The sequence below is a fragment of the Streptomyces barringtoniae genome (assembly GCF_020819595.1).
Taxonomy (GTDB): Bacteria; Actinomycetota; Actinomycetes; order Streptomycetales; family Streptomycetaceae; genus Streptomyces; species Streptomyces barringtoniae.
In genome coordinates, this window is the sequence record NZ_JAJHNP010000022.1 from 114,833 (window position 1) to 169,225 (window position 54,393).

41 protein-coding genes, 6 tRNA genes and 1 riboswitch (1 of these 48 running past the window's edge) are annotated in these 54,393 nt (G+C 71.7%); of the genes, 26 read left to right on the plus strand and 21 right to left on the minus strand.

The features are described from left to right. From purL to purM, 5 genes are all read left to right on the plus strand, one after another. A protein-coding gene (gene purL / locus LMU33_RS32520; protein ID WP_228624364.1) for a phosphoribosylformylglycinamidine synthase subunit PurL crosses the window boundary here: on the plus strand, nucleotides 1-2,005 show its 3' portion. 272 nt of this gene lie to the left of the window's left edge; the window shows 2,005 of its 2,277 coding nt (coding positions 273-2,277); the start codon falls outside the window, past its left edge; its stop codon occupies nucleotides 2,003-2,005. 176 nt (nucleotides 2,006-2,181) lie between these two features. Further along, nucleotides 2,182-2,979 (plus strand): maleylpyruvate isomerase family mycothiol-dependent enzyme, encoded by a 798-nt coding sequence (locus LMU33_RS32525; protein WP_228624365.1) that lies wholly within the window; start codon nucleotides 2,182-2,184, stop codon nucleotides 2,977-2,979. A 35-nt stretch (nucleotides 2,980-3,014) separates the two neighbouring features. Next, complete coding sequence (locus tag LMU33_RS32530; protein ID WP_228624366.1) at nucleotides 3,015-3,473, plus strand: META domain-containing protein; 459 nt, start codon at nucleotides 3,015-3,017, stop codon at nucleotides 3,471-3,473. 201 nt (nucleotides 3,474-3,674) lie between these two features. Then, nucleotides 3,675-5,204, plus strand: a complete 1,530-nt coding sequence (purF, locus tag LMU33_RS32535; RefSeq protein WP_228624367.1) for an amidophosphoribosyltransferase — start codon at nucleotides 3,675-3,677, stop codon at nucleotides 5,202-5,204. A gap of 31 nt (nucleotides 5,205-5,235) precedes the next feature. Next, entirely contained in the window at nucleotides 5,236-6,303 is a 1,068-nt protein-coding gene (gene purM, locus LMU33_RS32540) for a phosphoribosylformylglycinamidine cyclo-ligase (RefSeq protein WP_228624368.1), read from the plus strand. A gap of 94 nt (nucleotides 6,304-6,397) precedes the next feature. Here the strand turns inward: purM and LMU33_RS32545 are convergent, their stop codons facing one another. After that, a complete protein-coding gene (locus tag LMU33_RS32545) occupies nucleotides 6,398-6,655 on the minus strand; it encodes a DUF3073 domain-containing protein (protein WP_228624369.1) in 258 nt (85 codons plus the stop codon). Nucleotides 6,656-6,945: 290 nt separating this feature from the next. Next, nucleotides 6,946-8,052, minus strand: coding sequence for a Leu/Phe/Val dehydrogenase (locus LMU33_RS32550; RefSeq protein ID WP_228624370.1), 1,107 nt, complete (start codon nucleotides 8,050-8,052; stop codon nucleotides 6,946-6,948). A 204-nt stretch (nucleotides 8,053-8,256) separates the two neighbouring features. Here LMU33_RS32550 and LMU33_RS32555 point away from each other — a divergent pair, with 204 nt between their 5' ends. Then, nucleotides 8,257-9,099 (plus strand): DUF8083 family protein, encoded by an 843-nt coding sequence (locus tag LMU33_RS32555; RefSeq protein ID WP_228624371.1) that lies wholly within the window; start codon nucleotides 8,257-8,259, stop codon nucleotides 9,097-9,099. 538 nt (nucleotides 9,100-9,637) lie between these two features. Beyond that, nucleotides 9,638-9,844, plus strand: a complete 207-nt coding sequence (gene bldC / locus LMU33_RS32560; protein WP_003949541.1) for a developmental transcriptional regulator BldC — start codon at nucleotides 9,638-9,640, stop codon at nucleotides 9,842-9,844. A 462-nt stretch (nucleotides 9,845-10,306) separates the two neighbouring features. Here bldC and LMU33_RS32565 read toward each other — a convergent pair whose 3' ends face one another. From LMU33_RS32565 to LMU33_RS32600, 8 genes are all read right to left on the minus strand, one after another. Beyond that, complete coding sequence (locus LMU33_RS32565; RefSeq protein ID WP_228624372.1) at nucleotides 10,307-10,498, minus strand: DUF6274 family protein; 192 nt, start codon at nucleotides 10,496-10,498, stop codon at nucleotides 10,307-10,309. A gap of 409 nt (nucleotides 10,499-10,907) precedes the next feature. Beyond that, a tRNA-Asp gene (locus tag LMU33_RS32570) sits at nucleotides 10,908-10,982 on the minus strand. Nucleotides 10,983-11,078: 96 nt separating this feature from the next. Then, entirely contained in the window at nucleotides 11,079-15,023 is a 3,945-nt protein-coding gene (gene hrpA, locus LMU33_RS32575) for an ATP-dependent RNA helicase HrpA (RefSeq protein WP_228624373.1), read from the minus strand. A gap of 140 nt (nucleotides 15,024-15,163) precedes the next feature. Continuing rightward, a complete protein-coding gene (locus tag LMU33_RS32580; RefSeq protein WP_228624374.1) occupies nucleotides 15,164-15,364 on the minus strand; it encodes a DivIVA domain-containing protein in 201 nt (66 codons plus the stop codon). Between the two features lie 52 nt (nucleotides 15,365-15,416). Next, a tRNA-Phe gene (locus LMU33_RS32585) sits at nucleotides 15,417-15,490 on the minus strand. Between the two features lie 24 nt (nucleotides 15,491-15,514). Then, a tRNA-Asp gene (locus tag LMU33_RS32590) sits at nucleotides 15,515-15,589 on the minus strand. A 36-nt stretch (nucleotides 15,590-15,625) separates the two neighbouring features. After that, nucleotides 15,626-15,698 (minus strand) — tRNA-Glu (locus tag LMU33_RS32595). A gap of 80 nt (nucleotides 15,699-15,778) precedes the next feature. Beyond that, the gene (locus LMU33_RS32600; RefSeq protein ID WP_372478091.1) at nucleotides 15,779-17,320 is read right to left on the minus strand and encodes a metallophosphoesterase family protein; all 1,542 of its coding nucleotides are present in this window, start codon (nucleotides 17,318-17,320) and stop codon (nucleotides 15,779-15,781) included. Between the two features lie 137 nt (nucleotides 17,321-17,457). On the opposite strand from LMU33_RS32600, the gene LMU33_RS32605 reads away from it, so the two are divergent. The 6 genes from LMU33_RS32605 (at nucleotide 17,458) to LMU33_RS32635 (ending at nucleotide 24,612) form a co-directional block, all read left to right on the plus strand. Beyond that, complete coding sequence (locus LMU33_RS32605; RefSeq protein WP_228624376.1) at nucleotides 17,458-17,808, plus strand: metallopeptidase family protein; 351 nt, start codon at nucleotides 17,458-17,460, stop codon at nucleotides 17,806-17,808. A 109-nt stretch (nucleotides 17,809-17,917) separates the two neighbouring features. Then, nucleotides 17,918-18,451: a hypothetical protein gene (locus LMU33_RS32610; RefSeq protein ID WP_228624377.1), complete on the plus strand. Its 534-nt coding sequence runs from the start codon at nucleotides 17,918-17,920 to the stop codon at nucleotides 18,449-18,451. Between the two features lie 232 nt (nucleotides 18,452-18,683). Then, nucleotides 18,684-20,888 (plus strand): DEAD/DEAH box helicase, encoded by a 2,205-nt coding sequence (locus tag LMU33_RS32615; protein ID WP_228624378.1) that lies wholly within the window; start codon nucleotides 18,684-18,686, stop codon nucleotides 20,886-20,888. A 130-nt stretch (nucleotides 20,889-21,018) separates the two neighbouring features. Next, on the plus strand, nucleotides 21,019-22,554 hold the full coding sequence (locus LMU33_RS32620) for an amino acid permease (RefSeq protein ID WP_228624379.1): 1,536 nt from the start codon (nucleotides 21,019-21,021) through the stop codon (nucleotides 22,552-22,554). A 99-nt stretch (nucleotides 22,555-22,653) separates the two neighbouring features. After that, nucleotides 22,654-22,726, plus strand: a tRNA-Lys gene (locus tag LMU33_RS32625). A 605-nt stretch (nucleotides 22,727-23,331) separates the two neighbouring features. Further along, on the plus strand, nucleotides 23,332-24,612 hold the full coding sequence (locus LMU33_RS32635) for a glycosyltransferase 87 family protein (protein ID WP_228624380.1): 1,281 nt from the start codon (nucleotides 23,332-23,334) through the stop codon (nucleotides 24,610-24,612). 174 nt (nucleotides 24,613-24,786) lie between these two features. Here LMU33_RS32635 and arsM read toward each other — a convergent pair whose 3' ends face one another. Then, nucleotides 24,787-25,539 carry an arsenite methyltransferase gene (gene arsM / locus LMU33_RS32640; RefSeq protein ID WP_228624381.1) on the minus strand — a complete coding sequence of 251 codons (753 nt, stop codon included), beginning with the start codon at nucleotides 25,537-25,539 and terminating at the stop codon, nucleotides 24,787-24,789. Nucleotides 25,540-25,614: 75 nt separating this feature from the next. Between arsM and LMU33_RS32645 the strand changes: the two genes are divergently transcribed. The 5 genes from LMU33_RS32645 to LMU33_RS32665 all read left to right on the plus strand — a co-directional run bounded on the left by LMU33_RS32645 (nucleotide 25,615) and on the right by LMU33_RS32665 (nucleotide 28,541). Then, a complete protein-coding gene (locus LMU33_RS32645) occupies nucleotides 25,615-26,088 on the plus strand; it encodes an ArsR/SmtB family transcription factor (protein ID WP_228624382.1) in 474 nt (157 codons plus the stop codon). Further along, nucleotides 26,085-26,828, plus strand: coding sequence for an aquaporin (locus LMU33_RS32650; RefSeq protein ID WP_228624383.1), 744 nt, complete (start codon nucleotides 26,085-26,087; stop codon nucleotides 26,826-26,828). Before LMU33_RS32645 ends, LMU33_RS32650 begins: the two co-directional genes overlap by 4 nt. An 82-nt stretch (nucleotides 26,829-26,910) precedes the next feature. Next, nucleotides 26,911-27,333, plus strand: a complete 423-nt coding sequence (locus LMU33_RS32655; protein ID WP_228624384.1) for an arsenate reductase ArsC — start codon at nucleotides 26,911-26,913, stop codon at nucleotides 27,331-27,333. Between the two features lie 72 nt (nucleotides 27,334-27,405). Further along, nucleotides 27,406-28,071 carry a TetR/AcrR family transcriptional regulator gene (locus LMU33_RS32660; protein ID WP_228624385.1) on the plus strand — a complete coding sequence of 222 codons (666 nt, stop codon included), beginning with the start codon at nucleotides 27,406-27,408 and terminating at the stop codon, nucleotides 28,069-28,071. Between the two features lie 26 nt (nucleotides 28,072-28,097). Beyond that, nucleotides 28,098-28,541, plus strand: coding sequence for a hypothetical protein (locus LMU33_RS32665; RefSeq protein WP_228624386.1), 444 nt, complete (start codon nucleotides 28,098-28,100; stop codon nucleotides 28,539-28,541). 130 nt (nucleotides 28,542-28,671) lie between these two features. Here LMU33_RS32665 and LMU33_RS32670 read toward each other — a convergent pair whose 3' ends face one another. Beyond that, nucleotides 28,672-29,304: a GTP cyclohydrolase II gene (locus tag LMU33_RS32670; RefSeq protein ID WP_228624387.1), complete on the minus strand. Its 633-nt coding sequence runs from the start codon at nucleotides 29,302-29,304 to the stop codon at nucleotides 28,672-28,674. A 93-nt stretch (nucleotides 29,305-29,397) separates the two neighbouring features. Further along, nucleotides 29,398-29,907, minus strand: a complete 510-nt coding sequence (locus LMU33_RS32675) for a MarR family winged helix-turn-helix transcriptional regulator (protein WP_228624388.1) — start codon at nucleotides 29,905-29,907, stop codon at nucleotides 29,398-29,400. A 62-nt stretch (nucleotides 29,908-29,969) separates the two neighbouring features. On the opposite strand from LMU33_RS32675, the gene LMU33_RS32680 reads away from it, so the two are divergent. After that, nucleotides 29,970-31,103, plus strand: a complete 1,134-nt coding sequence (locus LMU33_RS32680) for a dihydrofolate reductase family protein (RefSeq protein WP_228624389.1) — start codon at nucleotides 29,970-29,972, stop codon at nucleotides 31,101-31,103. 79 nt (nucleotides 31,104-31,182) lie between these two features. On the opposite strand, the gene LMU33_RS32685 is transcribed toward LMU33_RS32680, so the two are convergent. Next, nucleotides 31,183-31,256: transfer RNA gene (locus tag LMU33_RS32685), tRNA-Met, on the minus strand. 286 nt (nucleotides 31,257-31,542) lie between these two features. Next, nucleotides 31,543-31,687, plus strand: a riboswitch (cyclic di-AMP (ydaO/yuaA leader). A gap of 9 nt (nucleotides 31,688-31,696) precedes the next feature. Between LMU33_RS32685 and LMU33_RS32690 the strand changes: the two genes are divergently transcribed. Continuing rightward, a complete protein-coding gene (locus LMU33_RS32690) occupies nucleotides 31,697-32,722 on the plus strand; it encodes a M23 family metallopeptidase (RefSeq protein ID WP_228624390.1) in 1,026 nt (341 codons plus the stop codon). A 70-nt stretch (nucleotides 32,723-32,792) separates the two neighbouring features. After that, nucleotides 32,793-33,737 (plus strand): aldo/keto reductase, encoded by a 945-nt coding sequence (locus LMU33_RS32695; RefSeq protein ID WP_228624391.1) that lies wholly within the window; start codon nucleotides 32,793-32,795, stop codon nucleotides 33,735-33,737. 106 nt (nucleotides 33,738-33,843) lie between these two features. Here the strand turns inward: LMU33_RS32695 and LMU33_RS32700 are convergent, their stop codons facing one another. From LMU33_RS32700 to LMU33_RS32715, 4 genes are all read right to left on the minus strand, one after another. Further along, nucleotides 33,844-35,169 carry a PrsW family intramembrane metalloprotease gene (locus LMU33_RS32700; RefSeq protein WP_228624392.1) on the minus strand — a complete coding sequence of 442 codons (1,326 nt, stop codon included), beginning with the start codon at nucleotides 35,167-35,169 and terminating at the stop codon, nucleotides 33,844-33,846. Between the two features lie 42 nt (nucleotides 35,170-35,211). Continuing rightward, complete coding sequence (gene trmB, locus LMU33_RS32705; RefSeq protein ID WP_228624393.1) at nucleotides 35,212-36,036, minus strand: tRNA (guanosine(46)-N7)-methyltransferase TrmB; 825 nt, start codon at nucleotides 36,034-36,036, stop codon at nucleotides 35,212-35,214. A 124-nt stretch (nucleotides 36,037-36,160) separates the two neighbouring features. Continuing rightward, complete coding sequence (lhgD, locus tag LMU33_RS32710) at nucleotides 36,161-37,378, minus strand: L-2-hydroxyglutarate dehydrogenase (RefSeq protein ID WP_228624394.1); 1,218 nt, start codon at nucleotides 37,376-37,378, stop codon at nucleotides 36,161-36,163. 61 nt (nucleotides 37,379-37,439) lie between these two features. After that, nucleotides 37,440-38,864: an NsdA family TPR-like regulatory protein gene (locus LMU33_RS32715; RefSeq protein WP_228624395.1), complete on the minus strand. Its 1,425-nt coding sequence runs from the start codon at nucleotides 38,862-38,864 to the stop codon at nucleotides 37,440-37,442. A gap of 668 nt (nucleotides 38,865-39,532) precedes the next feature. Here LMU33_RS32715 and LMU33_RS32720 point away from each other — a divergent pair. Together LMU33_RS32720 and LMU33_RS32725 are read left to right on the plus strand one after the other, a co-directional pair. Beyond that, nucleotides 39,533-41,608, plus strand: a complete 2,076-nt coding sequence (locus tag LMU33_RS32720) for an asparagine synthase-related protein (RefSeq protein ID WP_228624396.1) — start codon at nucleotides 39,533-39,535, stop codon at nucleotides 41,606-41,608. A 318-nt stretch (nucleotides 41,609-41,926) separates the two neighbouring features. Further along, nucleotides 41,927-45,304, plus strand: coding sequence for an AfsR/SARP family transcriptional regulator (locus tag LMU33_RS32725; protein WP_228624397.1), 3,378 nt, complete (start codon nucleotides 41,927-41,929; stop codon nucleotides 45,302-45,304). Nucleotides 45,305-45,368: 64 nt separating this feature from the next. On the opposite strand, the gene LMU33_RS32730 is transcribed toward LMU33_RS32725, so the two are convergent. Both LMU33_RS32730 and LMU33_RS32735 read right to left on the minus strand, forming a co-directional pair. Next, the gene (locus tag LMU33_RS32730) at nucleotides 45,369-47,291 is read right to left on the minus strand and encodes a sigma-70 family RNA polymerase sigma factor (RefSeq protein WP_228624398.1); all 1,923 of its coding nucleotides are present in this window, start codon (nucleotides 47,289-47,291) and stop codon (nucleotides 45,369-45,371) included. Between the two features lie 355 nt (nucleotides 47,292-47,646). Further along, entirely contained in the window at nucleotides 47,647-48,435 is a 789-nt protein-coding gene (locus LMU33_RS32735) for a TetR/AcrR family transcriptional regulator (RefSeq protein WP_228624399.1), read from the minus strand. Nucleotides 48,436-48,811: 376 nt separating this feature from the next. Here LMU33_RS32735 and LMU33_RS32740 point away from each other — a divergent pair, with 376 nt between their 5' ends. After that, entirely contained in the window at nucleotides 48,812-50,191 is a 1,380-nt protein-coding gene (locus tag LMU33_RS32740) for an NAD(P)/FAD-dependent oxidoreductase (RefSeq protein ID WP_228624400.1), read from the plus strand. 131 nt (nucleotides 50,192-50,322) lie between these two features. Continuing rightward, entirely contained in the window at nucleotides 50,323-51,969 is a 1,647-nt protein-coding gene (locus tag LMU33_RS32745) for an ATP-binding SpoIIE family protein phosphatase (RefSeq protein ID WP_228624401.1), read from the plus strand. Nucleotides 51,970-52,165: 196 nt separating this feature from the next. On the opposite strand, the gene LMU33_RS32750 is transcribed toward LMU33_RS32745, so the two are convergent. Further along, nucleotides 52,166-53,455 (minus strand): MFS transporter, encoded by a 1,290-nt coding sequence (locus LMU33_RS32750; RefSeq protein WP_228624402.1) that lies wholly within the window; start codon nucleotides 53,453-53,455, stop codon nucleotides 52,166-52,168. A 110-nt stretch (nucleotides 53,456-53,565) separates the two neighbouring features. On the opposite strand from LMU33_RS32750, the gene LMU33_RS32755 reads away from it, so the two are divergent. Further along, nucleotides 53,566-54,117 carry a MarR family winged helix-turn-helix transcriptional regulator gene (locus LMU33_RS32755; protein WP_228624403.1) on the plus strand — a complete coding sequence of 184 codons (552 nt, stop codon included), beginning with the start codon at nucleotides 53,566-53,568 and terminating at the stop codon, nucleotides 54,115-54,117. Nucleotides 54,118-54,393 lie beyond the last annotated feature (276 nt).

Sequence of the window (54,393 nt, forward strand, 5' to 3'; positions counted from 1 at the left end):
GGTGGACGTCGGCCAGGGTTACGCCGTGACCTTCAAGGTCGAGTCGCACAACCACCCGTCGTACGTCGAGCCCTACCAGGGCGCGGCCACGGGTGTCGGCGGCATCGTCCGCGACATCATCGCCATGGGCGCGCGGCCGGTGGCGGTCGTCGACCCGCTGCGGTTCGGCGCCGCCGACCACCCCGACACCAAGCGGGTGCTCCCGGGCGTGGTCGCGGGCATCGGCGGCTACGGCAACTGCCTGGGCCTGCCCAACATCGGCGGCGAGGTCGTCTTCGACGCCTGCTACCAGGGCAACCCGCTGGTCAACGCCGGTGCCATCGGCGTGATGCGGCACGAGGACATCCACCTCGCCAAGGCCTCCGGCGCGGGCAACAAGGTCATCCTGTACGGGGCTCGTACGGGTGGTGACGGCATCGGCGGCGCGTCGATCCTCGCGTCCGAGACCTTCGACGACGCCAAGCCGTCGAAGCGCCCGGCCGTCCAGGTCGGCGACCCCTTCCAGGAGAAGCTCCTCATCGAGTGCACCCTGGAGGCCTTCAAGGAGAAGCTGGTCGTCGGCATCCAGGACCTCGGTGCCGCCGGTCTCTCCTGCGCCACCTCCGAGCTCGCCTCCAACGGCTCCGGCGGTATGCGCGTCACCCTGGACGACGTCCCCCTGCGCGACTCGACGCTCTCTCCCGAGGAAATCCTCATGAGCGAGTCGCAGGAACGCATGTGCGCGGTCGTGGAGCCGGAGAAGGTCGACCGCTTCCTGGAGATCTGCGCCAAGTGGGACGTCATCGCCACCGTCATCGGTGAGGTGACCGACGGCGACCGGCTGGAGATCTACTGGCACGGCGGGAAGATCGTCGACGTCGACCCGCGCACGGTCGCCCACGAGGGCCCGACGTACGAGCGCCCGTACGCCCGCCCCCACTGGCAGGACGCCCTGCAGGCCGACGACGCGAACAAGCTGCCGCGGCCCGAGACCTCGCAGGAGCTGAAGGACCAGGTCCTGAAGCTGGTCGCGTCCCCCAACCAGGCCTCCAAGAAGTGGATCACCCAGCAGTACGACCACCTCGTGCAGGGCAACACCGTCCTCGCGCAGCCGGAGGACTCCGGCATGATCCGTGTGGACGAGGAGACCGGCCTCGGTGTCGCCATCGCGACGGACGGCAACGGCCGGTACGCCAAGCTCGACCCCTACACGGGCGCGCAGCTGGCCCTGGCCGAGGCCTACCGCAACGTGGCCACCACCGGAGCCAAGCCCCTCGCGGTCTCCGACTGCCTGAACTTCGGCTCGCCCGAGGACCCGGCCGTGATGTGGCAGTTCGCGGAGGCCGTGCGCGGTCTGGCGGACGCCTGCCAGCAGCTGGGCACCCCGGTGACCGGCGGCAACGTCTCGCTCTACAACCAGACCGGCGAGGTGGCGATCCATCCGACGCCGGTGGTCGCGGTCCTGGGCGTGATCGACGACGTGGCCCGCCGCACGCCGGTCGCCTTCCAGGAGGAGGGTCAGCTGATCTACCTCCTCGGCGACACCCGCGAGGAGTTCGGCGGCTCGGCCTGGTCCCAGGTGGTCCACGACCACCTCGGCGGTCTGCCCCCGAAGGTCGACCTGGAGCGCGAGCGGCTGCTGGGCGAGATCCTGATCTCCGCCTCCCGCGACGGCATGATCGACTCCGCGCACGACCTGTCCGACGGCGGCCTGGTCCAGGCCGTGGTCGAGTCCGCGCTGCTCGGCGGCAAGGGCGCGCGGCTGGTCGTACCGGACGGCCTGGACGCGTTCACCTTCCTGTTCTCCGAGTCGGCCGGCCGCGCGATCGTCGCGGTGCCGCGCTCGGAGGAGGTCCGCTTCAACGACATGTGCGGTGCGCGGGGCCTGCCGGCCACCCGGATCGGTGTCGTGGACGGTAATGCGTCTGATGCACATGCGGTGGTCGAGGTCCAGGGCGAGTTCGCGCTCACCCTGGAGGAGCTGCGGAAGGCTCACGAGGAGACCGTTCCGGCGCTGCTGGCGTAAGCACAGCTGAGGCAGGGCCCCGTCCGAAGCCGGACGGGGCCCTGCTCGTGCGGCCACCTGCTCGTGCGGCCACGGGATCGCCGAAGCGGCCGAGGCCGTCGGCCGGGCGAACGGGGCGTTCGGCCTGGTCGAAAACGGCCTGAAGGGCCACGCCGTCAAGGCATAGGCTCACCGCCATGCCACCGGCCAAGAAGCGCGCCCGCAGCTATGACCCCGCCAGGACCCGCGCCGCGGTCCTCGCCCAGTTCGGAAGCGTCCGGGAGGCCGTGCGCGGCCTCACCCAGGAGCAGCTCGCCCTGCCCACCCGGCTCGGCGAGTGGACCGTACGCGAACTGGTCGTGCACATCGGCATGGCGCTCACCGCGATCCACCGGGCGCTCGCCCTGCCCGAGCCGCCGAAGGCGGACGCCGTCCTGCTCGACTGGCCCTTCGCCACCGCGGCCAACGCCGCCGCCATCGACGAGTTCACCCGCAACCTCGTCGCCGAACACCCCGACCTGGACGCCTACCTCACGGACATCGACCGGTCCCTGCGCGCCCTGCTCGACGAGCACCCCGGCGGCCGGATCCTGCAGACGAGCGCCGGTGCGCTGCCCCTGGACGACTACCTGGTCACCCGCACCGCCGAACTCGTCGTCCACACCGACGACCTCGCGGCCGCCGTACCGGGTCTGGAGATCCCGTACGACCGCCACGCCCTGGCCGCCGCCACCCGGCTGCTCGCCGACGCGCTCGCCGTCAAGGCGCCCGGCGGCTCCACCGAGGTGCGGGTGCCGCCGTACGCCGTGGTGCAGTGCGTCGAGGGGCTCCGGCACACCCGCGGCACCCCGCCCAACGTCGTGGAGACCGACCCGCTGACCTGGATCCGGCTCGCCACCGGCCGCCTGAGCTGGAAGGACGCGCTGGAGGAGGCCAAGGTGAGCGCCAGCGGGGAGCGGGCGGACATCGGGGGGCTGCTGCCGCTCATGTCGTAGCGGAACCGACCCGGCCGCTCTACCGTCGAATCACCATGAACCGGTACAAGCAGCGCATGATCCTCGCACCGGCGGCCGCCGCGCTGGCCGTCCTCACGGTGGCGTGCGGCGACGGGAAGGCGGACAGTGGTGCGGTGACCGTCCAGCAGCCCGTGACCGGCGTCGACTGGCGGGTCGACAGCCTCACCGTCGGCGGTACGACCCTGCAGGCACCCGCCTCCGCACGCCTGCGCATCGACGCCGACGGCAAGGCGGCCGGCAACCTCGGCTGCAACCAGTTCAGCGCCCGGGCCACCGTCCACGGCGACCGGATCACCTTCGGTGACCTGCGCACGACCCGGATGGCCTGTGCCCCGGACCGGATGGACTTCGAGCGTGCGCTCGCCCGCGCGCTCACCACCGGCACGCTCCTCGCCGAGACGCACCACGCGAAACTGACGCTCACCGACGGCGACGGAGATCGCATCCACCTCAGCAGCAACGCGCCCGGATGATGTGCGACACCTCACTCACGCATCCGGCGAACCGGTCCGCAGTCGCCGCCCGCAGCGCCGCCATCGGCCCTCAAAGCCGCCAACTCACCTCGCTGACCTGCGCAAACGCGGAAACCGACAAGGTGATCGGGAAGTGCTTGCCCGTTAGGGGCACGTATCCCCAATTCGGACCAGTGGTCGACCTCGCCTACACTCGGTGCCGTGCCACGTGGTGACGGTCGACTCAATCACGATCTGCTTCCCGGCGAGAAGGGCCCCCAGGACGCTTGCGGCGTCTTCGGTGTCTGGGCTCCGGGTGAAGAGGTCGCAAAGCTCACGTACTTCGGGCTCTACGCCCTCCAGCACCGGGGTCAGGAATCCGCGGGAATCGCGGTCAGCAACGGCTCCCAGATCCTCGTCTTCAAGGACATGGGCCTGGTCTCCCAGGTCTTCGACGAGACCTCGCTCGGTTCGCTCCAGGGTCACATTGCGGTCGGACACGCCCGCTACTCGACCACCGGCGCCTCCGTGTGGGAGAACGCCCAGCCGACGTTCCGCGCCACCGCGCACGGTTCGATCGCGCTCGGCCACAACGGCAACCTGGTCAACACGGCCCAGCTCGCCGAGATGGTCGCCGAGCTGCCGAACGACAACAACAGCCGCTCCAGCCGGGTCGCGGCCACCAACGACACCGACCTGCTGACGGCCCTGCTGGCCGCCCAGGTCGACGAGGACGGCAAGCCGCTGACCATCGAGGAGGCCGCCCACCAGGTCCTCCCGAAGGTGCGGGGCGCCTTCTCCCTCGTCTTCATGGACGAGCACACTCTCTACACCGCCCGTGACCCGCAGGGCATCCGCCCGCTGGTCCTCGGCCGCCTGGAGCGCGGCTGGGTGGTCGCCTCCGAGAGCGCCGCCCTGGACATCTGCGGCGCGAGCTTCGTCCGCGAGATCGAGCCGGGCGAGTTCGTCGCCATCGACGAGAACGGCCTGCGCTCCTCCCGATTCGCGGAAGCGAAGCCCAAGGGCTGTGTCTTCGAGTACGTGTACCTGGCCCGCCCGGACACCGACATCGCCGGCCGGAACGTGTACCTCTCCCGGGTGGAGATGGGCCGCCGGCTCGCCAAGGAAGCCCCCGTCGAGGCCGACCTGGTCATAGCGACCCCGGAGTCCGGAACCCCGGCCGCCATCGGTTACGCGGAGGCCTCCGGCATCCCCTTCGGCGCGGGTCTGGTGAAGAACGCCTACGTCGGCCGGACCTTCATCCAGCCCTCGCAGACCATCCGCCAGCTGGGCATCCGCCTGAAGCTGAACCCGCTGAAGGAAGTCATCAAGGGCAAGCGCCTGGTCGTCGTCGACGACTCCATCGTGCGCGGCAACACCCAGCGGGCCCTGGTCCGCATGCTCCGCGAGGCGGGCGCGGCCGAGGTCCACATCCGGATCTCCTCGCCGCCCGTGAAGTGGCCCTGCTTCTTCGGCATCGACTTCGCCACGCGCGCGGAGCTGATCGCCAACGGCATGACCATCGAGGAGATCGGCACCTCGCTCGGCGCCGACTCGCTCGCCTACATCTCCATCGACGGCATGATCGAGGCGACCACCATCGCCAAGCCGAACCTGTGCCGCGCCTGCTTCGACGGCGAGTACCCGATGGAGCTGCCGGACCCCGAGCTGCTCGGCAAGCAGCTCCTGGAGACCGAGCTGGCCGCCGGCCCGGCAGCCACCGCTGCCAGCGACGCGATCCGTCGCCCGTAACACCCTGCAGTACGACACGAAAGTCACAGTCATGTCTGAGACCACTGGTGCCAGCTACGCAGAGGCGGGCGTCGACATCGAGGCGGGCGACCGCGCCGTAGAACTCATGAAGGAGTGGGTGAAGAAGACCCGGCGCCCCGAGGTCCTCGGCGGCCTCGGCGGCTTCGCCGGCCTCTTCGACGCCTCGGCCCTCAAGCGCTACGAGCGCCCGCTGCTCGCCTCCGCCACGGACGGCGTCGGCACCAAGGTGGACATCGCCCGCCGTATGGGCGTCTACGACACCATCGGCCACGACCTGGTCGCCATGGTCATGGACGACATCGTGGTGTGCGGTGCCGAGCCGCTGTTCATGACCGACTACATCTGCGTCGGCAAGGTCCACCCCGAGCGCGTCGCGGCCATCGTGAAGGGCATCGCGGAGGGCTGTGTGCTCGCCGGATGCGCCCTGGTGGGCGGTGAGACGGCAGAACACCCCGGCCTGCTGGGCGAGGACGACTTCGACGTCGCCGGGGCCGGTACGGGCGTCGTGGAGGCGGACCGGCTGCTCGGCGCGGATCGCATCCGTAAGGGTGACGCGGTGATCGCCATGGCGGCCTCCGGCCTTCACTCGAACGGGTACTCCCTGGTTCGCCACGTCCTGCTGAACACCGCCGGCCTGGCCCTGGAGACGGAGGTTCCGGAGCTCGGCCGCACCCTCGGCGAGGAGCTGCTGGAGCCCACCAAGATCTACTCGCTGGACTGCCTGGCGCTGACCCGCACCACGGATGTGCACGCGTTCTCGCACATCACCGGCGGCGGCCTCGCGGCCAACCTGGCCCGCGTGATCCCCGACGCGCTGCACGCGGTGGTCGACCGCTCCACCTGGACCCCGGGTGCGATCTTCGACCTGGTCGGGAAGACCGGGAACGTCGAGCGCCTGGAGCTGGAGAAGACCCTCAACATGGGCGTCGGCATGATGGCGATCGTCCCCGCCGAGTCCACCGAGGTGGCCCTCGCGACCCTGGCCGACCGCGGCGTCGAGGCGTGGGTGGCCGGCGAGATCACCGAGCGCGGCACCAAGGAGACGGGTGCCGAGCTGGTCGGGACGTACTCAATCTAAAGGCACCGCGGCCTGATTCCGCGGCCGGCGACCGTGCGGACAGCACAGAAACCGGTCGGTGGCTGTGCCACCGACCGGACTGGTCACTGCAAGGTCAAGCGCCGCGACGGTGCTGTTGGTGAGGATCGTTTTCGTCCTCTTCCTCGTCGTCGTCCTCGTAGAGGTCGGCATAACGAGAGTAGAGATCGTCCTCGTCGTTCTCATCGTCCTCGAACGGCTCGCCGTTCGGCGGCTGGCTCGAAGTCGATGCGCCCAGTTCACTGGCCAGACGTGACAGGTCAGTCCCACCGCTGTTGTACTTCAGCTGGCGGGCGACCTTTGTCTGCTTGGCCTTGGCCCGGCCGCGCCCCATGGCTCGACCCCCTCGGTGACGGGGCTCGATGGCCCCAGAGTCTGACACGCGTTCATGATCTGGAACGGACTCTCCATGGAGAGGCCGGTCCGTAGGGCTTCCACGGTACCTGAGCCCGCGCCCATACGGTACGTCGCCCGCAGCACGCGCGTGTGCACAGGACCTTCGAGGCGCCCCGTCCTCGCTGGTCAGTGGCGATTTTAACCACTTATCGGGGAACGACCCGCCGGTGGAAGTGAGAGTTCTCTCTAAGTTCCCGCCGACGGGTACCGCTCACCTGTGCGACCGGGTCAGTGTGCAGCGTGTCCCGCGCGGGCGTCGGCCATCCGCTGCTCGGCGATCCGGTCGGCCGCCGCGGCCGGCGGAATCCCGTCTGCCTTCGCACGTGCGAATATGGCCAGCGTGGTGTCGAAGATCCTCGCGGCCTTCGCCTTGCACCGGTCGAAGTCGAACCCGTGCAGCTCGTCGGCCACCTGGATGACCCCGCCGGCGTTCACCACGTAGTCCGGCGCGTAGAGGATCCCGCGGTCCGCGAGGTCCTTCTCCACGCCCGGGTGCGCGAGCTGGTTGTTGGCCGCGCCGCACACCACCTTGGCGGTGAGCACCGGCACGCTGGCGTCGTTCAGGGCGCCGCCGAGCGCACAGGGGGCGTAGATCTCCAGCCCCTCGACCCGGATCAGCTCCTCGGTGTCGGCGACGGCCGTCACGCCCTCCGGGTGCTGGTCGAGGATCCGCTGGACGGCGTCCCCGCGCACGTCCGTGATCACGACCTCGGCGCCCTCGTCCAGCAGGTGCTTCACCAGGTGGTGGCCGACCTTGCCGACGCCGGCGATGCCGACCTTGCGGCCGCGCAGCGAGGGGTCGCCCCACAGGTGCTGGGCGGAGGCGCGCATGCCCTGGTAGACGCCGAAGGCGGTGAGCACGGAGGAGTCTCCGGCGCCGCCGTTCTCGGGCGACCGGCCGGTGGTCCAGCAGCACTCGCGGGCCACGACGTCCATGTCGGCGACGTAGGTGCCGACGTCGCAGGCGGTGACGTAGCGCCCGCCGAGCGAGGCGACCATACGGCCGTAGGCGAGGAGCAGTTCCTCGGTCTTGTCACGCTCCGGGTCGCCGATGATCACGGCCTTGCCGCCGCCGTGGTCGAGGCCGGCCATGGCGTTCTTGTACGACATGCCGCGGGCGAGGTTGAGGGCGTCGGCGACGGCCTCGGCCTCGGTCGCGTAGGGATAGAAGCGCGTGCCGCCGAGGGCGGGGCCCAGGGCGGTGGAGTGGATGGCGATCACGGCCTTGAGGCCGCTCGCGCGGTCCTGGCAGAGCACGACCTGCTCATGGCCGCCCTGGTCCGAGTGGAACAGGGCATGCAGGACATCAGCAGACGCGCCGGTTACGTCGGTCACTGTGGTGACTCCTGTGTACTAGCGGCGAGTGGGGCATCCGGCCCCCGTGCGGGTGGCGGGGCGCCGGCTGGCATGAGCGTAGAGCCTCGGCACGACCACCGTCCGCGCAGTGTTCAGGATCACTCTCGCGCGCCGCTCGCGCACGTATGTCCGTGGGACGATTTGCAGTGGTTTCGAGCGGGGCCCGATGGGGAGGGAGCAGGCGTGCCGAAGGTGTCCTCCGTGGTCGTCCCCTATGCCGCGTACCTGCGCGTGTACGAGCCGCTGGGCGCCTTCCCGGAGCCGGAGCGCGGCCACTGGGCCCGCTACGCCCGCCGCTCCGACCGTCCCTCCTACCAGGACGAACTGCGCCGCTCCCTGGCCGACTTGTTGCCCATCCCGCCGGTCGCGGTGCCGGTGCACGAGAGCAGCGACGCCTTCGTGGCGGAGGTCGACGGGGTGGTCTGCGTGTGCCCCTGGCGGACCCGGCTGCGCGGCTGGCAGGCGCTCGGCGAGCTGGCCGAGGAGCTTCCGGCGCCGGTCCTGGACGCGGTGCTGCCCCCGGTCGTACGGCGCCAGGCCGCCCAGGACTACGAACGCTGGCTGGCCCGCAACCCCGACGCCCGTCCGTGGATCCGTACGGCGACCTGGCAGGTGCCGCTGAACTGGTTCGTGCTCGTCTCCGACGAGGAGCGGCGCTACGAGAAGGGCACCGCCGAGGTGCCCCCGCTGCTGCGCTACCGCACGCCGATGGTGCAGGCCCGGCGGCGGGTGGCGCGGGCGCTGCGCACGCTGAGGGACACCGTCGAGGAGAGCCCGCTGATCGACGGCCTGGTGGACGTCGGCCGCTGGCTGGAGGAGTTCCACCCGCGCTCGCTGGTGGAGCTGGACTACGGCGGTCTGGTGCATGTGCTGTCGGCGGGCGAGCTGGAGGGCGACCACTCGGCGGCGGACGTGGCCGAGGGCATCCAGGCGCTGCGGCGGGGCGACGGGACGGCGGCCGGGGAGGCCTACGTGCGGCTCGTGGAGCGGTGGCGGGCGGTCCGGGACCGGCGCTCGGCGAACTGAGGTTCCCGAATCCCTCAGGAGTGACGTACGTCACGGCTCGAACGGCGTCGAACGGCGTACGGTCTAGGCCACTTGACCATGTGACGGGACGTTGGTCCCGATCTGGACTTTTGCCCCAAGGGTGATGGACGGCACTTACGCGGCTCTTGCGTCGCTTGCCACCCCTCATGCCAAAATAGGACAAGGAGTCCGGGGAGGGCTCCGTCCGTCCAGCTGTGCTCCATTGTGGGCGGAATCTCGGCATTGCCTGCTTTGGGGGGTCTTGTGGCTCCTGATCGTCCTGTGACTGATCGTCACAGTGGCGTGACTGTCCGCTATGGCATGGTCCATCGGCTTCCGTCGCTGATGAACACCTGGGAGGGCAATTCCATCGGTTTGGCCGACGCGGCTGGACAGATGGTGTAGTTGTAGTGCCGAGGACAAGCCGTTCGTCCTATAACCGACTCGACTCGCGTCCGCCATTTCGGGCAACGCGGGTCAAGGTGCAGAATTTAGAGGAAAGAACCGAGAAGGTTCGGTTCTCCCGAGGAGGCCGCTCATGACCGCTCGCACCCCTGATGCCGAGCCGCTGCTGACCCCGGCTGAGGTCGCCACGATGTTCCGCGTCGACCCGAAGACGGTCACGCGGTGGGCGAAGGCCGGCAAGCTTACTTCCATCCGCACGCTCGGCGGGCACCGCCGCTACCGCGAGGCCGAGGTCCGCGCACTGCTCGCGGGCATCCCGCAGCAGCGCAGCGAGGCCTGAACAACCGAATAATCGGGCAATCCGGCAGGTCCCCCAATCGGCCGAGGCGCCCGAAGCCCTAGCTCCAAGCGACGCGGGACCTGCCCCAACAGGGCCCTCGCCCAAGCCGAAGAGAACGTTGTAGGCAGCGACACAGGGTGCGTCGTAGATCGCGCTGGACTCCGCCGGGTCCAGCGCGATCTTTTTTGTGCGCTGGTCGGGGTGCGGACGGGGTCGCTGTGAGCGGCCTTGTGGGAGTCTGGGCAGGCCTGTCGCAACAACTGTGCGTGACCCCTGAGAGGGGTGCAATTGCACATATTAAATTGACCCGTTGTAGGCCAGGGGTAAGTACCGCTCTTTCAAAAACTCATGCGGTGACTCCCGTCACACGGCCGGACGGTTGTTGCCGACGGCACGGGTGCGCTAATGGAGTGGCCGGTCCCCAGCGTCCCATGCGGGCAGGGGTGTTGGGGCCGGCGCCGGTCACGCGCTGCGGGGACTTTCGTCCTCGGCTTCCTCGTCGCCCGCTTCGGGGACCCGGGTGCCGGCGTCCATCGCCAGCCGCAGCAGGTGATGACAGATGGGGCAGTGGCGGGTGAGGTGCCGGTAGGACGAGGCGGCCGCCAGATGGGCCCTCAGCAGTGCCCGCGTCTCGTGCCTGACCGATGCCGCCATACGCCACCTCCGCGGACCGCACAGGGGAACGGGCCCTGTCTTCTGGGTACCGGCGGAATGTGACGCCGTCAAGGGAGCGGGGTGGCTCCGCCGCTCCAGCCGCTCTCCAGGAGCCCTGACCGGGCCCCCTGGGGGCTGCCGCCCCCCCAGACCCCCGCCACGGCCCTGAACGGCCTTGTCCTCGATCGCCGGACGCGCTGGAAACACGGACCGGCACCGAGAGGCCGACGGGACGCGCTGACATGCGGAAGGGCCCGCGTCCGTCGCCGGATGCGGGCCCTTGGTCTGTGCGGTCCTGACGTGATGTGCCGTGACGATTGCGGCTCCGCCGCGGGCGCGGCCTGCGTCTTGGCGGGGTGACATGCGGAAGGGCCCGCGTCCGTCGCCGGATGCGGGCCCTTCTTTGATGCGGTCCTGACGGGATTTGAACCCGCGGCCTCCACCTTGACAGGGTGGCGAGCACTCCAAACTGCTCCACAGGACCAGGTTTCGCGGCGCTCGGCTTGTGCACTGCGCTGCGAGAAGAGACTGTACAGGAGGTGAGCCCGCCTGGTCGAACTCACCCTCTGTGTCCGAACGATTACGGCACGGCCGCGTCGATCGCCTTCACGATCCGCTTGTCGGAGACGGGGTACGCGGTGCCGAGGGCATGGGCGAAGTAGCTGACCCGCAACTCCTCGATCATCCAGCGGATGTCCAGGACCGAGGAGGGGACCGGGCGGCCCTGGGGCAGCTGTTCCAGGAGCCAGGCGTACTCGTCCTGCATCTCGTGGACCTTCTCCATGCGCGTGGTGTCCCGCTGGACGTTCGTCGGCATCTGCTGCAGGCGACGGTCCGCGGCCACCAGGTAGCGCATCAGGTCGGGCAGGCGCCGTACGCCCGCCCACGTGACGAATCCCGGCTTCACGAGGGCGTCCAGCTGCTTGCGTACGTCCGTCAGGTTTGCGAGCAGCGCGGGGCTGCGCACGGCCTTCAGGCGGCGCTCACAGGCCTGCCAGGCGGCCAGCACCTGCTGCACCTGGGCGACCGTACGGACCGTCGTGTCGACGATCTCCGCGCGCACCTTGTCGTACAGCTTCCGGTACGACTCCTCGTCCCAGACCGGACCCCCGAAGTCCGCGATCAGCCTGTCGGCCGCCGCCATCGCGCAGTCGTCGAACAACGCCTGGACGGAGCCGTGCGGGTTCGCGGAGAGCGCCAGCTTCTGGGCGTTCGTCAGCTTCTCGGACGCGAACTTCGCCGGGTTCACCGGGATGTTGCGCAGGATCAGGCGCCGGGTGCCCTTCCACATGGCCTCGGCCTGCTCGGCCTCCGTGTCGAAGAGGCGGACGGAGACGGTGTCGCCGTCGTCCACGAGGGCCGGGTAGGCCTTGACCGGCTGGCCGGCCCGGCGGGTCTCGAAGACACGGGTGAGGGTGCCGATCGTCCAGTCGGCCAGGCCCTTGCGCTCCAGGGACTCGCCGCCCTCGCGGGACGCGGTCGCCGCGGCCGCCTGGGACAGGGCCTTCCTCGCCTTCGGCTTCAGACTGAGCTTCAGCGCCTCCAGGTCCTTGTCCTCGGCCAGCTTCCGGCGCCGCTCGTCGACGATCCGGAAGGTGATCTTGAGGTGGTCGGGGACCTTGGACCAGTCGAAGTCGTCGGCTTCGAAGGGGACGCCGACCATGCGCTTCAGCTCGCGGGCCATCGTCACCGTCAGCGGCTCCTGGAGGGGCACCGCCTTGTCCAGGAAGGCCCTGGCGTAGTTCGGCGCGGGGACGTAGTGACGGCGGATCGGCTTGGGCAGGGAGCGGATGAGTTCCGTCACCACCTCCTCGCGCAGGCCCGGGATCTGCCAGTCGAAGCCCTCGTCCGTGACCTGGTTGAGGACCTGCAGCGGGACGTGGACCGTGACGCCGTCCGCGTCCGCGCCCGGCTCGAACTGGTAGGTCACCCGGAACTTCAGCGGCCCCTGCCGCCAGGAGTCCGGGTAGTCGGCCTTGGTGACCGCCTCCGCCGACTCCCGGATCAGCATCTCCCGCTCGAAGTCCAGGAAGTCCGGCTGCTCGTGCCGCTTGCGCTTCCACCAGGAGTCGAAGTGCGCGCCGGACACCACGTGTTCGGGCACCCGCTGGTCGTAGAAGTCGAAGAGTGTCTCGTCGTCGACCACGATGTCCCGGCGCCGCGCCCGGTGCTCCAGTTCCTCGACCTCGCTGAGGAGTCTGCGGTTGTCGGCGAAGAACTTGTGGTGCGTGCGCCAGTCGCCCTCCACCAGCGCGTTGCGGATGAACAGCTCCCGGCTCGTCTCCGGGTCGATGCGGCCGTAGTTCACCTTGCGCTGGGCGACGATCGGCACGCCGTACAACGTGACCTTCTCGTACGCCATCACGGCCGCCTGGTCCTTCTCCCAGTGCGGCTCGCTGTAGGTCCGCTTCAGAAGGTGCTCGGCGAGCGGTTCGACCCACTCGGGCTCGATCTTCGCGTTGACCCGCGCCCAGAGCCGGCTCGTCTCCACCAGCTCGGCCGACATCACGAACTTCGGCTGCTTCTTGAACAGCGCCGAACCCGGGAAGATCGCGAACTTGGCGTTGCGGGCGCCCAGGTACTCGTTCTTGTTGCCGTCCTTCACATCCTTCATGCCGATGTGGGAGAGGAGGCCGGCGAGGAGCGAGACGTGGATGCGGTCGCCGGGGGCGTCCTCCTCGTTGAGGTGGATGCCCATCTGCTTGGCGACCGTCCGCAGCTGGGTGTAGATGTCCTGCCATTCGCGAATGCGCAGGAAGTTCAGGTACTCCTGCTTGCACATCCGCCGGAAGGAACTGGATCCGCGCTCCTTCTGCTGCTCGCGGACGTACCGCCACAGGTTGAGGTAGGCGAGGAAGTCGCTGGTCTCGTCCTTGAAGCGGGCGTGCTGCTGGTCGGCCTGGGTCTGCTTGTCGGCCGGGCGCTCGCGCGGGTCCTGGATGGACAGCGCGGCCGCGATGACCATGACCTCGCGGGCACAGCCGTTCTTGTCGGCCTCCAGGACCATGCGGGCCAGGCGCGGGTCGACGGGCAGCTGGGCGAGCTTGCGGCCGGTGTCGGTGAGCCGTTTCCGCGGGTCCTTCTGCTCGGCGTCGAGCGCGCCCAGCTCCTGCAGCAGCTGCACGCCGTCGCGGATGTTGCGGTGGTCCGGCGGGTCGATGAAGGGGAACTTCTCGATGTCGCCGAGACCGGCCGCGGTCATCTGGAGGATGACGGAGGCCAGGTTCGTACGGAGGATCTCCGCGTCCGTGAACTCCGAGCGGGCGAGGAAGTCGTCCTCGGAGTACAGGCGGATGCAGATGCCGTCGCTCGTACGGCCGCAGCGGCCCTTGCGCTGGTTGGCGCTGGCCTGGGAGATCGGCTCGATGGGCAGCCGCTGGACCTTGGTGCGGTGGCTGTAGCGGCTGATCCGGGCGAAGCCGGGGTCGATGACGTACCTGATGCCGGGGACGGTGAGGGAGGTCTCGGCGACGTTGGTGGCCAGAACGATCCTGCGCCCGGTGTGCGGCTGGAAGACCCGGTGCTGCTCGGCGTGCGAGAGCCGGGCGTAGAGGGGAAGGATCTCCGTGAAGCGGTACTTCTTCTTCTCCAGCGCGTCGGCGGTGTCCCGGATCTCCCGCTCCCCGGAGAGGAAGACGAGGATGTCGCCCCGGCCTTCGGCCTGGAGTTCCTCGACCGCCTCGCAGATGGCGGTGATCTGGTCCCGGTCGGCGTCGTCGGAGTCCTCCTCCAGGAGCGGCCGGTAGCGGACCTCCACGGGATACGTCCGCCCGCTGACCTCGACGATCGGGGCGTCGCCGAAGTGCCGGGAGAAGCGCTCGGGGTCGATGGTCGCCGATGTGATGACGACCTTCAGATCCGGCCGCTTGGGCAGCAGCTGGGCCAGGTAACCGAGCAGGAAGTCGATGTTGAGGGACCGCTCGTGGGCCTCGTCGATGATGATCGTGTCGTAGGCGCGCAGCTCGCGGTCGGTCTGGATCTCGGCGAGCAGGATGCCGTCGGTCATCAGCTTGATGAAGGTGGCGTCCGGGTTCACCTGGTCGGTGAAGCGCACCTTCCAGCCGACGGACTCGCCGAGGGGCGTCCTCAGCTCCTCCGCCACGCGCTCGGCGACGGTGCGGGCGGCGATACGCCGGGGCTGGGTGTGCCCGATCATGCCGCGCACGCCGCGCCCCAGCTCCAGACAGATCTTCGGGATCTGCGTGGTCTTTCCGGAACCGGTCTCACCGGCCACGATGACGACCTGGTGATCGCGGATGGCCGCCGCGATCTCGTCCTTCTTCTGGCTGACCGGCAGCTGTTCCGGGTAGCTGATGGAGGGCACACGGGAGCGCCGCTCGGCCATCCGGACCTCGGCCTTGCCGACCTCCGCCTCGATCTCGGCGAGGACGGCGGCGCGGGCCTCCGGCTTACGGATCTTGCGCGCGCCCTCGAGCCGCCGGCCGAGCCGATGCGCGTCGCGCAGCGACAACTCGGTCAGACGGGGGGCGAGGGTGCCGAGAACGGGGGCGGGATGCGTAGACATACGCGATCCAGGATCTCACCCCGCCCGAAAAACACGCGAACGATTTGCCCGCGGTGTTCAGAGGGTGCGCCGGGCCGGCGGTGCGACGGCCTTGATGCCCAGGTAGGCGGTGGTCGTGCCGCTGACCGCGGTGCCCTGGCTCATCGTCTCCCGCCTCGCAGCTCGGCGATCCGCGCATCCACCTGCGTACGGTCGTACCCGCGCCGGGCGATGTCGAAAGCGGGTGGCGCCTCCGGTGCCGTACCCGCGGTCAGATCGGCCAGGTAGGCGTCCACCTGGGCGCGGTCGTAACCACGCCGGGCGATGTCGAAACCCTGGAAACCCTGGAAGTTGTCTGCCACGCATGCCCCCCTACGACGAAGGCCCCGTTCACTGAACGGGGCCTTCTGGCTGTGGCTGGGGCCGGGGTCGAACCGGCGACCTTCCGCTTTTCAGGCGGACGCTCGTACCAACTGAGCTACCCAGCCATGGTGTTTCACGTGAAACACCAGCGGTCCTGACGGGATTTGAACCCGCGGCCTCCACCTTGACAGGGTGGCGAGCACTCCAAACTGCTCCACAGGACCAAGCGTGCGTGCAACAGTGTCGCACACGGTATTGCGTGCCCCCAACGGGATTCGAACCCGTGCTACCGCCTTGAAAGGGCGGCGTCCTAGGCCGCTAGACGATGAGGGCTATCGGCCCGCCTGGGCGCTTCTCAGCGCGTCGGGGACGTGAGAAGCATATGGGATGGCGGGGAGGATCGCCAAAACGGTTTACGGGGAGGTGGGGGAAGAGGGGCTCGGGGTGCCCGGAGAAGGGGTCTTCTTCGGCCGGTTCTCGTCCGCCAGATGGCGGCTGACCTCGGCCGTCGTCTCGCCCAGCCCGCCCAGCTTGATCGCGTCCCAGGCCTGGAGGCGGTGGCTGTCGCGGTCGAAGTAGAGGATCGAGGCCTCGATGGGCGCGGGGTACTTGCGCTCCACCGCCCGCAGGCCGCTGCCACCCGTGGAACCCTCCATGCGCAGCCGGGTGCCGTAGGGCAGCATCTCGTCCCCCTCGTGGTGCAGATGGCCGCACAGCACCAGCGGCACCTGGCCGTCCGTCTCGCGGGCCGCGGACGGCTCGTGGGCGATCGCGACATCGACCGGGGTGCCGGCCGCCCGCTGGTCGCGCAGGGCGCTGGCCAGCCGGTCCCCCGCCAGCCGCTCGGCCGCGTCCCCGCCGGGCACCACCGAGCGGTCGGGGGTGAACTGCGGGTCGCCGATGCCGGCGAAACGCAGCCCCGCGACCGTCTGCGCCCGGCCGTCGTCCAGGACGTGCACGTTCTTCATGCGCCCCAGATAGCGCTGGGTGGTCCGGGAGTCGTGGTTGCCCCGCACCCAGACGTACGGCGCGCCCAGGTCCCGGACCGGGTCCAGGAAACCGTTCTCCGGCGCCGTGCCGTGGTCCATCGTGTCGCCGGAGTCGACGATCACGTTCACCCTGTACTGCTCCACCAGCGAGGCGATGATCTTCCAGCTCGCCGGGTTGAGATGGATGTCCGACACGTGCAGGACCCGGATGGTGGAGGGGTCCGGCAGATAGGCCGGGAGCGTGGAGGTGACGTCGTAGAGCTTCGTCACGTTCGTCACCAGGCGGGCCAGCTCCTTCTGGTAGACGTCGAAGTCGGTGACGATGCTGCGTGCGTTGCCGACCACCGCCGGTGCCGAGGAGAGCAGCCCGGAGAACTTCGGCTCGAGGATCGACTTCGGGTTCCAGGTGGCGTACGCGCTCGCCCCGGACGCGGCCAGCAGGGTCAGGGCGAGGCCGCCGGCGGCCAGGGCGCGGCGGGGGCTGCGGTAGACGGCGAGGCCGAGGGCCGTGGCGCCGGCGACCACGGCGACACAGGAGCGCACGGCCAGGTCCAGCGTGCCGTGCTCGACGTCCCTGGCGACCTCGTCCTGGAGGCCGGAGATCCGCTCGGGGTGGTCCACCAGGGCCTGGGCGCGGAGTGGGTCCAGCTGGTCCACGTTGACGTCCAGGCGGACCGGCGCCACATGGCTGTCCAGGGTGAGCGCGCCCAGCGGCGAGACGTTGATCTTCGTGCCGCCGGTGAGCGACGGGCGCAGCGCCATCGTCGTGTTCATCGGGCCGACCGGGGCCCGTACGTTGCCGACGATCAGCAGGCCCAGCCAGGCGCCGGCGAGGACGACGGCCGTCAGACCGAGGGCGCGGAACCAGGGGCGGGGGCGGGCGGCGAGTTCCAGGGCGGGGAGCGGGCGGGCGCCGCGACGGGCCGGGTGCTTGCGGTTCGTCGCGGGGCGCAGGCGGTTCGTCATCGTGCGGAGGGCTGCGACGGGGACGCGGACCATTGGTGCCGTATGCCCAAGTACCGGGGTGGATATGCGGTAGTACCGGGGTGGATATGCGGTGCCGCACCGCTCCCGTTCGGGCCCCCGTACCGGACAATGACCATGTGCTGGAGATGACGCGCGAGGAGTTCGAGGAACTGGTCGCCGAGGCGCTCGACCGGATCCCGCCGGAACTGATGCGGCTCATGGACAACGTGGCGGTGTTCGTGGAGGACGAACCGCCCGCCGACGACCCCGAGCTGCTCGGACTGTACGAGGGCACACCGCTGACCGACCGGGGCGAGTGGTACGCGGGCGTGCTGCCCGACCGGATCACCGTCTACCGCGGGCCGACGCTGCGGATGTGCGACTCCCGCGAGGACGTCGTCGCGGAGACCGAGGTGACCGTGGTGCACGAGATCGCCCATCACTTCGGCATCGACGACGCCCGGCTGCACACCCTCGGCTACGGGTGAGGGCCCCGGCGCCGTGGGTGAGCGCCGGTGCGGGCGCGGCGCGTGTCCTCTTGCGGGCGGCGGGAGTTGGGGAGGTTGACTCCTTTCCTTGCCTCCGGAGGTGGCCGCCGTGCGCCCCTTGTCCGTACCCGTCCGGCTCACCGTCACGGTGCTGGCCCTCGCCGCTGCCGCCGGCTGTGTGAACGTGGGTGACGACGCGGGCCCGGCCCGGCCCTCGCACTCGGCGGGGCGGCACGGCGGCGAGGCGCCCGACGGCGGCCCGGTGCACGGCGCCGGGGGTTTCGGCGGGCACGACGGCGCGGCCGACGACGGCAAGCACGAGCACGGCGGCAAGAAGAAGCCGGGAGAGGAGTCGGCCTCCCCGTCGGCCACCACCCCGTCCGGCGTGGGCAGCTCGCCCACGGCCCCCGCGAGGCCCGGCGGGCCCGGCAGGACCGTCGACCCCGGGGGCCCGCCGCCGACCAATGCCCCGCCGACACCGCCGGCCACCTCCGCGCCGCCCGAGCCGCCCGCCTCCAGCCCGCCGCCGGCGACCTCCGAGCCCCCGTCGGCCGAGCCGTCCTCCTCGGCCCACGAGGCGACGGGAACCCAGCTCGTCCAGCGCGAACCGGCACCGGAGCCCGGGGCGGGCGTCGGGTCGTGATCTCCGGGGCGCGCGAGGCGGCTCACCTGCGGGAACGAGGCCGGTTTGCGTTCAGGGGTGGTGGGTGCGTATGGTGGTAGATCGTTTGATCCCATTTGCCCGGCGCCACCACAGAGCGCGCCGTGTGGCGCGTACTCTCCCTTGCCGTGGCGGACCGCATTGAGGCGGTCGTGAGCGAATCACGGAGTTGACGGGCGCGTGCCGAAGAGACTCCGGAAGGTTTCGCATTCGCATGTCCGTGTCCAGTACTGATCAGTTCGTCGTGTCCGAGAACGAGTTGAACGAGCTCAACGAGCTCGACCAGGAGCTCTCCGACGTGACGGACGAGGTCACCGAGGCCCCCGAGGCCGCTGACACCACCCCCCAGATCACCTTTGCCGACCTCGGCCTGCCCGAGGGCGTCGTGCGCAAGCTCGCGCAGAACGGCGTGACGACCCCCTTCCCGATCCAGGCCGCGACCATCCCGGACGCCCTGGTCGGCAAGGACATCCTCGGCCGGGGCCGCACCGGCTCCGGCAAGACCCTTTCCTTCGGTCTGCCGACCCTGGCCCAGCTGGCCGGCGGCCGCACCGAGAAGAAGCGGCCCCGCGCCGTCATCCTCACCCCGACCCGCGAGCTGGCCATGCAGGTCGCCGACGCCCTCCAGCCGTACGGCGACGTCGTCGGCCTGAAGATGAAGGTCGTCTGCGGCGGCACCTCCATGGGCAACCAGATCTACGCCCTGGAGCGCGGCGTCGACATCCTCGTCGCCACCCCGGGCCGCCTGCGCGACATCATCAACCGCGGCGCCTGCTCCCTCGAGGACGTGCAGATCGCCGTCCTGGACGAGGCCGACCAGATGTCCGACCTGGGCTTCCTGCCCGAGGTCACCGAGCTGCTCGACCAGGTCCCGGCCGGCGGCCAGCGCATGCTCTTCTCCGCCACGATGGAGAACGAGATCCAGACCCTGGTGGACCGCTACCTGAACAGCCCCGTCTCGCACGAGGTGGACGCGGCCCAGGGCGCGGTGACGACCATGTCGCACCACATCCTCATCGTGAAGCCCAAGGACAAGGCGCCGGTGACCGCCGCGATCGCCTCCCGCAAGGGCCGCACGATCATCTTCGTCCGCACCCAGCTGGGCGCCGACCGCGTCGCCGAGCAGCTGCGCGAGGCCGGTGTGAAGGCCGACGCGCTGCACGGCGGCATGACCCAGGGCGCCCGCACCCGCACCCTGGCCGACTTCAAGGACGGTTACGTCAACGTCCTGGTCGCCACCGACGTCGCCGCGCGCGGCATCCACGTCGACGGCATCGACCTGGTCCTGAACGTGGACCCGGCCGGCGACCACAAGGACTACCTGCACCGCGCCGGCCGTACGGCGCGTGCGGGCCGTACCGGCACGGTCGTGTCGCTCTCCCTCCCGCACCAGCGGCGCCAGATCTTCCGCCTCATGGAGGACGCCGGCGTCGACGCGGCCCGCCACATCATCCAGGGCGGCGCCGCCTTCGATCCGGAGGTCGCCGAGATCACCGGCGCCCGCTCCATGACCGAGGTGCAGGCCGAGTCCGCCGCCAACGCCGCCCAGCAGGCCGAGCGCGAGGTCGCCCAGCTCACCAAGCAGCTGGAGCGCGCCCAACGCCGTGCGACCGAGCTGCGCGAGGAGTCCGACCGGCTGGTCGCCCGAGTCGCCCGCGAGCGCGGCGAGGACCCCGAGGCCGCGGTGGCCGAGGCCCAGGCGACGGCGGCGCAGGAGCTCGCCGTCGTGGCCGAGGAGCCGGCGGAGCGGGAGACCGAGCGCGAGGAGCGTCCGGCGGCTTCGGCGCCGTACGAGCGCCGGGAGCGGCGCGGCTACGACCGCGAGCGGGGCTTCGACCGCGACCGCGGTGGTTACGACCGCCGTGACGACCGTGGTGACCGTGGTGGCCGTGGCTTCGAGCGCCGCGACGAGCGCCGTCCGTCCGACCGTGACCGTGGTGAGCGGGGCTTCGAGCGCCGTGAGGAGCGGGGCGAGCGTGGTGGGCGGGGCTTCGAGCGCCGCGACGACCGTCGGCCGTTCGACCGTGACCGCCGTGACGACCGCGGTGGCCGTTCCTTCGACCGGGACCGCGGTGACCGCGCCGGCCGTGGCTTCGAGCGTCGCGACGACCGCCGTGACGACCGCCGTGAGGACCGTCGCCCGTTCGACCGCGACCGTGGTGACCGGGGCTTCGAGCGTCGTGACGACCGTGGTGGCCGTTCCTTCGACCGGGACCGTGGCGAGCGTGGCGGCTTCCGCCGGGACGAGCGCGGCGGGCACCGGGGCAGCGACCGCCCGTTCAACCGCGACCGCCGCGACGACCGCCCGGGCTTCCGCTCCGGCGGCCACGAGCGCCCCTACGGGCGCCGTGACGACCACCGGGGCAACGGATCCGTCGGCCGCCGCGAGGACAAGCCGCGCTGGAAGCGCAACGGCTGAGAAGCCGCCACCTGACGGTGACGGCTGACGCCGAGTGACCTGAGAAGGGCCCGTACGACCACGTCGTACGGGCCCTTTTTGGCCACCGGGTGACGCATGTCACGCCCCCGGGGAGGGAATTGCTGGGGGCATGACAGATGACGCGAGAGTGAGCGGGCAGCAGGAAACGTCCGGCCCGTACGGCCTGTCGGACGAGGAACGGCTGGCCCAGCTCGGTTACACCCAGGTCCTCGCCCGCCGGATGTCGGCGTTCTCGAACTACGCCGTCTCCTTCACGATCATCTCGGTCCTGTCCGGCTGCCTGACCCTCTACCTCTTCGGCATGACCACCGGCGGCCCCGCGGTGATCACCTGGGGCTGGGTGGCAGTGGGCCTGATGACCCTGTTCGTCGGCCTGTCGATGGCCGAGATCTGCTCGGCGTACCCGACCTCGGCGGGGCTGTACTTCTGGGCCCACCGCCTGGCGCCACCGCGTTCGGCGGCGGCCTGGGCCTGGTTCACCGGCTGGTTCAACGTGCTGGGCCAGGTCGCGGTGACGGCGGGCATCGACTTCGGCGCGGCCTCCTTCCTCGGCGCGTACCTCAACCTGCAGTTCGACTTCGAGGTGACCCCTGGCCGCACGGTCCTGCTCTTCGCGGCGATCCTGATCCTCCACGGCCTGCTGAACACCTTCGGCGTACGGATCGTCGCGCTCCTGAACGACGTGAGCGTGTGGTGGCACGTACTGGGCGTGGCGGTGATCGTCGGCGCGCTCGCCTTCGTCCCCGAACACCACCAGTCGGCGACGTTCGTGTTCACGAAGTTCGTCAACGAGACGGGCTGGGGCAGCGGCACGTACGTCGTCCTGCTCGGCCTCCTGATGGCCCAGTACACCTTCACCGGCTACGACGCCTCCGCCCACATGACCGAGGAGACCCATGACGCGGCCACGGCGGGCCCGAAGGGCATCGTCCGCTCGATCTGGACGTCCTGGATCGCGGGCTTCGTGCTGCTGCTCGGCTTCACGTTCGCGATCCAGTCGTACGACAGGGAACTGACGTCCCCGACGGGCGCGCCCCCCGCCCAGATCCTCCTGGACGCGCTGGGAGCGACGACGGGCAAGCTGTTGCTGCTGGTGGTGATCGGCGCCCAGCTCTTCTGCGGCATGGCCTCGGTGACCGCCAACAGCCGCATGATCTACGCCTTTTCGCGCGACGGCGCGCTGCCCTTCTCCCGCGTCTGGCACACGGTCAGCCCGCGCACCCGCACCCCCGTGGCGGCGGTCTGGCTGGCCGCGCTGGCCGCCCTGGCCCTCGGCCTGCCCTACCTGATCAACTCGACGGCGTACGCGGCGGTGACCTCGATCGCCGTCATCGGCCTCTACATCGCGTACGTCATCCCGACCTTCCTGCGCATCCGCAGGGGCGCCGCCTTCGAACGCGGGCCCTGGCACCTGGGCCGCTGGTCGGGCGTGATCGGCGTGGTCTCGGTGCTGTGGGTGGTCGCGATCACCATCCTCTTCATGCTCCCGCAGGTCTCCCCGGTCACCTCGAAGACCTTCAACTACGCCCCCGTCGCCGTCCTGGTCGTCCTCGGCTTCGCCGCGACCTGGTGGCTGGCCTCGGCCCGGCACTGGTTCCTCAGCGGGGAGCGGGCCGCCCCGGCCCCCAACCCGGTCGAAAAGTGACCATCCGAAGCCTTGGTCCCCCCGCGACGCGGCCGGGTCACCGATACCCGATCGGAGACACGGCCTCGTCCGGCTATGCTCGGACAGGCAACATCGCCTGGGCCCTTAGCTCAATTGGCAGAGCAGTGGACTTTTAATCCATTGGTTGTGGGTTCGAGTCCCACAGGGCCTACGGCTGCGGGCGAGGGTTCACCCCCTCTGACCTGCTAGGCAGCGTCCGCGTCGGCTTCGGCCGGCTCGGGCGCTGTCTCTGTTTCGGGGGGGGGTGTTTGTCTACCCCAGAAGCAGGTTCCGGCCCATGGCGCTTGCCGGCTCCCGCGCAGCAGCATGATCTCCAGGGCGCGACGCGGACCTCCGGGGCCGGATCGGCACCCTCGATCCCGCCCGGGCGGTGCGGATCCAGCAGGCGTACCCGCTCGTCTTCTTCGACCTGCACCTGCGGCACCGGCGGCAGGGGCACCTGCTCGACGGCCCCAGCCCGGCCTTCCCTGAGGTGAAGTTCATGGGCGGCGAGCCGGACGGAACCCGGGGACGGGTTTCGCTGTCTTCCAGGCCGACCGCCTCGCCGCGTCAGAGGCCGCGGGCGTCCATCAGGTGAGGATCACTCGCACCCACCGGCGACGGGCGTCTTCGGGTATGACGTGAGCACAACAACTCCAAAGGTAGTGCCATGATCACCAGCCCCCCTCCACTCGGCCTCCCCGGACCCGGTACGGGCCAGCGGCGGCACCGCGCGGCCGACCTCGGGGTCCGCATCCGGCGAAAGTCCGGTGCCTGATGTCGACCGCCGTACGCGCACAGGAGTCGGGCGCCGCCACCGCTGAGCCGGCGCGCGTCGAGCGACGGTGGGACTGGCCCGTGCTGGTGGTCTGCGCCGTGTCCGCACTCGTGGTGGGCCTGTTGTCGCCCGCCGACACCTCGCAGGAGGCATGGGGCCTGGCCGCCGCGCTGGGTTACGGCTGTGCCGCACTGGTCGCGGCGAGGTCGTCCGCAGCGTGGGCGCCGGCCCCCGCCGTGGTCGCGGTCGTCGGCGCGGTCGCCGTGCCCCTGCTGTACCTCACGGTGATCAGCAAGGAGCAGATGGAGGTCGGCGTCGTGGAACGGGCGGCCGACCTGCTGTTCACCACCGGAAACCCGTACCACCCCGCACCGCACGCGGTGCGGGACTTCAATCCCTACCTCCCCGGCATGACGCTCTTCGGCATACCGCACATGCTGTTCGGCGACGCCCCGTTCACCAGCGCCCGGTTGTGGTTCCTCGTCGGTTTCCTGGCGGCCGTAGCGGGCGCGATACGGGTGCTGGCCAACGGCCGGGACGCGGACGCCGGCCGGTTCAGCACCCCGCGCGGGGTCACCGGCACGACGGGCGTGTTGTGGCTGTTCGCCTGTCCCGTCGTCGCGCTGCCGCTCACCATCGGTGGCGTGGACCCGCCGGTCATCGGGTTGATGTGCCTGGCCCTGGCCTTCACGCAGCGGGGCGATGCCGGGTGGGCCGGGCTGGCCCTGGGCGCGGCGGCCGCGCTGAAGTGGACCGCCTGGCCGGCCGTCCCGGTGCTCGTCGCCGTGCTGGCGGTGCGCGGCGGGCGCCGTGCCGCGGTCAGGTGCGCGGTGGGAGCCGTGGGCATCGCCCTGCTCGCCGTCCTGCCCGTGGCCCTGGCGGACAGCGGTGCCTTCTACCGCAACGTCGTCCTCTACCCGTTGGGGCTCGGTCCCACGGCGTCGTCCGCGCAGAGCCCCTTGCTGGGGCACTTGATCGCCGTGCTGGTCCCGCACGGCGACGCGGTCACGATGGCACTCATCGCGCTGAGCGCCGCGGGTGTGGGCCTCTCGCTCGTCGTCCGCCCGCCGTCGAGCGCCGTGGCCGGTGCCGACCGACTGGCACTCGGTCTGATCCTGGCGATCGTGCTGTCCCCGGCGACCCGCATCGGCTACGCCATCTACCCGATCGTCCTGCTGGCCTGGCCCCGCTTCGCCGCCGCACTGTCGGCGGGGCCGGCCGGCGAGGGCGCCGGGCGCCGAACTCGGGCAGCAGGTACGGGAGTCGGCCGAGGAAGGTGAGGCGTGCCTTTCGCGATGCGCGCCGCTGCCGTGGCTACCGCCGGCCATCCCGCCGCAGCCCCCGACCCGGCACCCCCACGTCCACTTGGAACCCCTCGGCGTCCTGCGCCAGGCGCTCCGTGGCTTGCTCGAAGAACTCGCCGGGACGTGGCGATGACGCCGCGGTGAGCCGGCTCACGCCTCCGGCTTGGTGGCGCGGACGATCGCCGAGTGCATGCCGTCCGCGACCGCGTGCGTCGGGGTGATGTCCACGGCGGTGAAGCCCGCGGCCTGAAGGCCCTCCCGGTATTCGGTGAAGGACAGCGCGCCCGCGATGCAGCCGACGAAGTCACCGCGCCGCGCACGCTGTTCGGGACTGAGGGTGTCGTCGGCGACGACGTCCGTGACGCCGAAACGGCCGCCGGGCCGCAGGACGCGGAAGGCCTCGGCGAACACGGCGGGCTTGTCGACGGACAGGTTGATGACGCAGTTGGAGATGACCACGTCGATCGTGTCCGCGGGCAGCGGGATCGCCTCGATGGTGCCCTTGAGGAACTCCACGTTCGTCACACCCGCCCGCGCCGCGTTGGCCAGGGCGAGGGAGAGCATCTCCTCGGTCATGTCCAGGCCGTACGCCTTCCCCGCCGGCCCCACGCGGCGGGCGGAGAGCAGGACGTCGGCACCGCCGCCGGAGCCGAGGTCCAACACGCGCTCGCCCTCGCGGAGTTCGGCGACCGCGGTGGGGTTGCCGCAGCCGAGGGAGGCGGCGACGGCCTCGGCGGGCAGAGCGGCGCGCTCGTCGGCGGCGTAGAGGGCGGCACCGAAGTTCTCGTCGGCCTCGACCGGCTGCGGGCCACAGCAGGCGGTGCCGCCCTCGGTGACCTTCACGGCTGCCGCCGCGTACCGCAGGCGGACGGCTTCACGCAGATCGATGGACTGTTCGCTCATTGGCTGCACCTGCCTGTATCGATATCCGTTGATGCAAGCTTGCGCCCGTGTATCGAAGGATGTCAACATAGAAGGATGTCGAAACAAGTAGCTGTGGCGCTGGGCCGGGACGCGGCCGGCGGCTGCTGCGCCGGACTCGCGTCCGCACCGCTGGAGGACGAGCGGGCGGCGGCGCTGGCAAAGGCGTTCAAGGCCCTCGGGGACCCGGTCCGGCTGCGGCTGCTGTCGATGATCGCCTCCGGCGAGGGCGGCGAGGTCTGCGTGTGCGAGCTGACGCCGGCCTTCGAGCTGTCCCAGCCGACGATCTCCCACCACCTCAAGCTCCTGCGCCAGGCCGGGCTGATCGACTGCGAGCGCCGTGGGACCTGGGTGTACTACTGGGTGCTGCCCGGCGCCCTGGACGAACTGGCCGCGTTCCTGGCGACGCCGCGAGCCGAGGCGCGAGCCGTGCCGCGAGCCGTGCCGAAGGACGCGCCGCGAGCCGAGGCGAAGGACGCGCCGCGAGCCGAGGCGAAGGACGCGCCGCACGCCGCCGGAGTCAGCGCATGACCGCGTCCCTCGGCCGCCGTGTCGCCGCAGAGGCGTTGGGGACCGGGCTGCTGGTGGCCGTCGTCGTGGGCTCCGGCATCCAGGCGACCGAGCTGTCGCACGACGTCGGCGTGCAGTTGCTGGCCAACTCCCTGGCCACCGTCTTCGGACTGGGGGTGCTGATCACCCTGCTCGGGCCGGTCTCCGGCGCGCACTTCAACCCCGCCGTCACCCTCGCCACCTGGTTCACCGGCCGCCGCACCGGTTCCGGGCCGGGCCTGCGGGAGGTCGCCGCGTACGTGCCCGCGCAGATCGCCGGGGCGATCGGCGGCGCGGTGCTGGCCGACGCGATGTTCGCCGAGCCGCTGGTGAGGTTCTCCACCCACGACCGGTCCGCCGGCCACCTCTGGCTGGGCGAGGTGGTCGCCACGGGCGGGCTCATCCTGCTCGTCCTCGGCCTGGAGCGCACCGGCCGCGCCTTTCTGGCCCCGGCGGCCGTGGCCTCCTACATCGGCGCCGCCTACTGGTTCACCTCCTCCACCTCCTTCGCGAACCCCGCCGTCACCATCGGCCGTGCCGTCACCGACACCTTCGCCGGAATCGCCCCCGCCTCGGTCGCCCCGTTCGTGGGGGCGCAACTGCTGGGCGCCGTACTCGGGTCGGCCGCCGTGGCGGTCGTATACGGATACGGGCGTCACGCGCGCCCGGCGGACGACGGCGGCGCGGTACCGCACGCCGAGCCCGAACCCGCCGCCTCCTGACCGCCCTTCCGCCCGCAGGGACAGCCGCGAGGGCACCTGCCAAGACACCCAGACACCTGCCCAGACACCTGCAAGGACACCCATGAGCTCCGCCGCCCCGCGCCCCTCCGTCCTCTTCGTCTGCGTCCACAACGCCGGCCGCTCCCAGATGGGCGCCGCCTTCCTCACCCGCCTCGGCGGCGACCGGGTCGAGGTCCGTTCGGCCGGTTCCGCGCCCGCCGACGCGGTCAACCCCGCCGTCGTCGAGGCCATGGCGGAGGTCGGCATCGACATCTCCGCCGAGACACCGAAGGTCCTCACCACCGAGGCGGTGCGGTCCTCGGACGTGGTCATCACGATGGGCTGCGGCGACGCCTGCCCGGTCTTCCCCGGCAAGCGCTACCTGGACTGGCAACTGGACGACCCCGCCGGGCAGGGGGTCGAGGCGGTCCGCCCGATCCGGGACGCCGTCGAGGGACGGGTACGGGCCCTGCTCGCCGACCTCGGAATCCCAGGGGCTTCCTGACCCCCCCGGGGGGAACACGACGTACGGTCGATCGTACGTATTTGTCCCGCGTGTTGTGGCACGATGGCCGGGATGGAAAGCGAACGGCAGGCTGCGGTGCACGGCGGGGGCGGGGGAGTCCTGGGCGCGGAGGGGTCGGAGGTGACCGATCTGCGGCTGGTGCGCGGTGCGCGCGCCCGGCAGCGCGTCGCCCGGCACGCCGTCGACATCGCCTCGCTGGAAGGGCTCGAAGGGCTCAGCATCGGCCGCCTGGCCGCTGACCTCGGGCTGAGCAAGAGCGGTGTCCAGACGCTGTTCCGCACCAAGGAGAACCTGCAGCTGGCGGCCGCCGAATGCGCGCGCCGGGAGTTCGAGCGGACGGTCGTACGGCCCGCGCGGTCCGCCCCGGCGGGCCCGGCCCGGCTCCGGGAGCTGACCGAGCACTGGATCGCCTACGCGCAGACGCCCCTGTTCGCCGGCGGCTGCTTCTGGTCCGCCAACCTCCCCGCCTACGACAGCCGTCCCGGCGCCGTGCGCGACGCCCTGGTCGCCCACCGCGAGGCCTGGCTGAAACTGCTCGCCGACCAGCTCCGGCAGGCCGCCGGCGCCGATGCCGTCCCCTCGCTGGACGCCGATCTGGCCGCGTTCCAGATCGACGCCGTGTGCACCGCGGCCAACCTCGCCATGCGGCTCGGCGACGACAGCGCCGCCGGGAAGGTACGCCGGGTGGTGGAGGGGTTCCTCCGGGAGGCGCGGTGATCCACGCGGAGCGCGGAGCCACCGGTTTGCGCGAAGCCACCGCGGAGCCCCTGCCGCAGACCGACCTCAAGGCCTTCCGCCGCGCTTGCCACACGGCGGCGCGGCTGGCCGGGGCGAGGGCCGGGTCCGGGGCGGCCCACGGCGGGGTTCGGGTTCTGGACGCGGGCCTGTGCGCCTCCTTCGACGCGGTCGACATCGCGGGCACGGTCGTCCTGGCCCACCGCCGTCTGCCCGTCGTCGCCTTCAGCGGAGCCGCGCTCGAACCCGGCTCGCCGGTAAGGGAGTTCACCGCGCCACCGCCCTGGGCCGGACCGCTCGCCGACGCGGGGTTCCGGCTGCTGGAGCCCGCGGAGCCGGACGCGCCCGTCGAGCGGGTCGATCTGAGCGCGCTGACGGAGGCCGAGCTGAAGGCGGTCCGCTACTGGCGACCGCAGACGCTGGGCGAGCTGCTGTTCAACTGCTGGGACTGAGCCCACGACGCCTCCGGCTCACCGGCCCGCCCGCGGCGCGCACGGTCACGCCGCCGCGGTGACGGGCGTCGGCAGGTGCGGTGACCGGCGCTTGGGTTCCCTGTGCCGCGGTCCGGCCGAACCACCGGGCTCAACCCACGCTCAGCTCGGCCAGCGGCAGGGTGTGCCGGGTCTGGAGGACCTTCGCGCGCAGGTAGCGGACGTTGTGGGCGGTGGTGAAGACACCGGTCGGCACCCGCTCCCGTACGACCACGTCCAGGTCCCGCAACTGCTCGGCCTTGTCGGGGTTGTTGGACAGCAGGTCCAGCTCCCCGATGCCGAGGGCGGCGAGCATCTGCGCGGCGGCCGTGTAGTCGCGGGCGTCCTCCGGCAGGCCGAGCGCGGCGTTCGCCTCGTAGGTGTCGAGGCCCTGGTCCTGGAGGGCGTAGGCGTCGAGCTTGTTGTAGAGGCCGATGCCGCGGCCCTCCTGGCGGAGGTAGAGCAGGACGCCCCCGCGGTCGGCGATGCGCTCGACCGCCTCGCGCAGCTGGGGTCCGCAGTCGCAGCGGGCCGATCCGAAGACGTCGCCGGTCAGGCACTCGGAGTGCAGGCGCACCAGCGGGACGGTGCCGGGTGTGGGGGCGCCGAGGACGACGGCGACGTGCTCCTGGCCGTCGGCCAGGCCGTGGAAGGTGACGAGTTCGGCGTCGACGCTGTAGCCGTCGTGGAAGCGCAGCGGTACCCGGACGCGGGAGCGCGGCGTGGCGGCGGGGGTGTCGGGCATGCGGGTCCCTCCGGGTGCGGGCAGTGCTTCAGATTTGAAGCAGCGGTACGCACGGGACCCTACCTCATGCTTAAAACTTAAAGCAATCAGGAATCACGAACAGGACGAACGGCGCCGCCAGGGGACGTCCTCCGCCCCGGATTCGGCATCGCCGCCCTGCAGCCCGCGCGCGATCCCCGTGCAGATCTCCTCCAGCTGCCGCACCTGCTCCGGTGTGAGCCGGTCGAACAGGGTGGCGCGCACGGTCTCCACGTGCCCGGGGGCCGTACGCTCCAGTGCGGCCATCCCCTCGTCCGTCAGTACGGCGATGCTGCTGCGCTTGTCCCAGCGGCAGTCCTCCCGCCGCACCAGCCCGTCCCGCTCGAGCCGGGTCACCGCGTACGTCAGCCTGCTGCGCGTGATCTTCAGCGACTCGGCGAGGTCCGTCATCCGCAGCCGCCGCTCGGGCGCCTCGGACAGGTTGGCCAGCACGGAGTAGAACAGGTGCGGCATGCCGGCGTCCTGCTGGAGCTGTCGGTCGATCGCGTCCTCCAGAAGGTGCGTCGCGGCCATGTACGCGCGCCAGGCGCGCTGCTCCTCGGGGCTGAGCCAGCGGGTCGTCATGCCGCCAGTGTAAGTTTGTTTCAAACTTGAACCAAGACTCGCCTCTCAGGGAGACCGCGCCGATGTCGTACCCGTACGTGCTGCTGTCCGCCGCCGTCTCCCTCGACGGCTACCTGGACGACACCGGCCCCGACCGGCTCCTGCTGTCCAGCCCGGCCGACTTCGACCGGGTCGACGCGGTACGGGCCTCCGTCGACGCCATCCTGATCGGCGCCGGCACGATCCGCGCCGACAACCCGCGGCTGCTGGTCAACTCCGCCGAGCGCCGCGCGGCGCGGGTGCGCAAGGGCCGACCGGAGTACCCGCTGAAGGTGACCGTCACCGCCACCGGCGACCTCGATCCCGACGCCAACTTCTGGCACACCGGCGGCGACAAGCTCGTCTACACGACCGACGAGGGCGCCGAGCGGGCCGCGCGCCGCGTCAGTGACACCGCCGACGTCGTCGCCCTCGGCCCCGGCCTCGACTGGCGGGCCCTGCTGTCTCACCTGCACGACGTGCGCGGGGTCCGGCGGCTGATGGTCGAGGGCGGCGGCACGGTCCACACCCAGCTGCTGCAGCTGGGCCTCGCCGACGAGCTCCAGCTGGTCCTCGCGCCGCTGTTCGTCGGCGACCCGGCCGCGCCCCGCCTGTTCGGCCCCGGCGGCTACCAGGCCGGCCGGCTGCGCCTGACCGAGACCCGCCGGATCGAGGACGTCGTCCTCATGCGCTACGAGCCCACGGCCCCCGGCACGGGTGCGGTCGCCACCGCCGCGGACCGTCACTGGCTGCGCACCGCCTGCGAACTGGCCGCGCTGTGTCCGCCCTCGCGGACCGCGTTCAGCGTGGGGGCGGTGGTGGTCGCGGCCGACGGTACGGAGCTCGCGCGAGGTCACTCGCGCGAGGGGGACGACCCTGTGGTCCATGCGGAGGAGGCCGCCCTCGCGAAGCTCGACCCGGCGGATGAGCGGTTGGCCGGCGCCACGGTGTACAGCAGCCTGGAGCCCTGCGCCCGGCGGGCCTCCCGGCCTGCGCCCTGCGCCGAGCTGATCCTTCGGGCGGGGGTGCGCAGGGTGGTCACGGCCTGGCGGGAGCCCGACACGTTCGTGGATGCGGCCGACGGGAGCGGAGTCCTGGCGAAGGCCGGCGCGGAGGTGGTGGTCCTGCCCGAGCTGGAGGGACCCGCCAAGGCGCCGAACGGACATCTGCTGGGATGAGGCCGCCCCGGCCCGCCCCGTACGGGGGCTGAAAACACTCAGGGCCGGAATCCATTGGATTCCGGCCCTGAGTCTTCAGTAGCGGGGACAGGATTTGAACCTGCGACCTCTGGGTTATGAGCCCAGCGAGCTACCGAGCTGCTCCACCCCGCGTCGTTGTGTCTCTACTGTACACCACCTTGTGGGCCGTCCTACGCCACCTGATCGTCTTCACCCAGGGTGACCGGACGACCGCCCTCCGAATAACGCCTGAGTCACCATCAAAAACGCCCAGACTCCTGAGCGGCGGTCAACTCGCCCGGCTTTGCCGCACTCCCGGCCGGTAAGTCCCGCTCGGAAAAGGTTAATGATCAAGCCGAACGGCTTGGAAAGTGACTCGCAGGTCTATTAACGTTCGATAACGCAGCGCGGTCGTCCCAGCCGTCACAAGAGGCGGCTCCGTGCGCACGCGCCTAATCCCGCAAGGGAGCCGGGGAACCACCACCTTGGGGTGAATCACGCGGATACCGGCTGGTATACGCGCGTAGGAGACCTTCCTGCTCCGAACCCGTCAGCTAACCCGGTAGGCGGAGGAAGGAAAGGAGTACGCCCGAGTGGCGTCCAACCGGCCCGCCCCAGAAGCCCCGTTCGTGCCCGCGCAAGCCCAGCCGGAGACCTTCGGCTACGGCGCCTACCGCGCCGAGGAGGGGCCCTGGGAGGAGTGGAACCCCACCGAGGACTCCGTCACCCCGGTCCGTGGCCGGCACCGCGTCGCCAAGCAGCGCGGCGGCTTCGCCCGCAGCTCCACCGTCCTCGGCGTCGGCGTGATGGCCGCGGTCGGCGCGGGCGGCATGGCCAGCGCCAACACCGGCAAGCCGCCGGTCTCCATATCCCTGCCGGACCTGGACTCCGTCGAGCACATCTTCGGCGACTCCTCCGACGCGCCCCAGGCCACTGCCACCGGCCTCAGCAAGGTCGGCGTGACCACCGACAGCGCCGGCAGCGGCAACGCCGGCGAGGCCCTGCGCAACCGGATCATGGCCCAGGCCGAGCAGCAGCAGAGCAAGGCCGACAGCAGGGCCACCGCCGCCGCGATCGCCGCGGCCGACAAGCAGACCGCCGCCGCGGCCGCCAAGGCGGAGCAGGCCGCCGCCGCCAAGGCCGCCGACGCCAAGGAGAAGGCGGAGGCCGACGCCAAGAAGGCCGCCGAGGCCAAGCGGCTGGCCGAGCTGGCCAAGGAGTACACGCTGCCGGTCGTCTCGTACACGATCACCGGTACCTTCGGGCAGCCCGGCGCGATGTGGTCCTCCGGCTACCACACCGGCCTCGACTTCGCCGCCCCCACCGGCACCCTCATCAAGGCCGTCCACAGCGGCACGGTCACCCAGGCCGGCTGGGCGGGCGCCTACGGCTACCGCACCGTCATCACCCTGGACGACGGCACCGAGCTGTGGTTCTGCCACCAGTCCTCGATCAACGTCTCCGTCGGGCAGAAGGTCTCCACCGGCCAGGTCATCGGACGCGTCGGCGCCACCGGCAACGTCACCGGCCCGCACCTGCACCTGGAGGTCCACCCGAACGGCCAGGCCACCGCCATCGACCCGGCGCCGTGGCTGCGGGAGAAGGGTCTCACCCCCTGACGCGTCCTTTCGGGCGATCTTGACGCCGACGGTGGAATGCGATCATCCACCGTCGGCGTTGGCATAGAGCATGACCTCTTTGCGCACACTCGGTTCCTCCGACCTCCAGGTCTTCCCGCTCTGCCTCGGTGGCAACGTCTTCGGCTGGACCGCCGACGAGGACACCTCCTTCGCCGTCCTCGACGGCTACACGGCGGCCGGCGGCAACTTCATCGACACCGCCGACTCCTACTCGGCGTGGATCGAGGGCCACAAGGGCGGCGAGTCCGAGACGATCATCGGCAAGTGGGTCAGGGCCCGCGGCAACCGCGACCGCGTCGTCATCGCCACCAAGGTCAGCCAGCACCCGGAGTTCCAGGGCCTGTCCGCCGCCAACATCAAGGCCGCCGCCGACGCCTCCCTGCGCCGCCTGGACACCGACTACATCGACCTCTACTACACCCACTTCGACAAGCCCGAGATCCCGGTCGAGGAGATCGTCGGCGCGCTGGACGAGCTGGTGAGGGCGGGCAAGGTCCGCCACATCGCCGCCTCCAACATCAGCCCCGAGCGGCTGAAGGCCTCGCTCGACTTCTCCGACCGCGAGGGCCTGGCCCGCTATGTGGCCCTCCAGCCCCACTACAACCTCGTCTCCCGCGACACCTACGAGGGCCCGCTGCAGGACCTGGCCGCCAAGGAGGGCCTGTCCGCCGTGCCGTACTTCTCCCTGGCCGCGGGCTTCCTGACCGGCAAGTACCGCCCCGGCACCAAGGTCGACAGCGCCCGTGCGGGCCGGGCCCAGGAGTACGCGGAGACCGAGCGCGGCCAGAAGGTCCTCGCGGCCCTGGACGAGATCGCCGCCGCCCATGACGCCCCCGTCGCCACGATCGCCCTCGCCTGGCTCGCGGCCCAGCCGACGATCACGGCCCCGATCGCCTCGGCCCGCACGACGGACCAGCTCCCGGCCCTCCTGGACGTGGCGGAGCTGAAGCTGACGGAGGAGGAACTGGCGAGCCTGACGGCAGCGTCCGCCTGATCCTTCCTGCCGGCTTGGTGCTTGCGCCGCAACGGTGTTCAGTCACGACGGTGCTCAGTCACGACGGCGGATTCCGGCGGTGCCGAATCCCCCGCAACCCGATGGGTTACGACTGATACGGGTTGTAGGAGGAGTAGGGCGCCGCCGGATGGCCGTAGCCCGGCAGATACGCCGTAGGCATCGGCACCGGTGCCGCGTACATCTGCCGAACCGGCGGAGCCACCCGCATCGCATACTCCAACGCCGGCCGCGCCGCATTCCGCCGCTTCCACAGCTCGTCCAGCAGCTCCCGCTCCCGTACGACGAAGTCGGCCCCGGCCTTGCCCTGCCGCCCCCGGCGCCGCAGAAACGCGAGTGAGGTGGCGTACGACTCGTAGCGCGCCACCTCCCGTGCCACCGGCTTGCCACCGTGGTGCCGGGCGTAGTCACGGGCCGTCCGCCGGGCCCGCATCGACCCGAGCGCGAACGGCTCGGCCGGCCCCAGCCACCCGGCCAGCACATACGCCGGCAGCTCCTCCCGCACGGTCCGCAGCTCCCGCTGCCGCGTCCAGATCGCGAGCCAGGTCAGCAGCCCGAACACGGGCATCATGAATCCGCCGTAGACGGCGAAGAACCCGAACTCGCCGAAGGTGGAGGAGCCGTTCCAGAAGGCGTGCATGCTCATCGCGAGCAGCAGACCGCACACCGGCAGCAGCATCCGCCGGGCGCGCTGCCGCTCGGCGGAGAGCGCGGCGATGCCGAAGCCGAGGCCGGTCATGGTGGTGAACAGGGGGTGCGCGAACGGGGACATCACGATGCGCACGAAGAAGGTGGCGGCGGTGACCGAGGCGATACCGCTGCCGCCGCTGACCTGGTCGGCTCCGAAGGCCGTACCCAGGTAGAGGATGTTCTCGGTGAACGCGAACCCGGTGGCGGTGATGCCCGCTATCACCACCCCGTCGACGATCCCGGTGAAGTGACGTCTGCGGAAGAGGAAGACCAGCAGGACGGCGGCGGCCTTGGCGGACTCCTCCACGATGGGCGCGATCACGGTGGCGCCGAGGGTGTTGGCACTGGCCGGATCGGCCGTCGCGGTGGCTATCCACTTCGTCGCGAAGCTGTTGGCGACGATGGCTATCAGCGCCGCCGCGCAGGCCCCCCAGGCGAAGGCGAAGACCAGGTTCCGCCAGGGGCCGGGTTCCACGCGGTCCAGCCACCGGAAGGCGGCTATGAGCCACGGCACGGGCAGCACGGCGAGACCGATCCCGACGAGAAACCCCTCGGTACCGGTCTGTCGGCGCACCAGCGCGAGGATGACGAGTCCGGACAGCGCGAGCAGTGTGATCAGTGCCCCGTACCGCACCCACCTGTGCTGCCACCAGTGCGGGTGGCGGAGCGGCACGGGGCCGTGGGGGCCCGGCGGATACGTCGGAAACGGAGGACTGGTGGCCACGGCATCGACCCTAACGGTGACGGGACGAGGGGCTGGAGCGGATTATCGGTCCTGGTGCGGTACGCGACGGAAGAGCAGATCGTTCACCACGTGTCCCTTGTCCAGTCCCTGCCCCTCGAAACGGGTCAGCGGCCGGTACTCGGGGCGCGCTGCGAAGCCGCCGTCCGCCTGCGTGTTCTCGAAGTCTGGGTGCGCGGTGAGCACCTCGAGCATCTGCTCGGCGTACGGCTCCCAGTCGGTCGCGCAGTGCACGAGCGCGCCGGGCTTCAGCCGGGTCGCGGCGAGCGTCAGGAACTCGGGCTGGATGAGCCGCCGCTTGTGGTGCCGCTTCTTGGGCCAGGGGTCCGGGAAGTACACGCGCAGCCCGTCGAGCGAGTCGGAAGTGAGCATCTCCCGGAGCAGGATGATCGCGTCCCCGTTGCCGACGCGGACGTTGGACAGCCCGTTGCGGTCGGCGAGACCCAGCAGATTGCCCTGCCCCGGGGTGTGCACGTCGACGGCGAGGATGTTGGTGTCCGGGTCGGTGGCGGCCATCTGCGCGGTGGCCTCGCCCATCCCGAACCCGATCTCCAGGACGACGGGCCGGTCGTTCCCGAACAGCTCGGGGAGGTCGATGACCTGCTGCCCGTCGATGTCCAGCCCCCACTTGGGCCACAGCCGCTGCAGCGCGTCCGCCTGCCCGGCGGTCACCCGGCTGCGCCGCGGCTGGAAACTCCGGATCCGCCGCTCGAAGTGCGATCCGGCGGGATCGGCCTTGGGACCGTCCGGAAACCGCGGCTCCCCCTTCGCCCGGGTATGCCGGACGGACGCGCCGGGGGCGTGGGGGGCCGGCGAGGGGGCTTCGGGGGCGTTGAGGAAGTCAGACACAGTGCTTCCGATTTTACGGTGCTCCATCAGGGTGCCCTCCCGGCCGACCGGGACGGGCGGTCGGGCGGGCAAGCGGGGGTTTCACAAGCGGGGGTTTCAGGGGACGGATCCCCCGGGTACGGCGCTACAGCGAACCGAGCATGTCCAGCACCCGCCGCCCGACTTCCCGCCCGATCGGCAAGGAAGCGGTGGCCGCAGGCGAGGGCGCGTTCAGCACGTGCACGGTACGAGCCCTCTCCTTGATCAGGAAGTCGTCCACCAGCGTCCCGTCCCGCAACACCGCCTGCGCCCGCACTCCGGCAGGAGCCCGCACCAGGTCGTCCGCCTCCACCCCGGGCAGCAATCTGCGCACCGCCTCCAGGAACGCCCCCTTCGACAGCGAGCGGTGCAGCTCCCCCGCGCCGTATCTCCAGTGCCGCCGGGCGATCGCCCACGACCCCGGCCAGGCCACGGTCCCGGCCAGCTCCCGGGGCCGTACGACCCGCCAGCCGTACCCCTCCCGGGCCAGGGCCGGCACCGCGTTGGGGCCGATGTGCACACCGCCGTCGATGCCCCGGGTCAGATGGACGCCGAGGAACGGAAAGGCCGGGTCCGGCACCGGATACACCAGGCCGCGCACCAGCTCCGGCCGCGCCAGCTCGTAGTACTCCCCGCGGAACGGCACGATCCGCACCGGGGGCTCGTCCCCGGTCAGCCGCGCGATCTCGTCGCAGTACAGCCCGGCGCAGTTCACCAGCACGCGCGCGCGTACGACGTCTCCGCCCGAGGTGAGCACGGCCACACCCCGCTCCGGCCGCCGGTCGATCCGTACGACCCGGGTGCCGTACCGGATCTCGGCCCCGGAGGCCCGCGCCAGCTGCCGGGCGACGCCGACGAAGTCGCACACGCCGGTGGTCCCGACGTGTATGGCGGCCAGCCCCCTCACCTCGGGCTCGTACTCACCGATCTGCGCGGCGCCCAGCTCCCGCACCGGAATCCCGTTCTCCCGCCCCCGTTGCACGAGTGCGTGCAGCCGGGGCAGCTCCTCCCGCTCGGTGGCGACGATCAGCTTTCCGGTGACGGCGTGCGCGATGCCGTACTCGGCGCAGAACTTGACCATCTCGGCGGCGCCCCGCACCGCGTACCGCGCCTTGAGGGAGCCCGGCCGGTAGTAGATCCCGCTGTGGATGACCCCGCTGTTGCGTCCCGTCTGGTGCCGGGCCGGTCCCGGCTCCTTCTCCAGCACGGTGACCGCCGTGCCCGGCGCGGCCCGCGTGATCGCATACGCGGTGGACAGCCCGACGATCCCCCCACCGACCACGAGCACGTCACAGTCGTACGCCCCGACCGGCACCTGCACCACCTCCCACCTCGATAGTGCACTGCGCCACTGACAACGCCTTCAAACGCGGGTGTGACGGTTCTCAGGCCGAAGTCATCAACAGCGGGCGCGCCCGCTCCCGCAGCTCCATCACCCTCGGCTCGTCCCCGTACGGCTCCAGCCGGTGCAGAAGGTCCTTCACGTACTCGGTCGTGCGCGCCGACGAGATCCGACCGGCCACCTCCACTGCCCGCACCCCCTGCTCGCAGGCGGCGTCGAGGTTCCCGGACTCCAGCTCGGCGACGGCCGAGACGACCAGCCGCAGGCCGTGCGACCGCACGAACTCCTCGGTCGGCTTCGACAAGGCCTGTTCCGTGAACCTCCGCACCTGCCGGGGAGCCTTCAGGTCCCGGTAGCATTCGGCAGCATCTGCAGCAAAACGGTCATATCCATAGAATCCAAGCCAAGAAGGATCGTTGTCCCCCTCCCGGGACCGCTCCAGCCATCCCTCGGCCGCCTTCAGCGCCGCACCCGCCGCCTGCGCGTCCCCCGCACGCGCGTGTGCCCGCGCCTCCACCAGCCGGAAGAAACTCATCGTGCGCGCGGTCGCCAGCCCGCGGTTCCGCTCCAGCGCGGCCTGCGCCAGATCGACCCCCTCGTCGCCGAAGCCGCGGTACGTCGCCTGCAACGACATGGAGGCCAGCACATAGCCCCCCAGCGGGACGTCCGCCGCCGCGCGCGCGAGCCGCAGCGCCTGGATGTAGTACCGCTGTGCCGCCTCCTGCTGGCCGGTGTCGAAGGCCATCCATCCGGCGAGCCGGGTGAGTTCGGCGGACGCCCCGAAGAGCGCGCGGCCCACTTCGTCGGAGTAGGCGCCGAGCAGCAGCGGCGCCGCCTCCACCCGCAGGCACTCCGGCACCATCGACGAACGCCAGTCCCCGCCCCCGTACTTGGAGTCCCAGCGCCGCGCGTCCTCGGCGGCCTCCCGCAGCTTACGCACATCGCTGTGGCCGACTTTGATCGGTGCGCCGGAGCCCTCGGTGGAGCCGGCCTCCCGCGCGACCGAGCTGTCGGCGGGGGTTATCAGCCAGCGCGAGGCAGGCGTTGCGTATGCGCTCACTGCGAACGATCCGGCGAGCGACTGCCAGATGCCGCCGGAGCCGGCCCGGCGCCCGGCGAGGTCGAGACGGTACAGCTCCGTCGCCGACTTCACCGCCTGTCCGACGTCTCTGGGGAAGGCGAGGCCCACTTCGGGCGCGGGATCCGCGTCCGCCAGGCCGATCTCGTGGAGCGGCACCGGGCGGCCGAGCTTCTGGCCGATGGCGGCCGCGATGAGGTGCGGAGCCGCGCCCTGCGGCACCATCCCCTTCGACACCCAGCGCGCCACCGAGGTCTTGTCGTAGCGAAGAGTCAACCCGCGTTGCGCCCCAAGGTCGTTGACGCGCCTGGCGAGTCCTGCGTTGCTGATTCCCGCGAGGGCGAGAACGGCGCCGAGCTTTTCGTTCGGCCCGCGTTGCTCCCTGGACATGCGCCACCCCTCGACACAGACGGCTGCCGCGCTGGCATAACCATGCGGCATTCGTAAACCCAGCGTAGTTCGCCGCATCCCAAGCGTTAAGGGGCATTGTTCCGGATGGCGGGATTGTGGTCCGTACGGAAGTGCGGTCCTGTACGCACCGTGCACGACCTGTCGCCTCGTGCCCCCGCGCGTGTGGCCGTGCGCCCGTCCGTGCGCTCTTCTCCGGCCATCGGGGGAGCGGTTCCATGGCTCTTGCGTGGGTCGGCCCGCTGTACTGGATCCAGTGGGCTGGGGGACACCGCCACCTTCATCCCCGCGGGTGGCGGACCGGTCCGGGAGGCGATGCCCGCCTCCCGGACTGTGCGCATGTTCGCGCCGCCGCGCGCTCCGCAGGCCTGTACGGAGCGTGCTCAAGTCACGGTTCGTTCAGCATATTTGGCTGAAAATCATCCCTGCCTGCGTGGGTCGACAGGTGCTCCGACCATGCAACTTGAGGGCGCGAACGGCGATTTGAGGGAGCGTACAGGGGGCGCATTCGAGTCGCCCCCGTCCCATGCCCGCTGGGCATTTCCCTCGATCGAAGCCGGTGCCGCCGCACTTCCACAACGCGCCTCTCATGGCAGCATGGGGGTCCGGTTCATACGGTGCACTGTTGTCCACAGCCTGTGGAGGCGTCGATGCGGTGGTTGGTGGGTTGGAGCAGCACCGCCGCGGGCGTCGCCGGGATCGGTACCGCGGGCGCCACCGGTTACGACGGCGAGACCCTGCACCCGGTCGGCTCCCAACTCCTGTGGGGCGACCCGGACCCCCTGTGGGCCGTGGGCGACTGGCGCCCCGACGAACTGCGCGTGGTGAAGGCCGACGCGGACAACCGCATCGCCGTCCTCGGTATCTGCGGCGCCTCCGACGAGGAGCTGCGGCGCGGCCTGTTCACCGCGCGCGGGGGCGCACTGCGCCATCTGACCGCCTGGCCGGGCAGCTACACGGCCGTCGTCAAGGTCGGCCGCCGCATCACCGTCTGCGGCGATCTCGCGGGCGCCCGCCCGGTGTTCCACACCCCCTGGGCCGGCGGCACCGCCTACGCCACGGCCGCGCTGCCCCTCGCCGACCTCATCGAGGCCAACCTCGACTTCGGCCACCTGGCCGCACTGCTCGCCGCCCCGGACGTACCGGCCGCGCTGCGCGACACCACCCCGTACGAGGGCGTACGGCGCGTTCCGCCGGGGCACGCGCTCGTGCTGCGCGCCGGTGTGCGCGAGATCGCCGGGTACGAGCCGGTCGCCTCCCTCGCCGTGGCCGCGTCCCCGGCCGACCCCGACCGCGCCGTGGACGCCGTACGGGACGCCCTGGTGGAGGCGGTCCGCACCCGGCTGTCGGCGCCCCGGCACGTGCCCGACCTCGACCCCGGCCCGGTGCCCGGCATGGGCCCCGCCGAGCGGCGGGCCCGGCGCGGGATGCCCGTGCCCGGCATCGGCGCCGACCTCTCCGGCGGCCCCGCCTCCGGCACCCTCGCGCTGCTGGCCGCCGGGCTTCCCGGCAGACCCGGCACGCTCCTCGGCCATGGCACGGGCGCGGGCGAACGGCTCCTTGCCGTCACCTTCAACGACCTTGCCGTGGGCGGCCGCGAGGCCGAACTGGAGCGCGCCGGCGCCCTCGCCGCCAACCCGCGCCTGCACCACGTCGTCGTGACCGGCGCCGAGGAGACCCTGCCGTACGCCGACCTCGACGGCCCCCTCACCGACGAACCCGGACCCTCGCTGGTGACCGCCGTCCGGCACCGCGCCCGCCTCGCCGCCGGCAGCGCCGACCACTTCACCGGCCACGGCGCCCGCCAGGTCCTGGACGCCCACCCCGCCCGCCTCGCCGACCTCCTGATGGACCGCAAACGGCGCCATCTGGTGCGCCCGGTCGCCGCGCTCGCCAAGGCCGACGGCTCGGTGATGGTCCCCGCGCGCGTGTACGGCGCCGCCCGCCGGCTCGCCCGCACGCCCTACCGGACGGGCCTGGAGGTCCTGGCCGAGCGGCTGATGCGGCGCCACTTCGACGAGCCCGGGGGAGCGGTCGGTGCGTCCCTCGCCGCGCTGACCTGGGCCAGACCCGGGCCGGCGGCCCGCTGGCTGACGGGGGAGGCGCTGGCCGAAGTATCGGTTCTGCTGCAGGCGGAGGCGGACCGTTCGGCAACCGGCGTCCAGCGTCCCGGCGAGTACCGCGCGCGTGCCGCCCTCGCCCGCCACGCCGCCGACCTGCGCGTCCTGGAACAGGCCGCCGAGATCCGCTCCCAGCGCCTGCACACGCCGTTCCTCGACAACCAGGTCGTCCGCGCCTGCCGCGCCCTCCCGGAGGCCCTGCGCGTCCAACCCGGCGCTCGCTCCTCGATCCTCCGTACGGTCCTGGAGGGCGCCGGCGTCACCGACCTCCCGCCCGGCTGGGGCGCCCCCTCCCACGCCTCCTCGGCGGCGGCCGCACGCGCGGGCCTGCGCGTGGCGGCAGCCCCCCTCCAGGACCTGTTCGCCACCCCGCTGCTGGCCGACGCCGGCCTGGTGGAGGCCCGCGTCATCCGCGAGGCCCTGCGCGGGGCCGCCACCGGCGACCCCCTCCCCCTCGACGGCCTCGCCGACCTCGTCTCCCTCGAACTCTGGCTCCACCGCCTGCTCTCCCGCCGGGGAACGTGCTGGACGGGGACCCCGGCACGCGCGCGTGCGGTGCCGTCCGGGATCCAGCCGAGAAGGGGAGCCTTGGCCTCCGGAGCTTGATGGCTAAGGGTGCCTGATGGCTAAGGGTGCCTGCCCCTGCCCTGCTGGGCGCTGCCGCCCCCAGGCCCCGCGCGAGGTGGCTCCTGCCGTGTGCCGACTGCGGTCCGTCGTGGCTGGTCGCGCAGTTTCCCGCGTCCCTTGCGGGGCGCCCCCGCCGTAGCCTGCGGGCATGCGTGCCGCTGGGGCGGCACGGGTGGGGCGCGGCGCTCACAGCGAGCGGCGCCCGGACCCTGCCCGGCCGCGGCACCGGGTACGCGATCGCCCGCCGCCGACGAAACCCCCGTGCCCCACCCCGCGCCCCCCCGCGACAATGCCCAGGTGCGGTACAGAATCCTGGGCGTGGCCCAAGCAGCGGACGACCAGGGCACCCCCGTACCCATCGGCGGCCCGCGCCTGCGCACACTCCTCACCGCCCTCGCCCTCCGCCCGGGCCGCACCACCACCCCAGAAACCCTCATCGACGAGATCTGGGCCGACGACCACCCGAGCGACGCCCCCGCCGCCCTGCAAGCCCTCGTCGGCCGCCTCCGCCGCACCCTCGGACACCACACCGTCGCCTCCACCCCCGGCGGTTACCGCCTCGAAGCGACCGAGGACGACGTCGACCTGTACGTCTTCGAGCGCCTCGTCCGCACCGGCACCAAGGCCCTCACCACCGGCGACCCCGCCACCGCCCACCGCACGCTCACCGAGGCCCTTGCCCTCTGGCACGGCCCCGCCCTCGCCGACCTCGCCGACCGCACCGCCGCCACCCGCCCGGAGGCCCAGCGACTGGAGGCCACCCGCGCGCGGGCCGCCGCTGCCCTCGACCTCGGCCGCGCCCCGGACGTCGTACCGGAGCTGACGGAACTCACCACGGCGCACCCGTTGGACGAGCCCCTGCACGCCCTGCTCATCCGCGCCCTGCGCGACAGCGGCCGCACCGCCCACGCCCTCGCCGCGTACGAGTCCGCCCGCCGCACCCTCGCCGACACCCTCGGCACCGACCCCGGCCCGGAACTCCGAACGCTGTACGCGTCGTTGCTCGAGCAGCAGGAACCACAACCGCAGCCGTCGACCCGACCGGCCCGATCGAACCCACCGGCCCCCGCTCAACCCCCTGAGCGGACCGGCAATCTCCGGCCCCGCCTGACGTCCTTCGTCGGGCGGGAACCAGAACTCGAGGCCATTCGTTCCGACTTGCACAGGGCCCGCCTGGTCACGCTCACCGGACCGGGCGGCTCGGGAAAGACCCGCCTCGCCGAGGAGGCCGCCGCAGGGCGCCCCCAGGCATGGCTGGTCGAGCTGGCCCCGCTCGACCATCCGGAGGCGGTGCCCGGCGCCGTGGTCAGCGCGCTCGGTCTGCGCGAGACCGTGCTGCTGACCAACGAGCTGGCGACCCCGCAGGCCGACCCCGTCGCCCTGCTGATCGAGTACTGCGCCCCGCGCAGCCAACTCCTGATCCTTGACAACTGCGAACATGTCATCGGCGCGGCCGCCGCCCTCGCCGAGACCCTCCTCACCCACTGCCCGGGGCTCACGGTCCTCGCGACCAGCCGTGAACCCCTGGGCGTCCCCGGTGAGTCGGTGCGCCCGGTCGAGCCCCTCGTCCCGGAGCAGGCGCACCGCCTGTTCGCCGAGCGCGCGAAGGCCGTCCGTCCCGACGCCGACGCGGTGCTCGCCGACACCGGGGCCGTGGCGGAGATCTGCCGCCGCCTGGACGGGCTGCCGCTCGCCATCGAGTTGGCCGCCGCCCGGCTCAGGCTGCTGACCCCACGGCAGATCGCCGACCGGCTCGACGACCGCTTCCGCCTGCTCACCTCCGGAAGCCGCACGGTCCTGCCCCGCCAGCAGACCCTGCGCGCAGTCGTCGACTGGTCCTGGGACCTGCTGGACGAGCGGGAGCGTACGGTGCTGCGCGAGGTGTCCGTCTTCGCCGGCGGCTGGGACCTCGCGGCGGCCGAGGCCGTCTGCACCGGCCCGGCGGCCGACCTGATCGGCGCCCTCGTCGACAAGTCCCTCGTCGTGGCCGCGCCCGGCGGCCCCGACGGCTCCGGCGGCATGCGCTACCGCATGCTGGAGACCATCCACGAGTACGCCATCGAGCGCGCGGCCGAGGTCTCCGGGCTGCGCGCCACGGCCGAGCGCCGGCATCGTGCGTGGGCGCGGGCGCTGGTCGAGGAGGCCGAGCCACGCCTGCGGTCGGCGGACCAACTGCCGTGGATCTCCCGCCTGGAGACCGAGCTGGACAACATCCGGGCGGCCCTGGACCGCTCCGTGCGCGCCGGCGACGAGCCGGAGGCCGGCGCGATCGTCCTGGCCATCGGCTGGTTCTGGTGGCTCCGCAACCACCGCCAGGAAGCGGTCTCCTGGGTCCGCCTGGTCCTCCGCCTGGGCGTGGCCCTGGACACCCTGGCGAGCCCGGAGCCGCCGACTCTCTCGGCGTCCGGGCGCGCTTCGGCGACCGGGGAACCCCTCGTTGCCGCCCCCGGCCTGATGTCCCTGGTGGAGTCGGCCGACCCGGTGGGCGCCTTCCTCGCCGTGCCCGACGGCGAGGCCGGGCATCCGCTGCGTCAGCTGCGCATGGACCTGCGGATGCTCGACCTGTTCCTGACCTCCGAATCGAGCACCGAGCACCACTCGGCCGACCCGCGCGCCCCGGAGTACGTCGCGCGCGTCCGCGCCGCCTACGAGCGCGGCGGTCCCCACGCCGCCCGGCTCCCGGGCATCGTGTGGCCGCTGACTTCCTACTACCTGGGCGGCCCGGCGGACGTCGGCCCGGACATGGCCGCGGCCGTGGCCAACTGCCGTGCGTACGGCGGTGACTGGGAGATCGGCGTCTCCCTGATGTACCGCACCCATGTGATCGTCGACTCCCCGGGCAACCTGCGGGGCGTCGACGAGGACCTGGCCGAGCTGCGGACGCTCAGCCGGCGCGTCGGGGACCGCTGGATGCGGGCCCAGGTGTGCAGCGCGGCGGGCGAGGCGGCCATGGCCCGCGGCAGGTTCGCCGAGGCGCGCGGTGAGTACGAGGAGGCACTGCGCCTGGCCTACGAGGTGGGGGCCTACGCCGAGTCGCCGTTCCTGATGGCCCGGCTCGCCGAGATCTCCTACCGCTCCGGAGACCGGAAGACCGCGCTGTCCGCCCTGGAGGAGGCGGGAGCGGCCGCCGACCGGTACGCGGTGCCGGAGTCGCGTGCCTTCGTGCTGCTGCTGCGCGCCCACATCGCCCTGCACGACGGGCAGCTCGCCCGTGCCCGCGAGCTGTACGAGGAGACCCGCGCCCTGGCCCGCGGCGGCACCCCGCCACCGCAGTTCGAGGCGGCCCTGCGCAGCGTCGAGGCGCTCCTCGCCGCCGACGAGTCGGGCCCCGCACACGGGCTGCCGATCGCCGCCGAGGCGCTGCGCGTGGCCGTGGCCCAGCGGTGCGCCGAGTCGATCACGGCGGGGCTGGTGGACATCGCGGCCGGCCTGCGGGCCCGGTGCGGCGATCTGGCCGGTGCGGTCCGGCTGTTCGCCGCCGCGGACCACTGGCGCGACGGCAATCCGCGTCCCGAGCCGGAGTGCAGCGAGGCCATCCGGGTGCAGGCCGACGCCCGAGCGACTCTGCCGCCGGAGCGGTACACGGCCGAGCGCGCCCTGGGCTCGTCCCTCGGGGCGGCCGACGTACTGCGGGAGCTCGACGCGGCGGAGGCGGCCGCCGAACCCGGCCGGTGAGGACCACCACCGTTCTCCCGGCGCCTTCCCGTCTTCCGGTCTTGGGTCCTTCCCGCCTTCCGGTCTATCGGCAGGTGAACCGGGCCTCCGCCCAGTCCGCGAGTGCCGCCTGGTCGAAGACGTTGCTGTGCGGCCGTACCACGAGCCGTACGGTCCTGCGCCCGGTGAGGTCCACATGGACGGGCACGGCCCGGTCGTGTCCCTTGACCATCCCGGACTGCCAGAGCCGGACCCCGTCGGCCCAGACGGAGAAGGACACCTTGCCGAGGCCGAGCGTCATGTCGTCCACACCGGCCAGTGCGTCGTAGGCGGTGCACTGCCGGTTGAGGGCGACGGTGACCGAGGACTCGCCGTGCACGGTCACCCCGCGCGCGTACTGCTTGCCGCCGATCGACATGCCGTAGCGCTGCCACACCCAGCTGCTCTCGGCGAGCTGGATCTCGGGCTTGGTGCCGTCGCCGTCCACGTCGTAACCGAGGTCGCTCAGCTCGTACACGGTGGGCGCGGGCGGCGGAGTGGGGGTCGGGGTCGGCGTGGGTGTCGGTGTCGGCGGGGGTGTGGGTGTGGGCGTCGGGGTGGGCCTGGTAGCCGGCTTGGGCGTCGGCTTCGGCGTCGGCGTCGGCGTCGGGGTGGGCGTCGGCGTCGGGGTCGGCTCGGGCGCGAGCACCACGGGCTCAGGCGAGGGCTTCTTCCTCGGCGGGGCCGGCGTCGGCGCCGGGTGCCGTACGACCGGCGCGGACGGCGACGGCTCGGCTGCCTCCTTCGCCGGCCGATGGCCGTCGTTCACCAGCGCCAGTGCCACCGCGGCGGCGGCCACCGCGACCACACCCGCCGCTATGCCCGCCTTCACCGGCGCTCCGAGCCCCTCCGCGGCCGCGGCACCGCCCGTACCGCCGGCCCCGCCGGACGACGACCCGGTGGCCGCGGCGACGGCACCCGCCGCCCCCGCCCCGGCGCTGCCCGCGATGACGCCGAGCGCCTTGGCGTACCCGGCAGCCCCGAACCAGCCGATGACCGCGACCGGGACGACACCGGGGATACCGCTCGCGACCTCTTCGATCTGCACGGCCGCCAGTCGGCACTTGGCGCATTCCTCCAGGTGCTTGCGCAGACCCCGCTCGGCGCGGATACGCAGTTTGCGGCGGGCGTAGGTGCCGAGCTGGTCGGCGTAGCGGGCGCACTCCTCGTCACCGGCGAGGGTGGCGCTCACGTGGGCCTGCAGGTAGGCCTGCTTCAGCCCCTCGCGGGCGCGGCTCGCCAGCACGCGGGTGCCGTTGGCGTCCAGCCCGAACAGCACGGCCACTTCGCTCGGGGACTCGTCCTCCACCTCGGTGTGCCACAGCACGGCCTGCCAGCGCTCGGGCAGCGAACGGAAGGCCTGCATGGCCAGGGACTGCTCGGCCTCGTGCATCGCGCGCACATCGGCGCCGAGGTCCAGTGTGTCGTCGTCGGACACTTCGGAGGCGCGCGAGGACCGCTGGGCGAAGACGGCGAAGTCGTCCACGAGCTGCTCGCGCCGGGCGGACTTGGTCCAGTGCGCGGCGACGCGCCGCAAGGAGGTGAGCAGATAGGCCCGTACGGCGTGCTCGGGCCCCGATCCCCCGCGCACCGCCTGCAGCATCCGGGCGAAGACCTCGGCCGTGAGGTCGTCGGCGGTGTGCCCGTCCCGGCAGCAGGTGCGCGCGTACCGCCGTACGGAGTCCGCGTGCCGCCGGTAGAGCTCCGCGTAGGCGGAGTCGTCACCGCCGCGCATCCGCTCGATCAGCTCGCCGTCGTCGGGCGGCGTCTCCCGGGCCGGCGGCCGCATGCTGCCCTCGCGCTGGGCCGGCACGCTCATCTCGCTCCGCCCGCCGGAGGGCTTCTTGCCCCGCCCGCCGGTGGAAGCCGGACGCCCGCCCTGTTTCGGCACCTGGGGCGGGGTCAGGCCCGCAGCGGCCTCCGCGCCCGCGTCGTCATCGCGTGACTCGTCCCACCCGTCAACGCCCATCGCGGAAAGCCCCCGACGCCGGCCCAGCCCAACCCGTCACCGGCTCAGAGTGCCACATTGTCCTTTATTCAAGGACCTCAAGGTCACGGCATCCACTCATCCGAGGGCCCTTGTCAGCGCAGAGCTACGGCCGCCACTCGAACGAGGGAATCGCGGCGAAGGCTGCCTTTGGCCAGGGGCGCCGATGGGGCAGGCAGCACGGCAACCCCCAGAGAAGCGCGGGGAACTGCGCGACCAGCCCCCACGCCCCCGCAGTCCGACGACCGCACGCACCACCCACCCCGAACCGTCCACAAGGCACCCACCCGCAGCCGCCGACGGCGGGGACCCCTACATGGGACGCGACCCCAATCCCCTATGCGGGACGCGACCGCAACCCCTCCAGCAAAATGTCCAGCAGCCGTGCCGAAGCCGCCGCCTGCTGCGCAGCATCCGGCAGGGACGGCGCCGCCGTGGCGATCACCAGCAGCACATCCCCCACGGACACGTCCGCCCGCAGCTCACCCGCCGCCCGCGCCCGGTCCACCAGCTGACCGACCACATCCAGCAACGCCCCGACCCCGCTGTCATCAGCGGCCCCGGCGGACTCCCCGGGCACCAGCCGAAGCTCACCGGACCCCGGCTGCACCCGTTGCTGAGGCACCCGAGCCTCCTCGGCGGACGCCACGCCGGAACCGCCCGACTCGGCCGGACCGGCGGAGCCCTGCGCGGAGCCGACCCGCAGGACCTGCGGCGGCAGCAACCGGCCCGCCCCCGACGCCACGGACGTCCGCAGGAACCGGGACAGCGCCGACCACGGCTCGTCCTCCTGCCCGAGCGCGGCCCGCGCCTGCTCGGTCAGCCGCGCGGTCTCCTCCTCGGCTATCCGCCGGACCAGCACGTCCTTGCTGGGAAAGCGCCGGTACACGGTGCCGACACCCACCCGGGCCCGCCGGGCCACGTCCTCCATCGGCGCGCCGTAACCCGACTCGCCGAAGACCTCACGCGCCGCACGCAGCACGTGCTCCAGATTGCGCTGTGCGTCCACCCGCAGCGGTGTCTTACGCGCCCCGTCGGCGCGTCCGTTGCCCACCGCCGCGCTCATCGCCCCGCCACCCGGTGCGAGGGTGGCTGCGGATGACCAATGCGAGTCCTGAACATGCATGTGTTTCCCCCGGTAATGACGTCTCCCCCCGGAGACTCCCCGTCAGTGTTCCGAAGTGCGTGGAACTGACGTCGTTCTCGACCGGGCCCGTCCGTCGCGGCACCCGTTCGACCACATTCCCTACACCCCGTCGACACACGAACATAGTTGAGAGGGAGTCAATTCAGAAGGGGCAGGTTCCGCACAGTGCGCCCCCCGATCGGAGTACGGGTCTCGTACGTCCCGTTTCCGCACCTTCGCACCTCATCGCCCGCACCCGCTGACCTGCCCCCTTTCGTCCCGCCCCGACACCGCGCCCGCCTGTGCGCACACCCGGCCGCCGGTCACACAAATTGCCGGGGCTGTGGACAAACAACAGCGCCGGGTGCGTCATGGGATGGTGAAGGAACGTGCGCGCATTCTGGTTGTCGGCGGCGGCTACGTCGGGATGTACACGGCACTGCGGCTGCAGCGGAAGCTGAAGGCCGAGCTCAGGCGGGGTGAGGTCGACATCACCGTCGTCACTCCCGACCCCTACATGACGTACCAGCCGTTCCTTCCCGAAGCGGCCGCGGGTTCGATTTCCCCTCGCCATGTCGTCGTACCGCTGCGTCGCGTCCTGGACCAGTGCCATGTCGTCGTCGGCGAGGTGACGTCCATCGACCACGCGGTGCGCACCGCCGTCGTCACCACGCTCGCCACCGCCGAGGAGGGAAAACCGGCCGAACTCCTCGGTTACGACGAGCTCGTGCTGGCCCCCGGCTCGGTCTCCCGCACCCTGCCCATCCCCGGCCTCGCCGAGTACGGCATCGGGTTCAAGACCGTCGAAGAGGCCATCGGCCTGCGCAACCACGTCATCGAGCAGATGGACATCGCCTCCTCCACCCGCGACCCCGCGATCCGCGACGCCGCCCTCACCTTCGTCTTCGTCGGCGGCGGCTACGCGGGCGTGGAGGCGCTCGCCGAACTGGAGGACATGGCCCGCTACGCCGCGCGCTACTACCACAACGTCCGCCCCGAGGACATGAAGTGGATCCTCGTGGAGGCCTCCGACCGCATCCTTCCCGAGGTCGGCGAGGAGATGGGCCGCTACACCGTCACCCAGCTCCGCCGCCGCAACATCCAGGTCCTGCTCGAAACCCGCCTGGACTCCTGCGCCGACCGCGTCGCCGTCCTCAGCGACGGCCAGCGCTTCCCGACCCGCACGGTCGTGTGGACCGCCGGCGTCAGGCCCAGCCCGCTGCTCGCCGCCACCGACCTGCCGCTCACCGCACGCGGCCGGCTGAAGTGCACCGCCCGGCTGACCGTCGACGGCACGGAGCACGCCTGGGCGGCCGGGGACGCCGCCGCCGTACCCGACGTCACCGCCGCCGAACCCGGCACCGAAACCGCCCCCAACGCCCAGCACGCCGTCCGCCAGGCCCGGACCCTCGGCGACAACATCGCCCACGCGCTGCGCGGCGAGCCCCTGGAGACGTACGCCCACAGGTACGTCGGCTCGGTCGCCTCCCTCGGCCTGCACAAGGGCGTCGCGCAGATCTACGGGCGCAGGCTGAAGGGCTACCCTGCCTGGTTCATGCACCGCGTGTACCACCTCAGCAGGGTGCCCACATTCAACCGAAAGGCCCGTGTGCTGGCGGAATGGACCCTCGCCGGACTCTTCAAACGGGAGATCGTCTCGCTCGGTTCGCTCGAACATCCCCGAGCGGAGTTCGAACTCGCTGCCGGTGGAAAGCCTCCTCACAGCCCCTCGGACGACCCGAAGGGGTCGTCCTGACCGGAGCAAGGAACTACCCGGCCCGCCCAGGCGTCTGACCGATGTCGCCGCGGCGCGCCCCCTGCCAGACTGCCCCATGTCCTCGGACGAGCCACCCGCCCGCCCTCAGCACCCACGAGGCTTCTTCCCAAGTGAACTTCACGCGCTGGAGCGCCCGGCTCCCCGGAACGCAGCGCCGCGCCGCCGCGCGGAACGAGATCCCGGTCTCCCCGGACCGGCGGGGGGAAGGCTCCGTGCCCGCGGCCCGCGCCGGAAAGCCGGCCGACGGCACGGCCCCGGTGCCCGCCGTCGACGAACTGCCCGCGCGCGACGTCCTCGACCGCGTCCCGGCCCTGGTCGCCCTCGTACACGGCCCCGACCACCGCATCGCGTACGTCAACGACGCCTACGTGGCGGCCTTCGGCGTACGGCCCACGGGCACACCCGCCCGCGAGGCGCTGCCCGAACTCGCCGAACTGGGCCTGCTCCCGCTCCTCGACCAGGTGCTGCGCAGCGGCAAGCCCCGCACCCTGAAGTCCCGCAAGGCCGTGGACGGCCGCTCCTACACGTTCACCTGCACCCCGGTCGACGAGGGCGGCGACCGCGACGGAGGGGTGCTCGTCTTCGCCACCGACGTCACCGACCACGCCGAGGCCGCCGAGCGGCTGCGCGCCAGCGAGCGCCGCCAGCGCGAGACGGCGGTGACCCTCCAGCGCTCCCTGCTGCCGCAGGAACTGGAACAGCCCGACGACCTGCGCATCGCCGCCACCTACCACCCCGGCGGCACCGAGGCCGCGGTCGGCGGCGACTGGTACGACGTGATCACCCTCGGCGGCGGCCGCACGGCCCTGGTGATCGGCGACGTCATGGGCCGGGGTGTGCGAGCAGCGGCGGTCATGGGCCAACTGCGTACGGCCGTCCGGGCCTACGCCCGCCTGGACCTCCCCCCGCACGAGGTGCTCCAGCTGCTGGACGGCCTCGCCACCGAGATCGACGCCAACCAGATCGCCACCTGCGTCTACGCCGTCCACGACCCCAACGAGGGAAGGCTGGTGTACGCCTCCGCCGGGCACCTGCCGATCCTGGTCCGAGACGAGAACGGCACCGTCTCCCGCGCCGACGAGCCCACCGGCCCGCCGCTCGGCACCGGCGGCTGGATGCACGCGTCGGGCTCCATCGCGCTCGGCCCGGGCTCCACGGCCGTCCTCTACACGGACGGCCTGGTCGAACGCCGCGACGAGGACCTGGACGAGGGTATCGCGGCCCTCGAAGGCGCCCTCGCCGGCGCCACCGGCTCCCCGCAGGTCGTCTGTGACCGCCTGGTCCGCTCGGCCGGTGTCACCGCCGACCACGACGACGACGTCGCCGTCCTGGTCCTCCAGCACCCCGCCCGCACGGGCCCCGACGGCGACCTCTTCCGCAACGCGGCCCTGGAACTCCTCGGCGGCGTCGAAGCGGCCCCCCGCGCCCGCGCGTTCGCCTCCGGTGTGCTGACGAGTTGGCGCTTCCCGGTCGAGCTGCACGATCTCGGTGTCCTCGCCGCGAGCGAGCTGGTCGCCAACTCCCTCCAGCACGGCACCCCGCCCATGCGGCTCCGGCTCCGCCGCACCGACCGCCGCCTGATCATCGAGGTGACGGACGGGGACGATCACCTTCCTCGACGCCGACGCGCGGAACCGGGCGACGAGTCGGGCCGGGGCATCGCCATCGTGGCGACGATCGCGTCCAACTGGGGCTGCCGCCGGACACCTGGCGGCGGCAAGGCGGTGTGGTGCGAGTTCGTACTGCCGAAGGGCTAGGCGCCGTGGGGGGCCTTGGCCGTTGCCGGGTGCGGGTGCGGGTGCGGGTGCGGGTGCGGGTGGTCGGGGGCTGGGTCACGCAGGCGTGCCGCCGTAGCTGCGCCCACCCGTGCCGCTCGGGGCGGCACGGGTGGGCGCAGCGGCACCTCTCAGCGAGCAGCGCCCCCAGACGTGCCCAGCACCGGCGCCGGGTGCCTCACGCCTCCGCGCCCACCGGCTCCGCAGGCGCACCACCCCGGGCAACCACGCGGGTCCCGCGTGCCGACCAAGGCTGGTCCTGGACGGGGGTGAGCCTCCGCCCGAGCCGGAGCGCAAGCACCGTGATCCCCAGCGAGAACAGCAGGAACGTCACGATGTACGGCGCGTGCAACGAGGCACCCAGCGGCCCGCCCACCGCCGGACCGACGGCCAGCGCCAGCTGCTTGACCAGTGCAAACGCAGAGTTGTACTGCCCGGCCATCCCCTCGGGAGCCAAGTCGGCGACCAGCGGAGCGACCGTCGGCGACAGCATCGCCTCACCCAGCCCGAACAGCGCGTAGGTCGAGACGAACGCGGCCGTCGCCATCTCCTGGCTGCCGTGCCCCAGCCCCGCGTACCCGGCGGCCAGCCACGCGACGGCCCAGATCAGTCCGACACCGGCGATGACCCGGGACCGCCGGCTGCGCTCCACGAACCTCAGCACGGCGAACTGGGCGACCACGATCATCAGCGTGTTCGCGGCCAGGGCCGTCCCCAGCGCGGAGGTGGATATCCCGGCGGCCTCGACGCCGTAAGCGCTCAGCCCGGACTCGAACTGGCCGTAGCAGGCGAAGAACAGCACGAAGCCCAGCACACACAGCTGCACCATCGCCCGGTTCCCGAGCAGCCGCTTCCAGCTGCTCTTCGCCGACCGGGCCGGGGCGTCCTCGATCCGCGGCGAGTGCGGCATCCGCACGGTCGCCATCACCCCGACCAGCAGCAGGAACATGGCCGCCTCGATCGCGAACAGCAGCGTGAACGAGGACACGCGCGTGGCGTCGACGAGATGACCGCCGATGAGGCCGCCTATACCGAGTCCCAGGTTCTGCAGGAAGAACTGCATCGCGAACGCCCGGGACCGCGTGTCGGCGGTGGAGCAGTCCACGATCATCGTCGCCAGCGCCGGCTGCATCACGGCCTGCCCGGCACCGAGCGCCGCGGCCGAGAGCAGTACGGCGGCGGCGTTGCCCGCGAGTCCGAGGCTCAGTGCGCCGAGCGCCGCGGTGACCAGGGCGGCGAGCAGGACCGGCAGCGGGCCGCGCCGCACGATCGCCCTGCCGGCGAACGGCAGCACGATCAGCGCGGCCACGGCGAAGACGGCGAGCACGAGTCCCGCCGTCATGGCTCCCAGCCCCCGCACCTGCGCCACGTAGACGTACAGGTAGGGGACGGTGAAGCCGAGCCCGAACGCGCTGAGTGCGTTACCCACGTGGATCCGGCGCATCGCTGCGCCCATCGCCCTGGTCACGTTCACCTCTCTCACTAGTTACATCTGAAGACTTCAAAGCTAAAGTTCGAAGCTAAAGACTACACAGAGAAGGACTTCGACGCAAAGCAACCGCGTGCGATACTGCGGCCATGGCCGACACCGCCCCCGACGTCGCGGAACCGACGCTCGAAGAGCAGATCGCCGCTTACCAGCGCGAGTTCCAGGGCCTCGATCCGCAGGTCGAGAAGATCGTCTCGGCGCTCTCCCGGCTCAACCGCCGCATGAACGTCGCCTACGGCCGCCAGACCGCCGGCCTCGGCATCAGCAACGCCGAGTGGGAGGTGCTCAAGGCACTGGTCCTCTCCGGTGCCCCCTACCGCCTGGGCCCCAGCGACCTCGCCAAGCGCCTCGGCCTCACGCCGGCTGCGATGACCCACCGGATCGACCGCATGGTGGCCGAGGGACTCGTCACCCGGGAGCGTGACGAGTCCAACCGCGTCCGGGTGATCGTGGAGCTGACCCCCGAGGGCCGTGAGAAGTGGCTGGAGGCCATGCGCCTCGCGACCGTCTTCGAGGAGGACCTGCTCCAGGACCTCACGCCGGCGGAGCGCGCGGTGCTCGGCGAGGTTCTGACCAGGCTCCTGCGCAGGGTGGAGGACGCCCAGCCGGACGCCGGCGGTCGGCTCAGCGACCTCGACTGAGGCCGCCGTAAAAAATCTTGACAGGGGGTGTTGACACACCCCTGGCCGCTCCGTAAAGTTCTTCGGGTTGCCACGGAGCCGTAACGGTTCTTCGGTAGCGCTTCGCCGCCTCGAGCGGCACCCCTCACATCATCAGCTCGATCTCCCGGACGGGTTGTATTCGGCGTGCCCGAATTCAATTCGAATGGAGCCCGGCGGCCCGATTGGGAATCGCCGAGCGGATCCGCTAAGGTTTGAGGCGTCGGAACGGCCCAACGGCCGGGAAGACAAACCCCC

Bases quoted from the DNA above. Each gene is read 5' to 3' on its own strand.
- LMU33_RS32655 (WP_228624384.1), top strand. From the start codon at position 26,911: ATGAGCTCCGCCGCCCCGCGCCCCTCCGTCCTCTTCGTCTGCGTCCAC.
- LMU33_RS32565 (WP_228624372.1), bottom strand. From the start codon at position 10,498: ATGGCGGCATCGGTCAGGCACGAGACGCGGGCACTGCTGAGGGCCCAT.
- LMU33_RS32730 (WP_228624398.1), bottom strand. From the start codon at position 47,291: ATGGGCGTTGACGGGTGGGACGAGTCACGCGATGACGACGCGGGCGCG.
- LMU33_RS32695 (WP_228624391.1), top strand. From the start codon at position 32,793: ATGACCTCTTTGCGCACACTCGGTTCCTCCGACCTCCAGGTCTTCCCG.
- LMU33_RS32755 (WP_228624403.1), top strand. From the start codon at position 53,566: ATGGCCGACACCGCCCCCGACGTCGCGGAACCGACGCTCGAAGAGCAG.
- LMU33_RS32545 (WP_228624369.1), bottom strand. From the start codon at position 6,655: ATGGGGCGCGGCCGGGCCAAGGCCAAGCAGACAAAGGTCGCCCGCCAG.
- purM (WP_228624368.1), top strand. From the start codon at position 5,236: ATGTCTGAGACCACTGGTGCCAGCTACGCAGAGGCGGGCGTCGACATC.
- LMU33_RS32530 (WP_228624366.1), top strand. From the start codon at position 3,015: ATGAACCGGTACAAGCAGCGCATGATCCTCGCACCGGCGGCCGCCGCG.
- LMU33_RS32675 (WP_228624388.1), bottom strand. From the start codon at position 29,907: ATGACGACCCGCTGGCTCAGCCCCGAGGAGCAGCGCGCCTGGCGCGCG.
- bldC (WP_003949541.1), top strand. From the start codon at position 9,638: ATGACCGCTCGCACCCCTGATGCCGAGCCGCTGCTGACCCCGGCTGAG.
- LMU33_RS32600 (WP_372478091.1), bottom strand. From the start codon at position 17,320: ATGACGAACCGCCTGCGCCCCGCGACGAACCGCAAGCACCCGGCCCGT.
- LMU33_RS32650 (WP_228624383.1), top strand. From the start codon at position 26,085: ATGACCGCGTCCCTCGGCCGCCGTGTCGCCGCAGAGGCGTTGGGGACC.
- LMU33_RS32735 (WP_228624399.1), bottom strand. From the start codon at position 48,435: ATGCATGTTCAGGACTCGCATTGGTCATCCGCAGCCACCCTCGCACCG.
- arsM (WP_228624381.1), bottom strand. From the start codon at position 25,539: ATGAGCGAACAGTCCATCGATCTGCGTGAAGCCGTCCGCCTGCGGTAC.
- LMU33_RS32740 (WP_228624400.1), top strand. From the start codon at position 48,812: ATGGTGAAGGAACGTGCGCGCATTCTGGTTGTCGGCGGCGGCTACGTC.
- LMU33_RS32670 (WP_228624387.1), bottom strand. From the start codon at position 29,304: ATGCCCGACACCCCCGCCGCCACGCCGCGCTCCCGCGTCCGGGTACCG.
- LMU33_RS32615 (WP_228624378.1), top strand. From the start codon at position 18,684: ATGTCCGTGTCCAGTACTGATCAGTTCGTCGTGTCCGAGAACGAGTTG.
- LMU33_RS32715 (WP_228624395.1), bottom strand. From the start codon at position 38,864: ATGTCCAGGGAGCAACGCGGGCCGAACGAAAAGCTCGGCGCCGTTCTC.
- LMU33_RS32525 (WP_228624365.1), top strand. From the start codon at position 2,182: ATGCCACCGGCCAAGAAGCGCGCCCGCAGCTATGACCCCGCCAGGACC.
- LMU33_RS32720 (WP_228624396.1), top strand. From the start codon at position 39,533: ATGCGGTGGTTGGTGGGTTGGAGCAGCACCGCCGCGGGCGTCGCCGGG.
- LMU33_RS32660 (WP_228624385.1), top strand. From the start codon at position 27,406: ATGGAAAGCGAACGGCAGGCTGCGGTGCACGGCGGGGGCGGGGGAGTC.
- LMU33_RS32680 (WP_228624389.1), top strand. From the start codon at position 29,970: ATGTCGTACCCGTACGTGCTGCTGTCCGCCGCCGTCTCCCTCGACGGC.
- hrpA (WP_228624373.1), bottom strand. From the start codon at position 15,023: ATGTCTACGCATCCCGCCCCCGTTCTCGGCACCCTCGCCCCCCGTCTG.
- LMU33_RS32645 (WP_228624382.1), top strand. From the start codon at position 25,615: ATGTCGAAACAAGTAGCTGTGGCGCTGGGCCGGGACGCGGCCGGCGGC.
- LMU33_RS32635 (WP_228624380.1), top strand. From the start codon at position 23,332: ATGTCGACCGCCGTACGCGCACAGGAGTCGGGCGCCGCCACCGCTGAG.
- LMU33_RS32620 (WP_228624379.1), top strand. From the start codon at position 21,019: ATGACAGATGACGCGAGAGTGAGCGGGCAGCAGGAAACGTCCGGCCCG.